This window comes from Pseudomonas sp. TKO26, assembly GCF_003225665.1.
GTDB classification, from domain to species: domain Bacteria; phylum Pseudomonadota; class Gammaproteobacteria; order Pseudomonadales; family Pseudomonadaceae; genus Aquipseudomonas; species Aquipseudomonas saponiphila.
Genome location: NZ_QKLN01000012.1, coordinates 114,155 through 171,825 on the forward strand (window position 1 = coordinate 114,155; position 57,671 = coordinate 171,825).

29 protein-coding genes (2 of these 29 running past the window's edge) are annotated in these 57,671 nt (G+C 64.6%); 23 read left to right on the forward strand and 6 right to left on the reverse strand.

The annotated features are described in order from the left end of the window. From DNK59_RS18475 to pelG, 8 genes are all read left to right on the forward strand, one after another. Positions 1–716: the 3' portion of an NAD-dependent epimerase/dehydratase family protein gene (locus DNK59_RS18475; protein ID WP_110725467.1), read on the forward strand. 217 nt of this gene lie to the left of the window's left edge; 716 of the gene's 933 nt are visible here — the last part of the coding sequence; its start codon lies off the left edge, out of view; the stop codon is at positions 714–716. Between the two features lie 80 nt (positions 717–796). Next, positions 797–3,607 carry a bifunctional glycoside hydrolase 114/ polysaccharide deacetylase family protein gene (locus DNK59_RS18480; protein WP_110725468.1) on the forward strand — a complete coding sequence of 937 codons (2,811 nt, stop codon included), beginning with the start codon at positions 797–799 and terminating at the stop codon, positions 3,605–3,607. After that, positions 3,585–7,178 (forward strand): tetratricopeptide repeat protein, encoded by a 3,594-nt coding sequence (locus DNK59_RS18485; protein WP_110725469.1) that lies wholly within the window; start codon positions 3,585–3,587, stop codon positions 7,176–7,178. The genes DNK59_RS18480 and DNK59_RS18485 overlap by 23 nt, the downstream gene beginning before the upstream one ends. 28 nt (positions 7,179–7,206) lie before the next feature. Beyond that, complete coding sequence (locus DNK59_RS18490; protein ID WP_110725470.1) at positions 7,207–7,728, forward strand: penicillin-binding protein activator LpoB; 522 nt, start codon at positions 7,207–7,209, stop codon at positions 7,726–7,728. A 5-nt stretch (positions 7,729–7,733) separates the two neighbouring features. Next, positions 7,734–9,104, forward strand: a complete 1,371-nt coding sequence (locus DNK59_RS18495) for a PelD GGDEF domain-containing protein (RefSeq protein WP_110725471.1) — start codon at positions 7,734–7,736, stop codon at positions 9,102–9,104. Next, positions 9,082–10,071, forward strand: coding sequence for a HEAT repeat domain-containing protein (locus DNK59_RS18500; protein WP_110725472.1), 990 nt, complete (start codon positions 9,082–9,084; stop codon positions 10,069–10,071). The genes DNK59_RS18495 and DNK59_RS18500 overlap by 23 nt, the downstream gene beginning before the upstream one ends. Continuing rightward, positions 10,068–11,600: a GT4 family glycosyltransferase PelF gene (gene pelF / locus DNK59_RS18505; protein ID WP_110725473.1), complete on the forward strand. Its 1,533-nt coding sequence runs from the start codon at positions 10,068–10,070 to the stop codon at positions 11,598–11,600. Before DNK59_RS18500 ends, pelF begins: the two co-directional genes overlap by 4 nt. Continuing rightward, positions 11,601–12,971, forward strand: a complete 1,371-nt coding sequence (gene pelG, locus DNK59_RS18510; protein ID WP_110725474.1) for an exopolysaccharide Pel transporter PelG — start codon at positions 11,601–11,603, stop codon at positions 12,969–12,971. Positions 12,972–13,070: 99 nt separating this feature from the next. Here pelG and DNK59_RS18515 read toward each other — a convergent pair whose 3' ends face one another. Then, on the reverse strand, positions 13,071–13,838 hold the full coding sequence (locus DNK59_RS18515) for an ABC transporter substrate-binding protein (RefSeq protein ID WP_110725475.1): 768 nt from the start codon (positions 13,836–13,838) through the stop codon (positions 13,071–13,073). A 246-nt stretch (positions 13,839–14,084) separates the two neighbouring features. Between DNK59_RS18515 and DNK59_RS18520 the strand changes: the two genes are divergently transcribed. From DNK59_RS18520 to DNK59_RS18560, 9 genes are all read left to right on the forward strand, one after another. After that, positions 14,085–14,963 carry an AraC family transcriptional regulator gene (locus tag DNK59_RS18520; protein WP_110725476.1) on the forward strand — a complete coding sequence of 293 codons (879 nt, stop codon included), beginning with the start codon at positions 14,085–14,087 and terminating at the stop codon, positions 14,961–14,963. 156 nt (positions 14,964–15,119) lie between these two features. Next, the gene (locus DNK59_RS18525) at positions 15,120–16,388 is read left to right on the forward strand and encodes a DUF1479 domain-containing protein (protein ID WP_110725477.1); all 1,269 of its coding nucleotides are present in this window, start codon (positions 15,120–15,122) and stop codon (positions 16,386–16,388) included. A 79-nt stretch (positions 16,389–16,467) separates the two neighbouring features. Further along, positions 16,468–17,760, forward strand: a complete 1,293-nt coding sequence (locus tag DNK59_RS18530; protein WP_110725478.1) for an ABC transporter substrate-binding protein — start codon at positions 16,468–16,470, stop codon at positions 17,758–17,760. Between the two features lie 225 nt (positions 17,761–17,985). Next, positions 17,986–20,127, forward strand: coding sequence for a type I secretion system permease/ATPase (locus tag DNK59_RS18535; RefSeq protein ID WP_110725479.1), 2,142 nt, complete (start codon positions 17,986–17,988; stop codon positions 20,125–20,127). After that, a complete protein-coding gene (locus DNK59_RS18540) occupies positions 20,127–21,512 on the forward strand; it encodes an HlyD family type I secretion periplasmic adaptor subunit (protein WP_110725500.1) in 1,386 nt (461 codons plus the stop codon). The genes DNK59_RS18535 and DNK59_RS18540 overlap by 1 nt, the downstream gene beginning before the upstream one ends. A gap of 2 nt (positions 21,513–21,514) precedes the next feature. Then, entirely contained in the window at positions 21,515–23,674 is a 2,160-nt protein-coding gene (locus tag DNK59_RS18545; RefSeq protein ID WP_110725480.1) for a type I secretion system permease/ATPase, read from the forward strand. A 120-nt stretch (positions 23,675–23,794) separates the two neighbouring features. Then, positions 23,795–32,788: a TcdA/TcdB pore-forming domain-containing protein gene (locus DNK59_RS18550; protein WP_110725481.1), complete on the forward strand. Its 8,994-nt coding sequence runs from the start codon at positions 23,795–23,797 to the stop codon at positions 32,786–32,788. 77 nt (positions 32,789–32,865) lie between these two features. Beyond that, the gene (locus DNK59_RS18555) at positions 32,866–34,359 is read left to right on the forward strand and encodes a TolC family outer membrane protein (RefSeq protein ID WP_110725482.1); all 1,494 of its coding nucleotides are present in this window, start codon (positions 32,866–32,868) and stop codon (positions 34,357–34,359) included. A gap of 80 nt (positions 34,360–34,439) precedes the next feature. Beyond that, a complete protein-coding gene (locus DNK59_RS18560) occupies positions 34,440–37,676 on the forward strand; it encodes an ATP-binding protein (protein ID WP_110725483.1) in 3,237 nt (1,078 codons plus the stop codon). Here the strand turns inward: DNK59_RS18560 and DNK59_RS18565 are convergent. Both DNK59_RS18565 and DNK59_RS18570 read right to left on the reverse strand, forming a co-directional pair. Further along, positions 37,673–38,590: a LysR family transcriptional regulator gene (locus DNK59_RS18565; protein ID WP_110725484.1), complete on the reverse strand. Its 918-nt coding sequence runs from the start codon at positions 38,588–38,590 to the stop codon at positions 37,673–37,675. The genes DNK59_RS18560 and DNK59_RS18565 overlap by 4 nt on opposite strands. A gap of 20 nt (positions 38,591–38,610) precedes the next feature. Further along, positions 38,611–39,591 carry a two-component system response regulator gene (locus tag DNK59_RS18570; protein WP_110725485.1) on the reverse strand — a complete coding sequence of 327 codons (981 nt, stop codon included), beginning with the start codon at positions 39,589–39,591 and terminating at the stop codon, positions 38,611–38,613. Between the two features lie 225 nt (positions 39,592–39,816). Between DNK59_RS18570 and DNK59_RS18575 the strand changes: the two genes are divergently transcribed. From DNK59_RS18575 to DNK59_RS18590, 4 genes are all read left to right on the forward strand, one after another. Continuing rightward, on the forward strand, positions 39,817–41,508 hold the full coding sequence (locus tag DNK59_RS18575; RefSeq protein ID WP_110725486.1) for a SulP family inorganic anion transporter: 1,692 nt from the start codon (positions 39,817–39,819) through the stop codon (positions 41,506–41,508). Positions 41,509–41,768: 260 nt separating this feature from the next. After that, positions 41,769–42,629, forward strand: a complete 861-nt coding sequence (locus DNK59_RS18580) for an RNA ligase family protein (protein ID WP_110725487.1) — start codon at positions 41,769–41,771, stop codon at positions 42,627–42,629. 14 nt (positions 42,630–42,643) lie between these two features. Then, positions 42,644–43,789: an AAA family ATPase gene (locus tag DNK59_RS18585; RefSeq protein WP_110725488.1), complete on the forward strand. Its 1,146-nt coding sequence runs from the start codon at positions 42,644–42,646 to the stop codon at positions 43,787–43,789. A 119-nt stretch (positions 43,790–43,908) separates the two neighbouring features. Then, complete coding sequence (locus DNK59_RS18590) at positions 43,909–44,421, forward strand: Imm15 family immunity protein (protein ID WP_256596454.1); 513 nt, start codon at positions 43,909–43,911, stop codon at positions 44,419–44,421. A gap of 50 nt (positions 44,422–44,471) precedes the next feature. On the opposite strand, the gene DNK59_RS18595 is transcribed toward DNK59_RS18590, so the two are convergent. From DNK59_RS18595 to DNK59_RS18605, 3 genes are all read right to left on the reverse strand, one after another. Further along, positions 44,472–44,666, reverse strand: coding sequence for a hypothetical protein (locus tag DNK59_RS18595; protein WP_110725490.1), 195 nt, complete (start codon positions 44,664–44,666; stop codon positions 44,472–44,474). Further along, positions 44,663–46,102, reverse strand: coding sequence for an efflux transporter outer membrane subunit (locus DNK59_RS18600; RefSeq protein ID WP_110725491.1), 1,440 nt, complete (start codon positions 46,100–46,102; stop codon positions 44,663–44,665). Before DNK59_RS18600 ends, DNK59_RS18595 begins: the two co-directional genes overlap by 4 nt. Before the next feature lie 62 nt (positions 46,103–46,164). Next, complete coding sequence (locus tag DNK59_RS18605; RefSeq protein ID WP_110725492.1) at positions 46,165–46,980, reverse strand: helix-turn-helix transcriptional regulator; 816 nt, start codon at positions 46,978–46,980, stop codon at positions 46,165–46,167. Between the two features lie 323 nt (positions 46,981–47,303). Between DNK59_RS18605 and DNK59_RS18610 the strand changes: the two genes are divergently transcribed. After that, positions 47,304–49,001, forward strand: a complete 1,698-nt coding sequence (locus DNK59_RS18610) for a cyclic peptide export ABC transporter (RefSeq protein ID WP_016963420.1) — start codon at positions 47,304–47,306, stop codon at positions 48,999–49,001. 460 nt (positions 49,002–49,461) lie between these two features. Next, positions 49,462–57,671 carry part of the coding region annotated (locus DNK59_RS18615) for a non-ribosomal peptide synthetase (protein ID WP_110725493.1) on the forward strand (this coding region is incomplete at its 3' end). The annotated region continues 10,635 nt past the right edge of the window, so 8,210 of the 18,845 annotated nt are shown.

Below are 57,671 nucleotides of genomic sequence, written 5' to 3' on the forward strand. Positions count from 1 at the left end.
CGGTGGTGCACCTGGCGGCGGTGGCGTCGGTGCAGGCCTCGGTCGAAGACCCGGTACGTACCCATCAGAGCAATTTCATCGGCACGCTGCGGGTCTGCGAGGCCATGGTCGCGGCGGGCATCCGCCGAGTGGTGTTCGCTTCCAGCGCGGCGGTGTATGGCAATAACGGCGAGGGCACGGCGATTGGCGAAGAGACGCCCAAGGCGCCCCTCACGCCCTACGCAGCGGACAAGCTCGCCAGCGAGTACTACCTGGATTTCTACCGCCGCCAGCATGGCCTGGAGCCGGTGATCCTGCGCTTTTTCAATATCTTCGGACCGCGCCAGGATCCTTCTTCGCCGTATTCCGGGGTGATCAGCATCTTCAGCGAACGGGCCAGGAGCCAGCGGCCGATCACCCTGTTCGGCGATGGCGGGCAGACCCGGGATTTTGTCTATGTCGCCGACCTGGTGAAGATCCTGGTCCAGGGCCTGGAGCAACCTGCGCCCGCGATCGATGCCACCAACGTCGGCCTGGGCGGCGTGACCAGCCTCAACGACCTGATCGCGACCCTGCAACAGATCAGCGGCCAACCGCTGGACGTGAATCATGCCGCAGCGCGATCCGGTGATATCCGCCATTCCAAGGCCGACAACCGGCGTTTGCGCGAGCGCTTCGATCTGGGGACACCGACCAGCCTCGGGGAGGGCCTGGCGCAGCTGTACCGCAGTCTCTAGCTTCCCGGCCTTGAGCGCTCCGGCTGGCCGGAGGCTCGACAGCCTGAGGGTGTGCCGATTGATCTACTGAAGAGTGAGTTATGGACATCGAGTTTCGCAGGGGGCGTGTCTTCAACATGGTTCGGCGCCTGTTTACCGCATTGGCCTTGTGTGCAACCCCTTCGCTGGTGCAGGCCGCGCCGGCGGCGCCTGCCAGCGTCGGCTTCTGGTACGCCGAACGACCTCCACTGGAGGAGCTGGCGCAGTTCGAGTGGGCAGTGGTCGAACCCGGTCATATGAGCACCGCGGATGTCGCCACCTTGCGCAAGCTGGGCAGCCAGCCGTTCGCCTACCTGTCGGTGGGCGAGTTCGACGGCGACCGCGCCGCGCTGGACAAGCAGGCCCTGACCCGGGGCGCCAGCGCCATCCGCAACAAGGCCTGGGACAGCCAGGTGATGGATATCGCCACCCCGGCCTGGCGCGAACATCTGTTCAAGCGCGCCAAGGCCTTGCAGGACCAGGGTTATGCCGGCCTGTTCCTCGATACCCTGGACAGTTTCCAGTTGCTCCCTGAAGCCCAGCGCGAGGCACAGCGCCAGGCCCTGGCGTCGTTCCTGCGGGAGCTGCACAGCCGTCTGCCCAACCTCAAGCTGTTCTTCAACCGTGGCTTCGAGGTGCTGGGGGAACTGGACGGCGTGGCCGCGGCGGTGGCCGTCGAATCGATCCATGCCGGCTGGGATGCCGCGGCCAAGCGTTATCGGCCGGTTTCCGAGTCCGATCGCAACTGGCTCGAAGGTGAACTCAAGCCCCTGCGGGCGAAAAACATGCCCTTGGTGGCCATCGACTACTTGCCGCCCAACCGCCGCGAAGAAGCACGCAAGCTGGCGCGCCAACTGAGCCAGGAAGGCTTTATCCCGGTGGTCACCACCCCGGACCTCAACGCCATCGGCCTGAGCACCGTGGAAGTGCAGCCGCGGCGCATCGCCATGCTTTATGACCCGCGTGAAGGCGAACTCTACGATCACGCCGGGCATCGGATGCTCGGCGGCCTGTTGGAATACCTGGGCTACCGGGTGGACTACCTGCCGGCCGACGACAGCCTGCCGTCCTACAGCTTCGCCGGGCTGTACGCCGGGGTGGTGCTGTGGATGACCAGCGGCCCGCCCCAGGACAGCCGCGCGTTCAGCCAATGGATCGGCCGGCGCCTGGATGAACAGGTGCCGCTGGCGATCATGGCCGGCCTGCCGATCGAAGACCGCGCACTGCTCAAGCGCCTAGGGCTGGGCCTGGCGGCGCCGGGCGCCCGCGGTGCGCTGCAGGTGCTGAGCCAGGACAAGAGCCTGATCGGCGCCTTTGAAGCTCCAGTGGTGGCGCGCACCCGTGAACTGACCCGGGTCACGCTGTTGCCCGACGGGCCGAAACCGGCCTTGCTGCTGGGGGACGACAAGGGCGGCAAATATGCCCCGGTGGTCACCGGCGCCTGGGGCGGCATGGCCCTGGCCCCCTATGTGGTGGAGGCCAATGCCGAGCGCAGCCGCTGGATGCTCGACCCCTTCGCCTTTATCCAGAAAGCCCTGCGCCTGCCGGCGCAACCGCGTCCGGACACCACCACCGAAAACGGCCGGCGGATCGCCACGGTGCACATCGACGGCGACGGCTTTCCGTCCCATGCCGAAGTGCGCGGCACGCCGTATTCCGGGCGCCAGGTACTGGACGACTACATTCGGCCCAACCCGTACCTGACCTCGGTGTCGATCATCGAAGGGGAGATCGGGCCCAAGGGCATGTCGCCGTTCCTCGCCCCGGAACTGGAGCCGATTGCCCGGGAGATCTTTGCCGATCCCAAGGTCGAGGTGGCCACCCACACCTACAGCCACCCGTTCTACATGCAGCCGGACAAGGCCAAAAAGGACGAGGACTTCCACGCCGAATACGGCCTGCGCCTCAACATCCCGGGGTACAAGACCCTGGACTACAAGCGCGAGATCTACGGCTCGCGGGACTACATCAATAGCCGCCTGACCACCGCCCAGAAGCCGGTGAAGCTGATCTTCTGGCCGGGGGACGCGCTGCCCAGCGCCGACACCATCAAGATGGCCTACGCCGCCGGGCTGAAAAACGTCAACGGCGGGCAGACCATCCTGACCAAGGCCAACTCGTCGCTGACCGGCCTCTATCCCTTGCTGCGTCCCACCGAAGGCGGCCTGCAGTACTACGCGCCGGTGATCAACGAGAACATGTACACCAACCTCTGGAAGGGCCCGTACTACGGTTTCCGCGATGTGATTGACACCTTCGAGCTGACCGACAGCCCGCGACGTCTGCGCGGCATTCACCTGTACTACCACTTCTATTCGGGCACCAAGCAGGCCTCGATCAAGGCCATGACCGAGATCTACCAGTTCATGCGCGGCCAGCAGCCACTGTCCTTGTGGATGAGCGACTACCTGGACCGGGTCCACGGTCTGTACCAGGCCAGCCTGGCCCGTACCGCCGAAGGCGATTGGCAGGTGCGCGGCCTGGATGGCTTGCGCACCCTGCGTCTGGATCCTGTGCTCGGCTGGCCGGATCTGGGCCGCTCCCGAGGCGTGGCCGGGGTCCGTGATCTGCCCCAGGGGCGCTATGTGGCCCTGAGCAGCGATCAGCCGTTGCTGGCCCTGCGTCCCGAGCGTGATCCGCGTCCGGCCCTGGAGCTGGCGAACATTCCCTTGCGCGACTGGCGTTATGTGAATGACCGACAGGTGACGTTCGCCTTTGCTGGCCAGTTCAACCTGGAGTTCGCGGTGCGGTCGGCCAGCGCCTGTCGGGTCGAGATCCAGGGCCAACGTTACGCCGGCAAGTCCGAACAGGGCCTGTGGCATTTCCAGCTTCCTTTCAAGCAGGTGAGTGATGGCCAACTCTTCTGCAACTGACAAGGCCCCGCGGGCGCGGCTGCTCAATCCCTGGGCCTTGCTGCTGGTGGCGATTGCCGTCGGCGTGCTGCTGTGGGCGACCTATCGCAACGAAGACGCCTTCCGGCCCAAGGGTGGCCAACCGGACGAGGTGTCCGCCAGCTACGCCGAAGTGCTGCTGGCCGCCCACCCGGACAACAGCGAGTTGCGCACCCAGCTGCTGGATCTGCTGATTCAGCTGGGCGACTACCCCAAGGCCGAGAAACACCTGGCCGAGTGGCCGCAACCCGACCCGGCGCTCAAGGCCTACTATCGTTTGCAGCTCGATGCTCTGGCCCTGAACAACAGCACCGACAGCGCCGCGCTGCAGGCCCTGGCCGAACGCTTCAAGGCCTTCGATTACCGTTCCTTGCCCAGCCCGCAGCTGGAGCGCCTGGCCACCCTGGCCCTGGCGGCCCAGGCTCCGGGGCTGGCGGCGGATGCCTACGCCGAGCTGGCACGTCGCGATCCCCAGCAGGGTCAGCACTGGCTGCCCGAGGCGGCGCGGTGGTACCAGGCCAGCGAACAGCCCGGGCGCGCCGCCGACCTTTATCTGCAGCTGCTCGATGCAAGCCAGACCGCCGAAGTGCGTCGCCAGCTCCTGCAGCAAGCCTTCACCGCACTGGTGGCGGCGGATCGTGGCGACCAGGCCGCCGAGCTGCTGGCCCGTGAGCTGGCGGCGCAGCCGCAAGCCGAATTCGATGCCGGGCTGTTGGACCAGGGCGTCGATGTGGCGATTGCCCACAATCGTGCGGACCTGGCCGAGCAGTTCTTCAGCGCCTGGCGCAAGTTGCAGCCCGACAGCCCGCAAGTGCTGGCCAAGGAGTTCAAGCAGCGCCTGGCCTTCGGCGACCTGAACGGCGCCCATGCAGTGGGCGTGCAACTGCTGGAGCTGCGCCCGGACGATCCGGCACTGCTGGAGCAACTGGCCCATCTCGCAGAGTGGCAGGGCGATTCGGCCTCGGCGCTGGGCTACTGGATCAGCCTGAACAAGCTGCGTCACGACCCGGCGCAGTTCGAACACACCTGGCGCCTGGCCATGCAGACCTACGACTTCGACCGCGGCATCCCGCTGCTGGCCGGGATCATGGACACTCGGGCCCTGAACAATGTCGAGCTCGATGCCCTGGTGTACGCCGAAGAATCCCGCGGCACCCCCGAGCAGGCGGAAAAATGGCTGCGCCGCTATGTCGCCAAGTACCCCAAGCACCGGCTGGCCTGGGTGCGCCTGTTGCAGAACCTGGAAAACACCGAGCAATACCCGGAACGCCTGGCGGTCTGGAAGAATTTCGCCAAGGCTTATCCGCTGACCAGCACCGAGCGGGTGGACTGGGCCAACAACTACCTCAAGCTGTTTGACAGCCAGTCGGCGTGGAAGGTGATCACCGCGGTGGATGGCAACAAGATCGACGACCTCAACTACTGGCAGGCCCGTGCCTCCCTGGCCTGGGACCTGGAGTTGGACGACGAGCTACAGCTGGCACTGGAGAAAATGCTGGCGATCAAGGGCTCGCTCAACAGCGGTGACGAGAGTCAGCTGATTGCCCTGTACCGCACCCGCGATCCGCGCAAGGCCCTGCAGCTGACCGTCGACAGCTGGCGCCAGGGACACAATCCCCAGCGCCTGGTGGCCGCCCTGCAACTGGCTCAGGAACTTCAGGACTGGCCGCTGGTGGTCGATCTGCTCAAGGAAGCCGAGCAGTACCCGGACGCCTCCGAGCAGTCCCAGGTGCTGGCCGCTCGCGGCGCCCTGGCGGTGCAACAGGGCAACAGCGAAGAGGCGTTGCGCCTGTATCGCCTGGGCTTGAAGCGCTTCCCGGATGACAACACTTTCCGCGAACGCCTGTTGTGGCTGTATGTCGACCTGGGCCGCAGCGCCGAGATCAAGCCGCTGTTGCAGCAATGGCGCGCCCTGGCCCGCAGCGACAGCACCTTGTGGCTGCCATTCGCCGCCGGCAGCCAGCTGGTGGGGCGCAATACCGAGGCCCTGGCCTGGTATCGCCTGTACCTGCAGGGCAACCCGCAGGATTGGATGGTCCAGGCCGCCTACGCCGACGCCCTGGAGAGCGCGGGTTATGCCGACTCGGCCCAGCGCCTGCGGCTCAAGCTCGATCGCCAGGTGAGCGCGGAGCAGATCCGCGCCACGCCTCAGGGCTATGCCACCTGGCTGCGCTTGCTGGCCAGCAGCTACTCGTCGCGCAAGGCACAGAACCAGGCCATGCAATGGCAGGACGGTTCCAAGCCGATGCTGCAGCTGTGGTTCGATCAATTCCTCGCGCGCCTGGATGACCTCAATCAGTCGGCGCAGAAGGACGAGTGGCTGGCCTGGGCCCGCAGCCGGGGCCTGAAGATCAGCAGCTACGAACAGATCCAGGAAGCCTTGCGCGGCAGCAATCGCCAGGCCCTGGAACGTCTGGTGGCCGGCGGCAGCCTGGATCCGGCGCAGCAGGTCGAAGCCCTGAACAGCCTCGGGCGCGGCGGTGAAGCCTTGGCCAGCGGCCTGTCGGCGCTGGGGGAGGACCAGCCGGCGACCCTGCGTGAGCAACTGCGGCGTCAGGCCATCGAGATGACCGAGCGCACGCCCCAAGGCGTGCAACTGGCCTGGCAGCGTCAGGATTACGGCGGCCTGGTGTTCAACGGCCCGCGGCTGACCGCTGCGCGTTACCTCAACGACAACTGGTACGCCAAGCTGGTGCTGGAACAGGGCCGCTACAGCGGCGACACCCTGGATACCGCGCGCCTGGGCGACGAAACCAATACCGAGCTGACCCTGCAGCGCCAGCTGGAGAACGGCAACTACAAGCTGATCTTCGACAGCAGCCTGCGCAAGGATGATGACCGCAACGGCCTGGGCATCAGTCGTAGCTGGCAGGTGGACAGCGGCAACGAACTGGACCTGGGCGCCGACTGGCACCGCAAGAACGAAGACAGCGGACTGATGCGTGCCTTTGGCCAGCAGGACGATCTGTGGGTCGGCGGTCGGCATCGCTATTCGGCCCGCGACCAGCTGTCCTGGAACCTGGCCCAGCGCTGGTTCTCGACCCGCGGCGGCGATGACCTGGGCAGCGGCCAGGCATTGAAGATCGAATTCGACCACACCCTGCAGTTCGAAGGACCGAACTGGGAACTGCGCAGCGGCATCGACTACCAGCAGAACAGCCTGAACAACCGGGCGCTGCCCAACCTGGCCAATACCCTGGGTGGAGGCATCGATCTGGCCGGCATCCAGCTCGACGACCCGAATCAGATCAACAGCCAGACCCTGCTGCAGAAACGCTATGGCCAGCTGTTCTTCGGCAGTGCCTGGCGCCGCGGCTTCCCGGGCGCGCTGAACCGCACCCGCGGGCAGTACACCTGGCTGGTGGACGTCAGCTCCGGCTGGCAGTGGACCGACAACACCATCAACTACGCCATCAGTACCGGTATCGGCACCGAGGTGATAGGGGATGACGAATTGGCAGTGACCTTCGGCTACCAGTCGGCGCCGCAAGGCGGAACCGGCAAGTCCGGCGGCACTGCAGGTGTCAGCTACAGCGTGCGTTTTGGACGCTGATCATGGAATTCAAAGAGGAGTGAACCTTATGCAATCCCTTCGTTGCGTGAGTCTGGCGATGGCCGCCTTGCTGATGGCCGGGTGCACCAGCTTTACCGGTCAAAGCAGCCCGGAGCTGTCGAAAAATGCCCGCTGGGGCGTGTTGCCGCTGGTCAACTATTCGCAGACGCCCCAGGCCGGCGAGCGCAGTGAGCAGATCCTGCTCAGCGTGCTCAGCAGCCGTGGCCTGCAACCCCAGGTCTACAGCGGCGCGCCGGGGCAGGGCGAGCCGGCCCTGCTGGACGATAGCGAGCGCCTGGCCGGGGCCATGGACTGGGCCCGCGAGCAGAAGCTCGACTATGTGGTGTCCGGCAGCGTCGAAGAGTGGCAGTACAAGAACGGCCTGGATGGCGAACCGGCCGTGGGCATCAGCCTGCGGGTGGTCGAGGCGAGCACGGGTAAGGTGCTGTGGAGCCATAGCGGCGCCCGTGCCGGCTGGTCACGCGAGAGCCTGGCGGGTGCGGCGCAGAAGGTCCTCGACAAGCTGGTCGGCGGCCTGCGGATCGAGTGACGGCCATGAACTCTCCACACATGGACTACGCGCTGGCGCCCCGGGCCAGCGGGCCGGCGTCGTGGCTGGAAACCTTCCTGGTGACCGCCCTGGTCATCGGCGTCGGCCTGTGGCTGGCGCCTCAGGATCCGCTGCAGGTGCAGGGCGAGTTTCCCTGGTCGGTGCTGGCGCCGCTGTTGCTCGGGGTGCGCTACGGCTTTGTCCGCGGCCTGATCAGCGCCAGCCTGCTGGTGGCGGCGTTTTTCGTCCTGCGGCAGAACGGGCTGCCGGGCTACGCGCAGATCGCGCCGTCCTACATCGTCGGCGTGCTGGTCTGCGGCATGCTGGTGGGCGAGGTGCGCGACCTGTGGGAGCGGCGCCTGCTGCGCTTGCAGATGGCCAACGAGTATCGCCAGTACCGGCTCGACGACTTCACCCGGGCCCATCAGATTCTGCGGGTGTCCCACGATCGCCTGGAACAGCGCCTGGCCGGCAGCGACCAGAGCCTGCGCAGTTCGCTACTGGGGCTGCGTGAGCGGCTGCGGGCAGCGCCCAATGGCGACGATGCCCTGACCCTGCTGGCCGAGCCGGTGCTGACCCTGCTGGGCCAGTACGGTTCGCTGCGGGTGGCCGGGCTGTACCGCGTGCAACAGGCCGCCAACGCGGCCCCCCAGTTGAGCCTGCTGGCCTCCATCGGCACCATGCCGGCCCTGGACGACAAGGACCTGCTGGTGCGCCTGTGCCTGGAACGCGAAGAGCTGGTGAGCGTGCGCGAAGAGCTGCTCGACAGTGGCGGACAAGCCTCGGTGTCATCGTTGCAGGCCTGCATCCCGCTGGTGGACACCCAGGGACAGGTGCTGGCGGTGCTGGCGGTGAAGCAGATGCCGTTCTTCGCCTTCCAGGAGCGCACCCTCAGCCTGCTGGCCTTGCTGGCCGGGCACATCGCCGATTTGCTGCACGCCGATGCGCAGGTACTGCAACTGCAGGACGCCGACAGTCAGCAGTTCACCCGCCAGCTCAAGCGTTCGCTGGTGGATGTCGAGCGCCACGGCCTGTCCGGCTGCCTCTATGCCTTCGAACTGACCCAGCCCAACGACGAGCTGACGCGGCTGTTCGAACGCAGTCAGCGCGGGCTGGACCTGCACCTGAACCTGGTCAACAGCCGCGGGCACGGGCTGCTGCTGGTGCTCCTGCCGCTGACCAGCAGCGAGGGCGCCCAAGGCTATCTGGCGCGCCTGGGCAAGCTGGTGCACGAGCACTTCGGCATGAGCGTGGAATTGGCGAGCCTGGGGGTCAAGGTGTTGCCTTACGACCTGGAGTCGGCCCGGCAACGGGATGGACTGCGTAACTTTCTGTACAACGAGTGTGGCCTGAATGATCAGCAAGTGGCTGTTTAGCGGAGCGCTGTTTTTCGAGGTCGGGAGTTGGGCCAGCCTGACCACGCAGTTGCCTGACCTTGAGGTCGCGCTGCTGTATGCAATGAGTCACGCCATCGCCTGCGCGCTGCTCACGGCGGCGGTCTGGCTGCTGCTGCCGGCGCGGTATCGGCGGCCATTGCCGTGGAGCCCACTGTTCATTTTCAGCCTGGCGTTCTTCGTTCCGCTGCTGGGTTCGGTCGGGGTGATCGCGGCGATCTTTCCGGCCTTGTACCTGCCGCGCAAGCGCGAGGTGCAGATGTGGCAGGCGGTGGGCATTCCCGACCTGCCGTTTCGCGCCCAGACCCAACTGCATTCGCCGACCTTCGGCGACAGCGGCTTGCAGGATGTGCTGCGCCACGCCCCGGACCCCGACCAGCGCCTGGCGGCGTTGCTCGCCACCCGCAGGATGCCGGGCAAGGAAGCGGTGCCGATTCTCAAGCTGGCCCTGGGCGACCCCAGCGACGATGTGCGCCTGCTGGCGTATTCGATGCTCGACAAACAGGAAACCGACATCAACCAGCGGATTCAGGCGTCGCTGGAGCAGTTGCCCGGCGCAGCGCCGAAGAAGGCCGGCGCCTTGCACGCGACCCTGGCCCGCTGGTACTGGGAGCTGGCTTACCTGGGGCTGGCCCAGGGCAGCGTGCAGCAGCACGTGCTGGGCCAGGCCGGTGAACATGCCGAACTGGCGCTGAAGGCGGGCGAGGGCGGCGAACTGCTGTTGCTGGCCGGACGCATCGCTCTGGAACGCGGTGATATCGGCAAGGCGCGGCTGCACATGCACCAGGCCCAGGAGGCCGGCATGGACCCGGGCAAGGTCTTGCCGTTCCAGGCCGAGATCGCCTTTGAAAGTGGCAACTATGCCGAGATTCCCGGGCTGCTCAAGAGCCTGCCGCCGCAAATGCAGCAACGTCCGCCCTTTGCCGGGCTGGTAAGGACCTGGACATGAAAAGCGCCGTCGACCCGACCCCCATCGCCGATGTCTGCCTGCTGCTCGAAGGCACCTGGCCCTACGTGCGCGGCGGTGTCTCCAGCTGGATCCACCAGATGATCCTCGGCCTGCCGCAGTTGACCTTTTCCGTGATGTTCATCGGCGGCCAGCGTGAAGCCTATGGCCAGCGCCGCTATGAAATTCCGGCCAACGTGGTGCACATCGAGGAGGTCTACCTGGAGGAGGCATGGCGCAACCCCAGGCACAAGCGCGTGGCCCACAACGCCTCGCTGGAAGAGCTGAGCAACCTCTACCGTTACCTGCACAACCCGGAGAAACCGCCCGCCGCGCTGGGTATCAGCGTGCTCGATTCCCTGGCCCAGGCGCGGATCACCCTGGACGACGTGCTCTACAGCCGCCCCAGCTGGGAGGCGCTGACCGAAGGCTACGAGCAGCATTGCGCCGATCCGTCCTTCGTCAATTACTTCTGGACCCTGCGCACCATGCAGTCGCCGCTGCTGATGCTGGCCGCCGCGGCCCGGCGCATGCCCCGGGCCCGGGTCCTGCACTCGATTTCCACCGGCTACGCCGGGCTGGTGGGCTGCCTGCTCAAGCAGCTGTGGGGCTGCCAGTTCCTGCTCAGCGAGCACGGCATCTACACCAAGGAACGCAAGATCGACCTGGCCCAGGCCAGCTGGATCGCCGAAAGCAGCAACCAGGCGCTCAACGACAGCATGGACAGCGGTTCGGGCTACATCCGCATGCTCTGGGTGCGCTTTTTCGAGCGCATCGGTCACCTGGTCTACGAGAGCGCCGACCAGATCATTGCCCTGTACGACGGCAACCGCCAACGGCAGATCAAGGACGGCGCGCCGCCGGAGCGTACCCAGGTGATTCCCAACGGCATCAACCTGCAGCTCTGGACCCAGGCCCTTGAATCCCGTGCCGCCGGTATTGCACCGGTGGTCGGGCTGATCGGCCGGGTGGTGCCGATCAAGGACGTGAAGACCTTCCTGCGGGCCATGCGCGGCGTGGTCAGTGTCATGCCCCAGGTGGAAGGCTGGATCGTCGGCCCGGAAGAGGAAGACCCCGAGTACGTCGCCGAGTGTCGCAGCCTGGTGGCCAGTCTCGGCCTGGAGCAGAAGGTGCTGTTCCTCGGTTTCCAGAAAATCCAGGACATCCTGCCGCAACTGGGCCTGATGGTCCTGACCTCCATCAGCGAGGCCCAGCCTCTGGTGATTCTCGAAGCCTGGGCCGCCGGCACGCCGGTGGTCAGCAGCGACGTCGGCTCCTGCCGGGAGCTGATTGAGGGCGGCGAAGCGGCCGACCGCGACCTGGGGCTGGCCGGGGAGGTGGTGGCGATCGCCGATCCCCAGGCCACGTCACAGGCGATCATCGACCTGCTGCGCAGCCCCGAACGCTGGCAGTCGGCCCAGGCCGCCGGCCTGGCACGGGTGCACCGCTACTACAGCGAAACCCTGATGATCGAGCGCTATCGCGCGCTGTATGACAACGCCATGGGCGCCACACACAAGGAGGCTGGGTAAATGGCCGGCATCGGTTTCGAACTGCGCAAGATTCTCTCCCGCGACTCCTACACCGCGACCCTGCACGCCTATGTCTACGCCGGCCTGATCAGTTCCGGGCCCTGGGTGTTGTCGATTCTCAGCGTGATGCTGGTGGGGGTGATCAGCCTCGGGCTGGTGGTGCCGGAGGTGCTGATCCGCCAGTTCCTGATCACCGTGACCTACCTGATGGCCACCTCGCTGATCCTCACCGGCGGCCTGCAGCTGTTTTTCACCCGTTTCGTCTCCGACCGCCTGTTCGAGCGCAAGTACGAGCACATCCTGCCGAACCTGGTCGGTGTGCTGTTGCTGGTGACCCTGGGCTCCGGCGTGCTGGGCATCCTGCTGCTGGTGACCCTGTTCGACCAGCCGCTGATCTACCGCCTGATGACCCTGGCCAACTTCGTGGTGCTGTGCAATCTGTGGCTGGTGATCATCTTCCTCTCGGGGATGAAGGCCTATAACCGCATCCTGCTGGTGATGCTGGCGGGCTACGGACTGATGGTCGGCAGCGCGTTCTTCCTGCGGCACATGGGCATGGAAGGGCTGCTGCTGGCGTTGCTGCTGGGGCACAGCTCGCTGCTGTTCCTGTTTCTGTACGACATCCTGCGCGAGTACCGCGCGCAAAAGCTGGTGGCCTTCGACTTCCTCGACCGCCGCCAGGTGTTCCTCAGCCTGCTGTTGACCGGGCTTTGCTACAACCTGGGGATCTGGATCGACAAGTTCATCTTCTGGTTCAACCCGAACACCTCCAGCCAGGTGATCGGACCGCTGCGGGCTTCGATCCTCTACGACCTGCCGATCTTCCTCGCCTACCTGGCGATCATTCCCGGCATGGCGGTGTTCCTGGTGCGGATCGAAACCGACTTCGCCGAGTGGTACGACCGGCTGTTTCGCGCGGTACGCGACGGCGAAACCCTGCAGCACATCGGTTCGCTGAAGGCCGAGATGACCTTCTCGATCCGCCAGGGCCTGCTGGAAATCTGCAAGGTCCAGGGGCTGACCGTGGTCTTGCTGTTTCTCTTCGGGCCGCGCCTGCTGGAGTGGCTGGGGATGTCCAGCTATTACCTGCCGCTGTTCTACATCGACCTGATCGGGGTGAGCATCCAGGTGGTGTTCATGGCGATCCTCAACGTGTTTTTCTACCTCGACAAACGGGCGATCGTGCTGGAGCTGTGCCTGCTGTTCGTCGCCCTCAACGGTGCCTTGACCCTGCTCAGCCTGCACCTGGGGCCGAGCTACTTCGGCTATGGCTTCACCCTGTCGCTGCTGGTCTGCGTGTTGCTGGGGCTGGCGCGGCTGTCCACGGCGCTGGACGACCTGGAGTACGAGACGTTCATGCTTTCGCGTTGAGGGGCATCGGCCAGCACGTGCTGCGGACCTGCGGCGGTGCTTTGCCGAAGCCTGGCGGACCGGGTGCCCCGGGTTCTGCGCCGCACCGCGGGCCAGGGGTCAGGGAGCGTCGAGGTAGGATTTTCGCATTCTCTCCAGCGTGCCGTCCTTGCGCAGCACCTCGACCGCCTCGCGCAGCTTGCGCACCAGCGTCGCATTGCAGTTTCTGGAGCAGGCCAGGTACAGATCGGTGCTCATCAAGGCCGGACTGACCTGCAACGGCTGAGTCGACACCTTGCGCCAGATACTCTGGGTTTCGGGAATGCCGTTGAACCAGGCGTCGACCCGTCCCATCAGCAGCAGTTGCGCCGGGTTCTCGCCAATTTCAAACGGATAGATCTGGTTGTCGGCAAAGCCTTCAGCCCGGAGCTTCTGCTCTTGGGCACTGCCACGGCCAACGGCGATCCGAGCAAAGGTTTCCCGCGCCTGCTGCAGGGTTTCGACGCGCGTGTGCAGGCTGAAGAAGGCTCTGTCCATGGTCATGATGGGCGCGATCCAGGTGTAATCGGCTTCTCTTTCCGGCGTGCGCGACAGAGGAATGATCAGTTTGTCGACGCCTTTGCGCACGTTTTGCTGGGCTCGTGCCCAGGGCACTTCGATAAAATGCAGCCTATAACCGGCCCGGGTCGCCGCCTCCTGCGTCGCATCACCGACGATGCCATGCAGGCCGGTCTGGTCCAGCATCGATAAAGGCGGCGCCTCGGCGATGTACAGGTCGAAGCCCAGGGGCTCTGCGCCAGACACCGAGGGCACCCAGGCCATCAGAGCGAGCAGCGGCGTCAGGATCAGCGCCCGCCACTGGCGCAGCGATTGACTCACATGAGTCATGGCAGTAACTCAACAGACAGTGGCATTTCATGCTCTCGGATTGACGCTGCGTATTCGACACGTAAAGACAACGCCTCGCAACGACCTGTAAAACGTGTCGCCAAGATTAAAGGGTTGCGTGCAGGGATGGATGGGCTTGAAGGATTATTTTGACCGCTGATTGCCATCGCGGTTCAGGGCTGGCGCAACCGGTGAGGGCATTGGCTGATACGATCGTGGCGTTTTCACTCTTGCAGGGGGCGCTAGATGCTCAAGCCCAGTTTTGAACAGGTTCCCATCGACGCCACTGCCTCCTGGACGCTGTTGAACAGGCGGCTGCCGGATACCCTGCCGTTCGAGTGGCATCACCACCCGGAGTACGAGCTGACACTGACGTTGAACAGCCGTGGGCACCGCTACATCAGTCATGATGTGGCGCCGTACGAGGAGGGGGATCTGGTGCTGGTGGGGCCGAACGTCCCCCATAGCTGGTCCTCGGTCGAGCGCATCGACCCAGGCCAACCCCATGTCGCCCTGGTCATCTGGTTCACCGAGGCGTGGGCCGCGTCGTTGATCAGACTGTGCCCGGAAATGGCTGCCATCGGCAGGCTGCTGAGTGCGGCGCGGACCGCGTTGCATTTCAGCGCGGCCACCGCCCGTGAACTGCGGCCGGTCATTGAGGCGATGGTTGATCAGGACGCTGCGCAACGCCTGATTTCCCTGTTGGTGGTGCTGCGGGCGCTGTCGCAAGATAGCGACGCCAGGAAGATCGCCGCAGCCCATGGGGTGGATGCGCCGGCTCACAGCACCACCGAGGATGCGCGCATCCTTCGAGTCCTCGACTACGTTCACAGGCACTACACCGGCGCCGTCAGTCTGCCGCTGTTGGCGCAGATCGCCTGCGTCAGCGTTTCGGCGTTCCACCGGATGTTTAAAAAGCACACCCGCTGCAGCGCACTGGACTACATCGTGCGCTTGCGCATTGGCCATGCCTGTTCACTGCTGATGCAAAGCAACCTGGCCGTGTCGATGATCGCCGAGGAGGTGGGCTACGCCTCGCAAGCGCTGTTCAATCGGCAGTTCAAGGCGCAAAAAGGCCTGACCCCTTCAGCGTTCCGCCGCCTGCACGGGCATCATTTCCGCTGACCTGCCAGCCAGGCGCCTGGCGGGTCTGTGTACGATCACTGCGCCGTGATACCGGCAAACGCCAGAATCGTATTGCTCAACGCCCGAAACGAGGCTGCCTTGGTTGGACCTGTGGTGCTTTCATGCCTGACGAAACCATCAGTCTTCAGGTGCCCCATGAGTCAGTATCAATCCTTCGCGCGGGCTGAGCTGCCCGAGCATTACCAGGACAGTATCGTCCAGATGAAAAACGCGCTGCGGGCGCAGATAGGCGATGTGCACGGCCTGTTTGCCGAGGTCAGCCAGTTCATTGGCGCAGAGATCGCCTCAATCAAACAGCAGCGAGCGCAGAGCGGATCGGCGTGGCCGGTGCTTGAGTTCGACGCCATCGCCAGGGGGCAGGTGACCCAGGAACAGGTGGCGCAGATCAAGCGTCGTGGCTGCCTGGTGATCAAGAACCACTTCCCCAGGGAGCAGGTGCTGCGATGGGACAGCGAGCTGCTGGAATACCTCGACAGCAACGATTTTGATCGGGTCTATCGCGGCCCCATCGATCAGTTCTTTGCCAACCTCGATGCGTCGCGCCCGCAGATCTTCCCGATCTATTGGTCAAGCGCGCAAATGCAACTGCGCCAGGACCCACGCATGGCGACGGCACAATCATTTCTCAATCGCTTGTGGAACTTTCAGTCCCAGGGGCAGCAGTGGTTCAACCCGGACATCAACCTGCTTTACCCGGACCGGGTACGCCGCCGTCCACCGGGCACCACCTCAAGCGGGCTGGGCCCGCACACCGATTCGGGCGCCTTGGAGCGCTGGTTGCATCCGGCGTACACAAAGGTGTTCGACAAGATCTACAACAATGACTTCAAGTCTTATGACCCTTGGGATGCCGCCCATCGCACAGAGGTCGATGAGTACGCCTACCAGGACACGGTCAAGTGCTCGGCGTTCAGAACCTTTCAGGGCTGGACGGCGCTGTCCGATATGCGCGCCGATCAAGGCGTGTTGCAGACCCTGCCGATTCCCAAGGCCATTGCCTACCTGCTGCTGCGCCCGTTGCTCAATGACGTGGCGGACACCGAGTTGTGCGGCGTAGCCCCGGGCAAGGTGCTACCGGTTTCGGAAAAATGGCACCCACTGCTGGTTCAGGGCATGACGCCGATCCCCGACGTGCAGGCAGGGGATTCCGTGTGGTGGCACTGCGACCTGATCCACAGTGTGGCCCCGGTGGCGAACCAGCAAGGCTGGGGCAACGTGATGTACGTGCCGGCAGCGCCGATGTGCGCCAAGAACCTCAACTACGCCAAGGCCGCCTACAACGCCTTCGAGGCGGGCCGGTCTCCGGATGATTTTCCGCCGGAGCACTACGAGACGGCCTGGAAGCACCGCTTCACCACGCAACAGTTGAATGCCACGGGTCGCAAGGGCTTGGGCCTGCCCTGAAAACCGCTGCTGGGCGTTGAACCCGCGGCGCCCAGCCGACGCCTTGCTTGTCGTTCATAACAATAAAAAAGGTACGAAAATGAAACCGATCCATTGCCTCGCCGCCATCTCCCTAGCCGGCGTCTTGCCCTTCGCGTTGCTGCCCATGGCGCAGGCCGCGCCGAGCCAGGGCAGCGTTGAAGTCGTTCACTGGTGGACCTCCGCAGGAGAGGCCAAGTCGGTGGGCGTGCTCCAGCAACTGGTCGAAGAACAAGGGTTCACCTGGCGCGACAGCGCCGTGGCGGGAGGCGGTGGGGCCGCCGCCATGACCATACTCAAAACCCGCGCCGTCTCCGGCAGCCCGCCTTCTGCCGCACAAGTCAAGGGGCCGGATATTCAGGAGTGGGGCAGGTTGGGCTTGTTGACCTCGATCGACCACGTGGCCCAGGCCAACCACTGGGACGGTCGGCTGCCTGAGAGCGTCGCCGAGCTGATGAAATATGACGGCCATTATGTCGCGGTGCCGCTGAACATCCATCGCATCAACTGGCTGTGGCTCAATCCCGAAGTGCTCAAGCAGGCCGGCGTGACCCAGGCGCCGTCAACCTTGCAAGAACTCTACGCGGCGGCCGACAAACTCAAGCAAGCCGGCTTCATCGCGCTTGCCCACGGTGGCCAACCCTGGCAAGACACCACGGTGTTCGAAGCCCTGGTGCTGAGCATCATGGGCACACAGGGCTTCAGGCAGGCCTTCATTGAACACGACGCACAGACGCTGACCGGCGCCAAGATGACCGAGGTGTTCAGCGCGCTGCGCAAGCTGCAGGGCTACATGGACCCCGATGGAGCGGGCCAGGACTGGAACCTGGAAGCGGCGAAGGTCATCAACGGCAAAGCCGGCATGCAAATCATGGGGGACTGGGCGAAAAGCGAGTGGACGGCGGCTGGCAAGCAGGCCGGCAGCGATTACCAGTGCGTACCTTTCCCGGGGTCGCAAGGAATCTACAGCTACACCATCGACTCGCTGGCCATGTTCAAGCTGTCCACCAAGAACGCTACGCCCGGCAACGCTGCTGCCCGTGACACCTTGGCCAAGGTGGCCCTGGAGCCGGAGTTTCAATATGCGTTCAATCAGAACAAAGGCTCGGTCCCGGTGATCAAGGGCCTGGACATGAGCCTGTTCGATCCCTGCGCACAGGCCTCGGCCGCAGACTTCGCCGACGCCGAGAAGGCCGGCACGCTGATCCCCAGCATGGCCTTCAACATGTCCACGTCCCAGGCCGTGCAAGGGGCCATCTTTGATGTGGTCAGCCACTTTCTGAGCGATAGAAACGCCGATCCGAGCAAAGCCGGCCAACAGCTGCGCTCGGCCATTCTGGCTGCAAGCCAATAAAGCCCGAGGCGCTAATGCCCTGCATGCGCGACATGCGCATGCAGGGGATTGATGGGACAGCTTCAAGTTTTAGTTAAAACGCTTCAATCAAACTGCTGATTATCATTCTCAATTAGCTGACTCAGACTGCGTTCGTGCCTCCACGCTCCCTGGAGCAAGCAACGAGCGGTCTATGCCAGTCACTATTGCACCACCCCGAAGCCCGTTTTCAGCGGACGCGCCGCTATGACAGCGCTGTCTGCCACCTCATCCGCGGCCGCTACGGCCGTTCACTCCGCCTTGGCCTGTTGCCATCTGCTGCTGCAACTGACCCAGGAACGGGTACTGCCAGCTGCCCAGCCGCCATCCCAGGAGCAGCCTCCCGCTCAGGACCTGCGCCAGGCCCTTGGGGACTATGCGCGCAATGCCGGTGTCGATCTGCGCCTGGAACGCCTGGCGCTGGCCCGACTGACGCCGAAGATGCTGCCCCTGGTCTGGCGCAGCCACAGCGGCGAATTCATGCTTCTGGCGCGGCTCTCGGACACCCAGGCGCTGGTGCAGCGACCCTCAATGCCAACCCCGGACATGTTCGATCGCCCGCAGTTGGCCGAGCAGTGGAGCGGGGAGGTGATTCGCCTGCGCCAGAGCGGCCTGCGCTTTGATCTGTCCTGGTTCATTCCAGAGCTGCTGCGCCACCGGCGGATACTCGGCGAGGTGCTGCTGTGCTCGCTGTTGCTGCAGGTACTGGCCCTGGCGACGCCGTTGTTCTTCCAGGCGGTGATGGACAAGGTCATGGTCCACCGGGCGCTGTCGACCCTCGACGTGCTGGTGATGACCCTGGTGCTGGTGGGCCTGTTCGAGGTGTTGCTCAAGGGCTTGCGTGAATACCTGGCGGCGCACACCGCCAATCGCATCGACATCGGCCTTGGGGTCAAGCTCCTGCGCCATCTGCTGGGCTTGCCGCTGCTGTATTTCAAGCAGCGCCAAGTGGGCGCGATCATCACTCGGGTCCAGGAGCTGGACAGCATCCGCGAGTTCCTCACCGGTTCGCTGCTGACCCTGTGTGTCGACGTGGCCTTTACCCTGGTGTTTTTCGCGGTCATGGCCTGGATTTCCTGGCCCTTGACCCTGCTGGTGCTGCTGACCCTGCCGCTGTATGCGCTGCTGGCCTGGTTCAGCACCGGCCCGCTGGAGAAGCGCATCGAGCGCCAGTTCTACAGCGCGGCGCGCAACAGCGCCTTTCTCAATGAAAGCGTCAGCAGCAGCGAAACCATCAAGAGCCTGGCGGTGGAGCCGCGCATGCAGCGTCGCTGGGAATCGCAGACGGCGCAGATGGTCGAGGCCGGGTTTGCCAGCCAGACCCTGGGCAGCGCCATCAGCCAGGCGGTGATGCTGTTGCAGAAAGTCACCGCGGTGGTGGTGATCTGCTGGGGCGCGAGCCGTGTCATCGAACTGCAGATGAGCATCGGCCAGTTGATTGCCTTCAACATGATGCTGTCCCACGTCAGCCAGCCTGTGGCCAAGCTGATCGAGGTCTGGCAGCAGTTCGTCCGGGTGCGGGTGTCGGTGGACAAGCTGGGGGACATGCTCAACCTGCCAGTGGAGCAGGCCGAGGGTGATCTGCGTCCGGCACAGGCGTTGCGGGGCGAAGTGCGCATCGAACAGTTGCAGTTCCGCTACCGTCCGGAGCTGGACTGGGTGCTGCGCGGCCTGGACCTGCATATCGCCGCCGGACAGACCCTGGGTATCGTCGGCCCGTCCGGGTCCGGCAAGAGCCCCCTGACCCGCCTGCTGCAGAAGCTCTATACCGCCGATGGCGGACGCATCCTGATCGACGGCTTGCCCCTGGATCAGCTGCAGCCGGCCTGGCTGCGCAGCCAGATCGGCGTGGTGCTCCAGGAAAACTACCTGTTCAACCGCAGCGTGCGTCACAACATCGCCCTGCGCCATCCCACGGCCTCCCTGGAAAGCGTGATTGACGCGGCGCGCCTGGCCGGGGCCCATGAGTTCATCCTGCGCCTGCCCCTGGGCTACGACACGGTGCTGGCCGAAGCCGGCAGCTCGTTGTCCGGTGGCCAGCGGCAACGCATCGCCATTGCCCGGGCACTGATGGGCGACCCGCGCCTGCTGATTTTCGACGAGGCCACCAGCGCCCTGGATGACGAATCCCAGGCGCTGATCCAGGACAACATGGCGCGCATCGCAAAGGGACGCACGGTGATCATCATTGCCCACCGCCTGTCTGCGGTACGCCATTGCCAACGCATCATCGCCCTGGAGCAGGGGCGTATCAGTGAATCCGGCAGCCATCAGCAGCTCTTGGCCAATGGCGGTTGCTACGCGCGCCTGTGGGCGTTGCAGCAGGCGCTGAGCAAGGGGCAAGCATGATGTTCGTTACGTTGTTGTCTCGCGGGCGTCGCGCCTGGCAACGTCTGTGGCAGGCGCGCACGCGCTTCAAGCGCAGCCGCGACGAGTTCGAGTTCCAGCCCGGCTACCTGGAAATTGTCGAGCGGCCACCGGCGCCCTGGGCGCGCTGCACGGCGCTGCTGCTGATCCTGGCGATCCTGCTGGCCCTGGGCTGGGCGATTCTCGGCTTTCTCGACATTCATGCCAGTGCCGCCGGGCGCCTCATGGTCTCCAGCTACACCAAGGTGATCCAGGCCCACGAGGCGGGCGAGGTGCGGGCCATCCATGTGCGTGACGGCCAGCGGGTCAAGGCCGGCGATGTGCTGGTGGCGCTGAATCCGATCGGCATCGACGCCGAGCTCAGCGAGTTGCGCACGCAACTGGACTTCAAGCGCCTGGAACTGGCCCGGGCCCGCGCCTTGCTGACCCCGGAGCCGTTGCACAGCTACCAGGCGCCGGCAGGCCTGGATGCACAGCAGGCGACCGCGGCCCGGGAGCAACTGCTCAGTACCTGGAAGGAAATCAGCGCCAACCTGGACAGCCTCAACGCCGAAATCGCCATCAATCAGGCCAATCAGCGTGCCCGCAGCAGCGAGATCAGCGCCCTGGGCAAGCTGGCCAGCAACGTGCGCAAACGGCTCCACGCCCGCCGGGCGATGGCGGCGGAACAACTGCTGCCCATGGTCGAGTTGCTGGAACAGGAAAAGGAGCAACTGGAGGTCGAGCGTTCGCTGGCCCAGCAACAGGCCGAGCTGCAGGTGCTCAAGGCCCAGGCCCACAACCGCCAGGAGCAGCGCGACAGCTTCCTGGCCCGGACCCAGCGCGAGCAGCATGAATTGCTCAACCGCAGCCAGCAGGAGATCGCTGTGCTTGAGCAGCAACTGATTCGTGGTCGTGACCGCCAGCGCCTGCAAACCCTGCTGGCACCGGTGGACGGCGTGGTCCAGCAACTGGCGGTGCATACCCTGGGCGGCGCCGTGCAAGCAGCGCAGCAGTTGCTGGTGATCGTGCCCGAAGGGGCCGAGCTGGACGCCGAGGTCATGGTGCTGAACAAGGACGTCGGCTTCGTCAGGGCCGGCCAGCCGGTGGAGATCAAGGTGGATGCGTTTCCCTACACCCGCTACGGCACCTTGCGCGGCACCGTGGAGCATGTCTCCGGTGATGCCATCAAGGACGAACAGCTGGGGCTGGTGTTCCCCACGCGGATTCGCCTGGAGCGCGCGGCCATCGCCGCAGGGCAGGGCTGGATGCCCTTGCAGGCGGGGATGAGCGTGACCGGCGAGATCCGCACCGGCGAGCGGCGGGGGGTCAATTACCTGCTGAGTCCGATTCGCGAGTATCAGTCCGAAGCGTTGCGCGAGCGTTGAACATGACTAGCGCTTTCGACCTCTCTGCTGAACCTTCGCCGACGCTGCTCGACAGCGGCCTGCATGCCCTGGCCTGGGCCGCCCAACGCTTCGACCTGAGCATCAGCGTGGCGCAACTGACGCACCGCCTGGCACGGGTCGAAGGTCCGGCCGACAGCCTTGACCTGCGGCGCTGCGCCGGCTGGATCGGCCTGCGCGCCCGGGCGGTGCAGAGCCGGGTGCAACGCCTGCATCACCTGCCGCTGCCGGCACTGTTGAACACCACTCACGGCTGGGCGGTGCTGGATGCGGTGGAGGACGACCAGGTCCGGGTGTTCTGGCCGCTGCAGGGGCAATGCCAGAGCCTGTCGCGCCAGGAGCTGGCGACGCTCTGGCAGGGCCATGACCAGGGACAGGCAGAGGTGCTGCTGCTGGCCGAGCGGCACGTGCAACTCAAGACCGCGGGTTTCGGTGTCTCCTGGTTCCTGCCGTCGATCCTCAAACATGGGCGCCAGTTTCGCAGCGTGCTGCTGGTGTCGCTGATGCTGCAAGGGGGGGCGCTGGTCACGCCGCTGCTGTTCGAGAACATCATCGACCGGGTCCTGGTCAGTCGCGGCCTGTCGAGCCTGCAAGTGCTTGGGCTGGCCATGCTGGCCCTGGCGCTGTTCGAGCCGTTGTTCGGCCTGCTGCGCTCCTGGCTGTTCAGCAATGTGGCGAGCAAGATCAACGCCGAGTTGTCCGCGCGCCTGTACCAGCACCTGATCCAGTTGCCGCTGGGGTATTTCCAGCGGCGCCAGAGCGGCGAGATCATCGCCCGGGTCGGTGAGATGCAACAGATCCGCCAGTTTCTCACCGGCTCGGCCTTGACCCTGGTGCTGGACCTGGCGTTCTGCGGGCTGTTCATCGCCGTGATGTACAGCTACGCGCCGCTGCTGACCTGGGTGGTGGTGGGTTCCCTGGCCCTGTATTTCCTCTTCTGGCTGTGCGTGGGCCCCTTGCTGCGCAGCCGGGCCTTGCGCGAGTACGAGTTGAATGCGGCCAACACGGCATTTCTCACCGAAACCGTGAGCGGCATCGAGACGATCAAGACCGGGGCCATCGAGAGCGCCTTCCAGCAGCAGTGGCAGCGCCAGCTGGCGGCCTATGTGCGCGCGGCGTTCCACACCCGCATCGTCGGGATCTGGGCCGGGCAGGGCATCGGCCTGATCCAGAAGCTGACCGCGGCGCTGTTGCTGTGGTGGGGGGTGATGCTGGTGCTGGACGGCCAGTTGAGCCCCGGCCAACTGGTGGCCTTCAACATGCTGGCCGGGCATGTGGTGGAGCCGATCCTGCGCCTGGCCCAGGTCTGGCAGGACTTCCAGCACACGCTGATTTCCCTGCGCCGCCTGGGGGACATCCTCGACAGCGAGTGTGAAAGCGGCAGCGGCGGCCTGGCCTCGGTGCCGGCGTTGCAGGGCGGCGTGAGCTTCCAGGGGGTGCGCTTTCGCTACGAAGAAGACGGCCAGGAGGTGCTGCGCCAGCTGGATCTGGAGATCCAGCCGGGCGAGTTCGTCGGCATTACCGGGCCCTCGGGTTCCGGCAAGTCGACCCTGACCCGCCTGCTGCAGCGCCTCTATGTACCCCAGCACGGCCGGGTGCTGGTGGACGGCATCGACCTGGCCATCGCCGACCCGGTGGCCCTGCGTCGCAACATGAGCGTGGTACTCCAGGAAAGCGTGCTGTTCGCCGGCAGCGTGGCCCAGAACATCCGTCTGTGCCGGCCCCAGGCCAGCGATGCGCAAGTGCGCCACGCCGCCGAACTGGCCGGGGCGGCGGCCTTTATCGAGGCCCTGGCCCAGGGCTACGAAACCGAGGTCGGCGAGCGCGGCGGCCAGCTCTCCGGCGGCCAGCGCCAGCGCATCGCCCTGGCCCGGGCCCTGCTGACCAACCCCGGCATCCTGTTGCTCGACGAAGCCACCAGTGCCCTGGACTACGAATCGGAAGCGGCGGTGATGGCCAACCTGCAGGGCATCGTCCGTGGCCGCACGGTGATCAGTGTCGCCCATCGCCTCAACACCCTGCGCCACGCGGACCGGATTCTGGTCATCGATCAGGGCCGGGTGCTCGAACAAGGCACACACCAACAGCTGCTCGCCCTGGATGGCGTGTATGCCCGGCAATGGGCACTGCAAATGAAGGATTGACCCACCCACGGCAGGAGGACTCAGCCACCCGTCATGTCTCCCCACCCCGCATCTCCATACCCATAGCCAGCCTTGCGCGACGCGCAGGGCCCGGCTCAAAACAGACAAAGGATCATTGCAATGGCTTTCATGTCCAAGGACTTCACGCGCCTGCTCAATTCCCTGATCGACCAACAGATCAAGACGGCAGGGCGGCAAACCGAATGGTTCAATATGAGCCCCGACGAGCGTGCCGAGTACATCGGCCAGGTCGGCGAGCGCCTGCTGGAAATGCAGCAGAGCACCCTGAGCGTGCTGGCCGCCCAGCACTACCAGATGCAGGACAACCCGGTTTCGGTGGGCGATCAGTTGCAGGTGCTGCAACAACGCCGCAAACAGATGGACGCCATCGCCGACACTCCGGCCACCCATGCCTACAAGCAGCAACTGGACCGCGACATCCTGCTGTACAGCCGCCAGCTCACGGCCCTCAGCCACTACGAGAGCACCTGGAACAAGGCCCTGCGGTTGCTCAGCCCCGGCGGCGTCAAGGCCGAGGTCCTGCACGCCGATGCGCCGACCAAGCAGAAAGAGCTCAAGGGCCGGATCAATCGCCTGGAGAAGCTTCTGAGCGTGCAGGTTGCCGACACCAGCTTCAGTCAGGCCTACGTGACCCTGTTCTCCGAGCTGCAGGCCTACAAGGAGGTGAGTAGCCGCTACAACGCCTTGCTCAAGGCTGCGCCTCCGCAGCAGGCCGCGAGCCTGGAGGCACTGGCCCAGCCGCCTCGGGCTTCCGACGAGCTGCCGGTCAACCTTTCGCTCTTGATGATGGAAGAGCGCCCGGGCTACATCCGCATGAACGTGGCGCTGGTCAATGCCAGCACCGATGGCCGCTTCAAGGACTTGTACCTGGAACACGGCCGGCTGGTGGTGCCCACCGACGGCGTGCTGAATTTTTCCTTTGGCACCGCGGCCCGTTCCCTGGCCTGGCAGCAACAGTACCGGCTCAAGAGCGAGCCGCCGTCCATGCGCTCGCCGACCTATACGCCGATCCGCTCGGTGCTGGTCAAGACCGCCTTCGTCGAGCAGTACTTCGCCAACCACCTGGTGTCGGAAAGCTCCCTGCGCGAGGGCTTCAAGGCCCAGCTGCTGAGCAACGGCCACAAGCTGCTGTTGACCAGTGTCGATCGCAAGGTGCCCAACCAGGTCGGGATCCAGGTGTCCGGGCAGTCGCCCGGCACCAGCGTGCCCCGCGAAGTGCCCCTGGCCAGCGCCTTGAGCGAGCTGATCAACCAGAACGCGGACCTCGCGAGCTTCCAGACCCTGGCCCTGGAAGACTATCGGCACAACAGCTACCACCCGGATCGCGACGGCCTGTTCGTCAATATTCACGAGCTGGAGCGCTCGGTCGGCTTTGCCGAGCACCAGTACCTGCTGGAAATGCCCCAGGGCGACGCTTACCGTGCGGCGACGCCGTTTGCCCTGATGAGCGTCGAGGGCGACAAGGTCAGCAGCAGTCACCTGAGCAAGGCCCAGACCAAGGCCCTGTACCAATACAACGCGGCGTTTTTCGAGCGCCTGGAGCAATTGCGTGGCGAAGGCTTCAAGGCCAGCCGCCTGTTCCCGGGCAGCAGCGAGCGCGCCACCTTCGTGCAACAGCTGACGCGCCTGCTCGAACGCAACCACATCACCCCGGCCGGGGTGCTGCAGGCGCAACACAGCCGCCCGAGCCTGCGGGACATCAAGGGCAACAACCTGAACAAGGTGCTGTGGGAACAGGCCTTCGCCGCGTCGGTCTGGCAGAGCCACGACAACGATGAGCTGCTGTTCGGCCTGGGGCAGAACCTGGTGCGCAACCAGGCCCTGGGCAAGGTCCTGCAGGGCGGCTATCTGCAAAGCGACATCGCCCAGGCCAAGTTGCTGCTGGCACCGTTGTACGAACACTGGCGTGCCCAGGCGATCGAGGTGGAGACGCAGCGCGTGGCCAGCGCCAATGCCGGGCAGCACCCAGGCAACCCGAAGGTGCATGTCTTCGATCAGCTGGCAGTGGAGCGCGGCCTGGACAGCAAACTGCTCAACCTGTTGCTGAGCGGCCCCCAGGGCCTGGCACCGAGCGATGGCGCCTGGCGCCCGACGGTCGAGGCGCTGTTGTCCGGCGACCAGGGCCGCAGCCTGCGCAAACAGGCGTTGTTCCATGCCTTGCGCCCCGTCGCCGACAGCTTTTCCAAGGCCGCGACGCCGGTCAATGCCCATGCCGCGCTGACGCCGAAAACCGGCGCCGACAAGGTCATGATCAACAACCGGCTGAATCAGCCCGACCCCTACCTGATCCTCAATACCCACCCGGAACAGGCCCAGAGCGATACAGCGTGGCTGATCCAGGACGACAAGTACCGCAGCTACAACCAGTTCCGCGCCGATCCGGACAATGAAGCCACGCGCTACATGAACGATTTGGACACCCCGTTCGTGGGAGGGATTTCCGGAACCACCCAGACCGTCAGCAACGCCTTGCCGGAGTTGTTCGGTAGCACGCCGAGCGTCAAGCAGTATTGGCAGTTCCAGATGGCCAACGCGGCCTTCATGATCCGCAACGGCTATCACTCGTTCTTCGAAACCCTGTATGTCGCCGCTCGCTATGAGCCCCAGGGGCCGGACAGCATCGGCCAGGACCTGCTGCAGACCTTCGACCGCTACCGTGCCCAAGGGCGCCAGGAGGCCTTGCACGGCGAGCTGTACGACGCGGTGATGGCCCGGGTCTTGCCCATCGTCAATCAGGGCCTGGCGCCGAGCGAGGAATTCCATCCGCCGCGCTTCACCGACCTGGGGCCGCTGCCCGCGCTTTTGGGGCAGGCCGCCAGGGACCGGCAACTCAAGAGCGGACTGGCAGAGCTCGGCAGCGGCCTCGAGCCGCGCCAGGGCAGTGCCGACATTCAGCAGTTTGCCGCCGACCCGGTGCAGTTCGCCCAGACCCACACCCTCAGTGCCGAGGCCCTGGTCAAGGCCGGGCGCCTGCCGGCCCAGGGCGAAGTGCAGTTGGTCAAAGTCGCGCCGAAGCTGTATGAGCTCGAATACACCGAGCGCAGTGCCAACTCCGTGGGCTCCGGGAGCCTGGACAGCGTACCGGCGTATTTCCTCGGCTATAACGGGCCGAACCAGGCCAACGCCGCACCGGCCTACGTGGACATTCCCAAGCAGGCGCGCGCGGGCAGTTTCCTGTTTACCGGCACCTTGTCGGGCTGCTCGCTGGTGGTCACCAGCCTGGACGCCAATACCTACCGGGTCTATCACGACGGTCGGGTCAACAGCTCGCTGTTGTACGACAACGTGGTGATGGCGGTCGACTACAAGGACTACCAGGTGGCCGGCACCGCCGAGGGCCTGGCCGCGGCGTACATGCAATTCGTCGACGGCCAGTGGCAACTGGTGTTCCAGCGCCAGGAGTACCAGCGCGAAGGGCAGATGGTCTGGCCGAAGTTGCGTGAGGGGGCAGAGCCGCTGGCCATCCAGACCGCCGACAGCCAGGTGCAGGAACGCAACCGCAGCCAGTTCGCCGAGTACCGCGAACAGGTGCACCAGAACCTGAAGAAAGTGGCGAGCCAGTTCGGCGTGTCCAGCGAAGGCGTGGCCGATGGCGTCTACAGCGGCGGCGACTTCTCTGCCGAGCATCCGGCCATTGCCGCCTGGAACCGGCTGCGCGAAGCGCTCCAGGCCAAGGTCAGCGCCGACATCCAACAGCTCAGCGACCAGCGCTATCAGCTCCAGGAGCAGCGGCGCGGGGCGGGCGACAAGCGCCTGATCGACCAGCAGATCAAGCAGCTCAACCTCACCCAGGACTTCTACCGGGCGCAGTACGAACCGGTATTGCGCGAGGCCGCGTCGGTGGAAAAGACCTGGCTCTGGCAACAGATCCAGGCCCAGCAGGGCAGCGCTGCGGTGGTGCGCACCGACGACACGGCGATCCAGGCTGGCGGCGAGGAGCGCGGCACCAGCGTCGGCGAGCGCTACGCCATTGCCGAGGCCTATCAGCGCGGGGCCCGGGGCACGGCATTCAGTGACGGCGTGCGGGATTTTCGCGAGATCAAGATCCCCGGCCTGGACGGCAAGCAGTCGGCCCTGGAGATGAAGCGGCTGTTTCTCGATGGCCAGCTCACCCCCGGGCAGCGTGGCGCCCTGAGTGCCCGCATCAGCGAAACCAGCCAGGCCGAATACATCGACAAGGTGCTGCGCCAGACCGCGACCTTGAGTGAAGACTTTCGCAGCGCCGGCAGTGTCTTCAGTCAGTTGGCGCCCCAGGATTTCTACCTGTCGCTGGTGGGGGATCGCTCGGGCGGGCGCTGCTACCCGCTGGTCAGGGCCATGGCCGTGGCCCTGGCCAACGGCGGCGAGGCAGGGGCCAACAGCCTGGTGCAGAAGCTGTTCCTGGCCTCGGCCGATCCCCAGGCCGGCAGCTCGACCCTGCTCAAGAACAGCCTGATCCGCCTGCACTCCAATGTCGATGCGGTCCAGGCCTCCACAGCGCTGGGGCAGTTGCGCTTGCCCGAGGTGGTGGCGCGGCTGGCTAGCGGCAGCAGCGACTCGATGTTTGCCCTCAATACCCAGAACCACTCGATGCTGGTGGGCAGCACCCAGGGTTCCGACGGCCGTCGCTACTACTTCTACGACCCGAATGTGGGGATCTTCGCCTTCGATTCCAGCAAGGGCCTGGCCAAGGCCATGGAGCAGCACCTGGTGCGCCGAAAACTGGCGGCGCACTACGGCTCCTTCGGCAGCCAGTCGCAGCCGGCCTTCAACCTGGTCGAGATCGACACCCAAAAGATGGCCGAGGTGCCGCTGGGCAGCGGGCTGAATGTCGCCGATCTGTCCCGTCCCGAGGAGTTGGCCGGGGTCATCGGTCAACGCCGCCAGGTGGAGCAGGCGGTGGGGGCCCAGCAGCGCATCAGCCAGGACCTGCGCCTGGGCGCGGCGCTGACCACCTTCGACGCCGAGCAATGGGGCGCGCGCTTCGACGTTGCCAGCACCCGGCTGGCCCGGGAGCAGCAGCTGGGCAGCCAGTGGATACCGATCATCGCCAACACCGAGACGCGGCCGGAGGGCGGCTATCGGGTGCAGTTCATCAACCGTGAGCAGCCGGAGCAGACCCGCTGGCTGAGCACCGACGACGGCACCTTTGTCGAATTCCGCCGTTTCGTCGATGAGCACATGAGCGTGCTCGGCGAGCACTTCACCCTGGAACACGGGCAGATCCGGCCCCGCGCCGGGGTCAGCGAAGCGGCGCATGTGGACGGCCTGAACGCGGGCTTTGCGGTGCAGACCCTGATCCAGTGGCTGGCCGACAAGAACCGCAAGGACGCCGCCCAGGGCGTGGTGTCGCCGGACCTGGCCACCGCCCTGAAGATCCATAGCTACCTGGGCCTGGCGCAGATCGGCCATGGCACCTTGCAAGATGTGGCCAAGGTCACCCAACTGGTGCAAACCGCGTTGCGCGGCGAGGCGCTGGCCGCCGAGTCCTCGCTCAAGGACTTTGCCTCGACCCTGGGCCACACGGTCAACGAAGGCGCGGGCGTGCTGTTTGGCGGGGCCATGGTCGGCCTGGATGCCTACGAGCTGGCCCATGCCGAGAATGATGTGCAAAAAGCCGTATTCGGTACCCAACTGGCGTTCGACTCGGCGAGCTTCGTCAGCGGCGCGGCGGGTATCGGTGCCGGCCTGGTCGGGGCCTCGACCACCGCGGCGGTGCTGGGCGGCGCGGGGGTGATCCTCGGCGGCCTGGCGGTCGGCTTCACGGCACTGGCCCAGGCCTTTGGCGCGGTGGCCGAAGACGCCAAGGCGGTGGGACGCTACTTCGACACCCTGGACAAGGCCTACCAAGGCAACGGCTACCGTTACGACGAGAAGCAGCAGGTGCTGGTGCCGCTGCCTGGGGCGGTGGTCAAGCGCCTCGACCTGCGCTCAAGCGAAGTCGCTTTCGACAGCCAGTACATCTACCGCACCCACCACGGTTCCACCGGTTCCGGGGCGATCAACTATTTCTTCTGGGTCGGCGACTTTCCGCGGATGATCCACGACCGCGACCAGGCGATCGAAGTGCGCAGCGGCATTGGCCACGGCAACCCGCCGCCGAAACTCGACCACGGCGACAGCCGGACGGTGATCCTGCCGGGCACGCCCAAGTCCTACATCAGCTACGAGTACATGATCCTGCCGGGGGCCACCACCCGGCATGACACCGGCTTTGACGTGATTCGCAGGCTTGAGCAGGACCGGCGCTTCGACTACGACTTCTACATCTTCCCCAGCGAGGAGACGATCCGCAGGATTCACCAGGAGTACGTCGAGACACCGGTGCAGGTGCTGCTGGACAGGAGCAACCGGCAATTGGTGGTGCCGCAGCTGCCCAAGGAGCTGTACGGCTACCTGCGCTACGACATCCAGGGCGCCGGTGGCCAATACCTGATCGGCCTCAACGAAGGCACCGAGGTCAGGCTCGGCAACCAGGCCGGCAGCCCGCCTTCGCGCTGGATCATCGACAGCAGCCAACTGGAGAGCGACAGCATCAGCGTGGCCAAGGACCATTTGCTGGTGGGTGGGGTCAAGGTCAAGCTCGATCCGGCCCAGAGCGAGCAGGTGCTGCTGGTCAACGCCAAGGGCGAAGTGCGGGCAGTCGATTTTGCCGGCCAGACCACTGACGTGGTCAAGGAAGACGCCAGCCAATGGCAAGTGCCCGGGCAGCGCATCGAACAGCACCTCAAGGAGCTGGCCCAGGCCCATCAGTTGCACGGTCAATACGTGCTGGTGGAGAACTACAAGCACGGCGGGCGCAATGTCGGCCGGGCCTACTATGACGTCGCCAAGGACCGCATGCTGTTCACCGACACCGACGTCAAACAGGCCGGCAACGCCCAACTGGGCGCGGTCATCGGCGAGCATGCCTACTTCGTCGATGCGCAGAACGCCGCCGCGTGGCGGGTCGAGATCGCCACTGGCCGGGTCGATGCGCAGTTCGTTCCGCCGTTCAACCAGAGCGCGGGCCAGATCAGCCGGCTCTGGCAAGAGGGCGATGCGGTGTACCTGGCCCGTCGTTATCAGCTCAAGGAACGGGAAGCCGAACTGAGCTTCCGCATCCTCGGCGACCGCATGGAGCTGGTGGGCGTGGTCGGCGATGAGTCGCTGCTGCAACTGTCGGCGCGCACCGGCCAGCATGGCGACACGCTCAAGACCCTGCTCAAGGGCTATGAGACGCAGACCACCGAGCGCGGCACCCCGGTGTACAGCCTGGGCGCACCACAGCTTGCGCCGACGCTGGCCGAGCTGATCACCGTGTTTGGCCTGGATAACGCCAAAGTGCCGCACCGCTACTGGGTGCGCAGCCGCGACGGTGTGGTGATCAAGCCGAACCTGGCGCCACCGGCCGGGCAGGCGCCGAGTGCCGATGGAGCGGGGCAGGTGCAAAGTGCCTGGAAGATTCCGGCGGACCTGGTGCTGGCCGGCAGCCAGGCGCAGCCCGCTGGCCAGGAAGTGTTCTATTTCTACAGCAAGGCGCAGCAGGTGCTGTTCCGCCAGGAAGGGCCGGGGCAGGCGGTGCTCGATGCCGGCCAGCCAAGCGCCTTGCGCCTGACCACGCCGCCCCTGGCCAATGTGCTCAATCTCAACGGCCATCTGCTGGCCGTGACCCAGGACGGGCGCATGGCGCGGATCGAGGCGAGCGGGCGCCTGAGCTATGAGGCGGTCAACGAGCATTGGCTCAAGGGCCGCGGCAGCTGGTGGAAGGACCTCGCCGAGGTCGCCGGCAGCAACGCCACCCTGGCGGTATTCGGGGTCAAGGCCGCCGACGGCAAGCGTGCGCTGCCAGTGTGGTACCACAACGCCCAGGTGGTGGTGGCGTCGGCGGCGCTGCAAGACAAGCCACTGCAGTTTCTCGGCTTCGACAGCGCCAGCGGCAGTGCCCGGCTGTTCGAGCCCGAGAGCGGCAAGCTCTATCTGCAGCCGCCGCTGACGTTGCCAGCGCTGGCGGCCGCGTTTGGCAAGGATGAGGTGCTTGAGGCCTCGGCCCAATTGCCGGCCGCCATTGACTGGATGCCCAAGCTGCAACTGCGCTCGGCGGTCCAGGTCGATGCCGGGTTGCGCCTGACCACCGTGCAGGGCGAAGTGCTGCTGCGCAGCAACAACGGCGATGTGCAACTGGTGGCCGTGGACAAGGGTTGGCAGCAGGCACATCTGGGCAATCTGCCCCAGGCCCTGGCGACGCTGGCCGGACAGTGGGGCGCCAAAGGCGTGTTGACCTTGCAGGACGGCGCCAGCCGCGGCTGGTTCGATATCGCCAGTGGGCAGATGTTCGCCAGCAACGGCATTGCCGGCAGCGACCTGCGCTTTATCGGCGTCGCTGCCGGAATGCCGCACTCGGCCTATGTCTATAGCCCGACCGAGCAGGCGCTGTATCAGGTCAAGAACGGCAAGGCACTGCAGCTGGGCCATTACGCCAACGTCGAGCGCATCGGTTCCTCGCTGTTGCTTCAAGGCGCCAGCGGCAATGCTCGTCAGGATGATCTGGCGCCGCCGTTGCTTGCCGGAGTCGACAGCGTGGTGCTGCACGGCGGCGCCGGGGATGACACCTATCGCCTCACTCCGGCGATGTGGGCGCATTACCGCACGGTGGTCATCGACAACGACGATCCGGGCCTGGCCCTGGACCGGGTGATCCTGCCGGTGGCCGATGGCAAGCAGCTCCTCGTCAGCCGTCGGGGCGAGGACGTGCAGCTCACCGACACCCGCAATGGCACCGCTCTGGTGCTGCGCCAGGTGTTGGGCAACCAGGCGGCCGCCCATGGGCATTTGCTGATCGAGCTCAAAGGCGATTCGTCGATGCTCAGCGTCGAGCAGTTGCTCAAGGGCTTTGGCCCGAGCGGGTCGGCCAGGGACAGTGTGTTCGAGCTGGCCTGGAGCCAGCGCGAGACGCTACCGGCGGCGAACGCTCCGGGCTCGGCGCTGGATGGCTTGGACTCGGCGGCGGATGGCCCGAGCCTGGCCAAGCTCAGCGGCGCCATGGCGGCCTTCGCTGACACCGGCGGCGCTCGCGAACAACTGCCCAAACACCATCAGGCCGCGCAGGCGGTACTGGTGCCTTCACTGACCTGACCACGCAGGAGCAACACAGGAGGGGCGCAAAGCCTCTCCTGCCTGCGGTTCCCTCTTTCCCGGTGTTAGATCCAACCATGAGCAAACCCATGAATTCGCGGCAGCGAGCCCTGGCCGGCTGGCTGCTGGTCGTCCCGCTGCTGGTGGTGCCGGTGGCGCAGGCGGCCACCTTGTACCGGCAAGACTCGGCACAACCTTCGCCAGCCCATCTGCCACTACAGCCGCCCCAGGCGCTGCCCAGCGACCTGTGGCGGGTGTACCTGGATGCCCGGCAGAACAACAGCGAGCTGGCGGCGGCCCAGGCCGACCAGGCCGCCCGCGCCGAGGCGGTGCCCCAGGCCAGGGCCGGCCTGCTGCCAAGCCTGTCCGCCAGCGCCGATCTCAATACCACCAGCACCTCCCTGCAGCAGCCACGGCAGGACACCCGGCGCAGTGGCAGCAGTTACCAGGCAGTGCTGAACCAGCCGATATTCCGCGCCGATCGCTGGTTCACCTTCAAGGCGGCGCAAGCCGAAGACCAGCAGGCCCAGCTGGAGCTGGCCGCGGCTGAGCAAAAACTCATGTTCGACAGCGCCCAGGCCTATTTCGGCCTGCTCAAGGCCCAGGACGCCCTGGCGGCGGCCAAGGCCGAAGAGGCGGCGCTCAAGCGCCAGCAGCAACTGGCCGAGCGCGGCTTGCAACTGGGCCTGTCGGACCGCACCGATGTGCTCCAGGCCCAGGCCGGGCACGACACCGCGCGGGCCAACCGCATCGTGGCGCAGAAGCAGACCGACGACGCCTTCCAGGCCCTGGACACCCTGACGCATCAGCAGTACCCGGCGATCCAGGGGCTGCGCCACGACATGCCGGTGCTGTTGCCCGAACCCAATGACGCCGGACGCTGGGTGGACACCGCGGTGCGCCAGAACCTGAGCCTGCAGGCCAGCCAGTACGCCCTGGAGGCGACGCAGCAGACCCTGAGCGCGCGCAAGGCCGGGCACGCGCCGACCCTGGACGCGGTGCTGCGCTACCAGATCGGTGACAACGACGCCCTGGGTTACGGCAACAGCGATATCCGTGGCAACGGCTACGGCGGCAACGTCGAGCAGCGCACGGTCGGGCTGCAGTTGAACATTCCGCTGTTCAGCGGCGGCCAGACCCGCTCCCAGGTGCGCGAAGCCCACCAGCGGATGAACCAGCGCGAATACCTCAACGACGGCTTGCGCCGTCAAGTGGTGGAGCAGACCCGCAACCTGCATCGCGGCCTCAACAGTGCGGTCGATCAGGTGCAGGCGCGGCGCCAGTCGATCATTTCCAACCAGGGCGCGGTGCTGGCCTCGCAGATGGGCTTTCAGGTCGGCACCCGCAACATCGTCGATGTGCTGGAGGCGCAGCGTCAGCTGTACAACGCCGTGCGCCAGTACAACAACAGCCGCTACGACTACATCCTCGACACCCTGCGGCTCAAGCAAGCGGTGGGAACCTTGTCGCCCCAGGACCTCAAGGCGCTTGGTGATTACCTCAAGGCCGACTACGATCCGGACCTGGATTTTCTGCCGCCGGAGTTTCCACGTCGGTTGGCAAAACCCTGACAGGGCCTGGCGATGCACCGGGCAGGGGGGAGGCGGGAAGGTTTTATTCAAGGTAAAGGGGCGAGCGGTTGTACGGGTTATTGGACTTCTTCGACAGTCACAAGCGCTGCTGTTATGCCCTGGGCGTGGTGGTCGCCGTCGGCGCCGCGATGGCGCTGGGCAACTACTACCGGGTGCAGGTCGAAGAGGTCTACCGGGCCAGTATCCAGATGCAGGCCCGGGAGCAGGCCGAGGACCTGGAGCAATGGAAATCCAACGGTTTTGCCATTGGCGCATTGTCCATCCTCGGGCGCCACAACCCCTGGCTCAAGCGCATCGTGCTGGAGCCTGCGCCCTCTGCCGAGCTGATGGAGCGGGCCACCATGCCTCTCAAGACCCTGTCCCTGGTGGTGGATGCCAACCATGCGTTTGTCCTCAACCGGGACGGGGTGGTGGTGGCCGCCTACGACCAGCAGGGACAGACGCCCCTGGGGCTGAATGTGGCCTTCCGTCCCTACTTCAAAGTGGCCCTCGATGGCGGCAGCAGTGTCTACGGCGCCATCAGCACCAGTACTGGCACGCGCATGTTCTACATGGCGGTGCCGATCTTCGAGTCGCGTACGCGCCAGGACAAGGTGATCGGGGTGCTGGTGGCGCGGTTTGACGCCGATCGGCTCGACGCCAGCCTGAGCAAGCCGTACAGCGCCGACCTGCAGATGATCCTGTCCCCCAGTGGCGTGGTGCTGGCCGCCAGTTCCGCGGATTTGGTCCTCAAGTCCGACCGCGCCTGGCCCTGGAACCGCTTCACCGGGGAGATCCGCCGCCAGTTCGGCGACTATCGCTTTGCCAACGGGGTGCCCGAGCGCTTGCCCTTCGATGCCCAGCAGCCGGTGGTGCGGCTGGACGGCCGGCGCTACAGCCTGTCTCGGGTGGATTTCGACTGGAATGACCCGAGCGGTCCCTGGACCCTGATCACCCTGGGCGACCTGGATGCACTGTTGCCGGCGGAACAGGTGCTGCTGATCGAGGGCTTGAGTGCCCTGGTGTTCCTGCTGTTGCTGTGGGGCGGGCTGCGGCGCCTGGCCGACGCCCGCCGACACAAGCGTGACGTGGCGCAGATCGAACAGAGCGAACAGCGCCTGGACATGGCCCTGCAAAGCGGGGCCCTGGGCTTGTGGGACTGGAACCTGCGCCTGGGGACCGTCATCAACAACGATGTCTGGCTGCAGATCCTCGGCTACAGCAAACAGCAGATGGAACAGGCCTTCGGCCATGGCCTGGAGCGCTGGACCGCGCTGGTGCACCCGGATGACTACGAGCCGGTGATGGCCCGGCTCAAGGCGCACCTGAACGATGAAGTCGGCGAATATCGCGCCGAATACCGCATGCGTAACAAAGACGGGCAATGGCTGTGGGTGCTGGACATCGGCAAGATCATGCAGCGTGACGCCAGTGGCGCGCCGACACGGGTTACCGGGGTGCTGCAGGACATCAGCGAGCGCAAGGCGGTGGAAGCGCAAGTCCAGCAATCGCGACGCGATGCCGAGCGGGCGACCCAGGCCAAGTCGGAGTTTCTCGACTGCATGTCCCATGAAATCCGCACCCCGCTGAACGCGATCATCGGCATGGCCCATCTGGCACTGGACTTGCCGCTGGAACCGGTGCAGCGCGACTACATCGAAAAGATCGACCGCGCGGCCAAGCACCTGATGGGCACCATCAACGGCGTGCTGGATCTGTCGAAGATCGAGGCCGGCAAGCTGAGCCTGGAGCAAACCGACTTTGACCTGCGGGAGCTGGTGGACGATGTGTTGCTGCTGGTTCGCCAGCGCGCAGAGGAAAAGGCGCTGCGGCTGCAGTTGGATATTCCGGCATCACTGCCGCGCCGCTATGTCGGTGATCCACTGCGTCTGGCCCAGGTGCTGACCAACCTGGTGGACAACTCGATCAAGTTCACCGCGGCCGGCCATGTCTGTATCGGCGTGTGCCTGGTGCGTCAGTGGGATCAACAGGCCCTGCTGTGCTTCAGCGTCAGCGACACGGGAGTCGGCATCAGCGACGAGCAGCAGGCGCGTTTGTTCAATGCCTTTGTCCAGGCCGACCGGTCCATCAGTCGGCGTTACGGCGGCAGCGGCCTGGGGCTGACCATCTCGAAGAAAATCGTGCAACTGATGCAGGGCGATATCGGGGTCGACAGCCAGCCGGGGCAGGGTGCGACGTTCAAGTTCAGCGTGCAGTTGGGGCTGGCGCCGCCAGCGCTTGAGCAAGGGCGCGCCTCAAGCGGCGCAGTACCTGCTGGGCCAGCGATGAGCGAGGTTGCGGGGCCGGCCCTGGTCAATACCCCGGCACGCGGGCTGGCGGGGAAACGGCTGCTGGTGGTGGAGGATAACCACCTCAACCGGGAGGTGTTGCAGGGCCTGTTGCAGCGCGTCGGGGTCCAGGTGGTGCTGGCGGCGAATGGTGCCGAGGCCTTGCGCCTGTTGCTGGAGCAGGGGCATTTCGATGCCGTGCTGATGGATTGCCAGATGCCGCTCATGGACGGCTTCGACACCACGCGGCAGATTCGTGGCTACCGTCACTTGCAGTCGCTGCCGATCATTGCCGTGACCGCCAGTCACCGGAACGATGTGCAGGGCAGGGCGCTGGCGGCCGGCATGAACGATCTGCTGAGCAAGCCCCTGGAAGTCGCGGCGTTCTATCGGACCCTGGCGCGCTGGATCGGCGCCATGGACATACCGCTGGCGCAGAGCCCGTCGCTGCCGAGCGCAAGCCTCTTGCCCCCGGCCTGCGAAGGCATCGACACCGCGCTGGGGCTGGCGGTGGTGAACCAGGACCTGGCCCTGCACCGCAAGCTCTTGGCCGACTTTCGTGACGGCCAGCAGCAGGTCATCGAGCGCTTGTGGCAGGCCCATGCCGCCCAAGACGCGGCCGCCATCGGTTTTCTGGCCCACAGCCTGCGGGGCAATGCCGGGAGCATCGGCGCCACGGCGGTCAAGCAAGCCGCCGCGCAGCTGGAGGAACAGGCGGCCGGGCCTCCAGCAGCCCTGGGGCCGCTGATCGAACATCTGGCGCAGTGCCTGGAGCCGGTGCTGGCCGGCCTGGCGTCCCTAGTGGCGGACGAGGATCCGGCAGCGCCGGGCCAGCCACTGGATGCCGAGCAGATGTTGGCGCTGGAACGGCTGGCCAAGTTGCTGCGCAGCCATAATGCCCAGGCCCTGGCGCTGATCGATGAGCTGTACGAGCAATGCCCGTGCGGCCCGCTGCGGGCGATTCAAGAGCGGATCTACCGCCTGGAGTTCCAGCAGGCCCTGGAGCTGCTGCTGGATTTGCAGGGCTAGCGGGTGTTCTGGGCCAGCGCCTGATAACGGGCCATGCGGTCAGTGCAGTGCTCGACCAGGCATTGGTGCAAGGCGCGCAACGACGCAGTGATCTGCGAGCGGTGCGAAACCACCAGATTCAGCGGCGCAGGGTCCGATTGCCAGCCGGGCAGCAGCGCCAGCAAGCGCCCGGCGAGCAGGTCCTCGACGACATTCAGCAGCGGCAGGTTGACCACACCGTGGCCGGCCACGGCCCAGCGCCGTGCGGCATCGCCATCATCACAGCAAAAGTGCCCTTGCACCGGCACGTCCTCGACCTTGCCGGCGCCATGGAAACGCCAGCGACTCTCCGGGCGGCCGATGCTGTGGCAGATGATGCATTCGTGTTCGCTCAACTGTTGCGGCGACTCGGGCTGGCCATGTTCAGCCAGGTAAGCGGGTGCGGCGCAGGCGATGAAGCAATGCTGCTTGAGCACTGGCAGCTCGACCAGGTCCAGCGCCTGGTTGTGGCCGTAGCGCAATGCCGCATCGAAGCGCCCCTTGAGCAGGTCTTCCTGCTTGTCGCTCAGCGCCAGCTTGATGTACATGCCTGGCCGCTCCTGCTTGAGCCGGGCCAGCATGTCCAGCAGCAGGTTGCGGCCCAGGTCGGAAGACACCGTGAGTTCCAGCATGCCGTCATCGTGGCGCAACGAACGCTTGCCGTTGGCCAGGATCTTCAGCGCGTGCTGGGCACTGTCCAGGTAGCGTGCGCCTTCGGGGGTGAGCTTCATGGTGCGGGTGGAGCGGGTGAACAGCCGCACCCCGAGACGGTTTTCCAGGCGCTTGAGCCCCAGGCTGGCGGCCGCCGGGGTGATCGACATGACCCGGGCGGCAGGGGACAAACCCTGCAGCTCGGCGATCAGAATGAACAGTTCCAGATCCGCGAAGTTAGGCATTGGCCAGGCTCACCGTACGTTCACCGGCCAAAAAAGCTCTGTGACGAACCGAGCAAGGCCGCCGCCAGCAACTGCGGCGCGCCGTCGATGCATTGCTCGAACCCGGGCTGGCGGTACAGCTGGGCCATGGCGTGGGCATGGCGACTGTGAAGGTCCTCTGTACCGGCCTGCAGCAGGCTCAGGTGGTAGTTCAGCACCAGGGCAAACAGATAGGCCGACACTGGCAACTGTTCGCCGCTTTGCAGCTCCCCGGGGGCCTTGAGCAAGGCGTCGGCGTGGGTGATTTCCCAGGCGAGGTTGAGGATCGGGTCTTCCGGCTCGGCGTGGGCGAGGATCTCTTCGATCAGCAGCCTGCTCTGGCCCAGTGCCTGATCGATGCGGCTGTGGGGCTGATTGAGGCCCATCAGCGCCAGGCAGGCGGCGCTGCGAAAGGCCGCGGGGGCGTGCCGGCTCGGGCTCTGGCGCAACAGGATCGACAGGGTGTCGAGCAGGGCATCGAGGCGAATCTGCGGGTTGTCGGCCAGTTGCAGGGTCAATGCACTGATAAAGCCGTCACGCATGTGGCTGCCGGCGCCAGGTTCGGCCGCCGCTTGCGGGCCATGCAGGGGCTTGTTGCGGTAGCCCAGCTGCGTGGCCACCCGGGCCAGGACCACCGGCGGTGAAATCGGCTTGGCGATGTAGTCGGCGGCGCCCAGCAGCAGCCCCAGGCGTTCGTCTTCAACGCTGCTGCGCGAGGTGAGGAAAATCACCGGAATGCTTGCGGTGGCCGGGTGGCTCTTGAGCTCGCTGAGCACCTGGAAGCCATCCATCTCGGGCATCAGGATGTCGAGAATGATCAGATCGGGACTGGCACTGCGCGCCAGGGCCAGGCCGCGCTCGCTGTTCTTGGCCAGTAGCACTTCATATTCGCAGGTCAAGGTTTTCGACAGCACGATCAACGACTGCGGGTCGTCGTCGATCGCCAGGAGGGTATAGGGCTTGGGAGCATGCTCTGCGGGCATGACGAGGGGGCCTGAACAAAAGAGGCCGGCAGTCTAGCGTATTTGCTTTATGGGCACCTAGCGTCGAGCTGCCGCAGTCGATGCGTCCTGGGGTCGCTGTTGGGAAGCAAAAGCTGCTCCAGCTCATGGCACTAAGTTGCGCGATCCGCTTGAATAGCGCCCCGTATCGCCTGGCTGCCCGGGCGTAGCCAAAGCATGAAACGGATTATTTCGAAAGGACCCGGCATGTCGTTATCCCGCTGTCTATCTGGCCTGTCCAACTTGTTGCACTACCGCCGCGCATGGTTGCGCGCCGACCTGCGGGCCGGGTTGTCGGTGGCGGCTATTCAGATCCCGATCGCCATCGCCTATGCGCAGATCGTCGGCCTGCCACCGCAGTACGGGCTTTACGCCTGTGTGCTGCCGATGATCGTCTATGCCTTGATCGGCAGCTCACGGCAACTGATGGTCGGCCCCGATGCCGCCACTTGCGCCATGCTCGGCGGGGCCGTGGCGCCCTTGGCCATGGGCGACCTGCAGCGTACCGTCGAATTGTCGATGATCGTCACCGTGCTGGTGGGCCTGATGCTGATTGCCGCCGGGATCGCCCGGGCGGGCTTTATCGCCAGCTTCTTCTCGCGGCCGATCCTCATCGGCTACCTCAACGGCATCGGTCTGAGCCTGATCGCCGGGCAAATGGGCAAGGTGGTGGGCTTCAAGATCGAAGGCGAGGGCTTCATTCTGGGGCTGGCGGACTTTCTCCAGCGTCTGGGGGAGATCCATGCCCTGACCCTGGCCGTTGGCCTGGCCAGCCTGGGCCTGTTGATCTGGCTGCCGCGACGCTACCCGCGCCTGCCGGCAGCGCTGGTGACGGTGGCGGTGTTCACCTTGCTGGCCGGGCTATTGGGCTTGGACCGCTTCGGGGTGGCGATTCTTGGTCATGTACCGGCCGGGATTCCAGAGTTGTCCTGGCCCAAGACCACCCTGGAGGAAAGCAAGAGCCTGCTGCGCGACGCGCTGGGCATCGCCACCGTGAGTTTCTGCAGCGCCATGCTCACCGCCCGCAGCTTCGCCGCGCGTCATGGCTACGCAATCAACGCCAACCATGAGTTCATCGCCCTGGGCATGAGCAACCTCGCCGCTGGCGCCTCCCAGGGCTTTGCCATCAGCGGTGCGGATTCGCGCACCGCGGTCAATGACATGGCCGGAGGCAAGAGCCAACTGGTGGGGATTATCGCCGCCTTGGCGATCGCGTTGATCCTGCTGTTCTTCACCGCGCCCATGGCCTGGATTCCGCAAGCAGCGCTGGGCGCGGTGCTGCTGATGGCGGGCTGGGGCTTGATCGATGTGAAGTCCCTCAAGCAGATCTACTCGCTCAGCCGCTTCGAGTTCTGGCTGTGCCTGCTGACCACCGTCAGCGTGCTGGGGCTGGGCGTGCTGCCGGGCATCATGTTCGCCGTGACCCTGGCCATCCTGCGCCTGCTATACAGCATCTACCAACCCACCGACGCGGTGCTGGGCTGGATGCCGGGCATCGAAGGCCAGGTGGACATCCGCCAGTACCCGCAAGCCCGCACTGTTCCTGGCCTGGTGGTGTACCGCTTCGACGACGCGATCCTGTTCTTCAACGCCGACTACTTCAAGATGCGCCTGCTGGAAACCGTGCAGCGCGAGAGCCAGGCCGAGGTGGTGCTGTTCAATGCCGAGGCGGTGACCGATATCGATGTCAGCGGCATCGCGGTGCTGCGGGAAATCCGCGAAACCCTGGCCGCCCAAGGCATCTACTTCGCGATCGCCCGTGCCCGCGGTACTTTCCTGACGATGCTGCAACGCTCGGGGATGACCCGGGAAATGGACGGCCAGTTGCTGTTCAGTTCGGTGCGTTCGGGGATCAGGGCCTACCGCATATGGCGCAACAGCATGCACGGCAAGCCATGAGGCGAAGCGGGGCGCGGCGAGGACCGGCTCCTCGCCGGTGCTTGACCTGATGCCGCTATCTGCTGTTGAATGCGCGCCGGAAAGCCTCTGCAACCTATTCTCCAAGTGGTGAAGCCAGTGCCCTACGCCAGCCAACACGCCTGATACCGACGACGGTCCATCTTGCCTGATGGCTGCCCGTGCTTGCGCGCGGCGGCGCTTGATTGCCATGCCTGCCTGATCCTGTCGTTGGTTTTTTCTCTTGTTTCGAGGACAAACCCATGCACATGGATATTCGTGCCACCGCGCACAATCTGGAACTGCTCAAATACCCCCGTACGCCCCACCTGCAAGGCTCGCGCCTGCAAGAGGGCGACACTGACACTGGCCAGGTGCGCTATGCCGCATTGGCCGGACAGTGGCTGGTGGTGGAAGAAAAACTCGATGGCGCCAACGCCGGCATCAGCTTTAGCGCCGGCGGCGAGTTGCGCCTGCAATCTCGCGGTCACTACCTCACCGGCGGTGGCCGCGAGCGTCAGTTCAATCTGTTCAAACAGTGGGCCTCGGCCCACGAGCAGTGGCTGCTGGAACGCCTGGAGGATCGCTTCGTGCTCTATGGCGAGTGGCTGCACAAGAAGCACTCGGTGTTCTACGACCACTTGCCACATTACTTCTGCGAGTTCGATGTGTGGGACCGCGCCACCGGGCTGTTCCTCTCCACCGCGGCGCGCCGGCGCCTGCTAGAAGGTGGACCGGTGCTGTCGGTGCCGGTGCTGTACGAGGGCCCGGCGCCGCGCCGGCATGCCGAGCTGCTAGCGCTGGTGGGCGATTCGCTGGCCAAGACCGCGCACTGGCGCCAGGTGTTCGAGCAGGTGGTGCACCGCGAAGGCCTCGACCTGGCCCGCGCCTGGCGCCAGTGCGACCGTTCCAGCCGCATGGAAGGCCTGTACCTGAAACTCGAGGACGAGCAGCAAACCCTTGGCCGGCTCAAGTGGGTACGCCAGGACTTCGTCCAGGCCATCCTCGATGCCGACCAGCACCATGCCGCCCAACCCTTTATCCCCAATCAACTGGCCGCCGGCGTCGATCTCTATGCGCCGCGCCTGTCCATGGACTGGCAGGGCCCACGCCACGGCTACTGAAGGAGCATCCCGATATGGATATTCGACAACTGCAACAACTGGTCCCCGAGCCGGGGCGCGACATGGACGCCGCCGCTTGCCTGGCGGCCATTCCGGCGCTGGCGCGCCTGGTCGACACACCACAAGACCCGACCTACCACGCCGAGGGCGATGTGTGGATTCATACCCGCCTGGTGGTCCAAGCATTGCTGGCCCAACCCGCCTACCAGCAGGCCAGCGCCGAGCAGCGCTTCGTGCTGTTCTTCGCTGCCCTGTTGCACGATATCGCCAAGCCCGACACCACGGTGATCGACCCGGATACCGGGCGTATCGGCCAACCCGGTCACTCGCGTCGGGGGGCGGTGGATGCGCGGCTGCTGTTGTGGCGCGCCGGAGTGCCTTTCGAGCTGCGCGAGCAGATCTGCCGCATCATCGCCGTGCACCAGGTGCCGTTTTTTGCCCTGCAAGGTGATCGCAGCGGCCGCAGCCCTGAGTTCCTGTTGCACAAATTGTCCTGGGAACTGCCGCTGTGGATGCTCTGCGCCGTCGCCGAGGCCGATATGCAGGGGCGCCACTACGCCGGCAAGGCCGATGTGCTGGATGCCATCGAACTGTGGCGCGAGCTGGCGCAGGAGGAGGGCTGCCTGCACGGACCACGGGCCTTTGCCGACGACTACACACGCATTCAGTACCTGCGTGGCGCCCGAGTCCATCCCGACTACCCGCTGCACGCGCCGCAGGGTTCCTCGGTGGTGATGCTCTCGGGCCTGCCGGCCAGCGGCAAGGACACCTGGGCCGCACAGCATCACCCGGAGCTGCCGGTGGTGTCCTTCGACGACGCCCGCCAAGCCCTGGGCCTGCGCCACGGACAGAACGAAGGCGCCGCTGCGCACTACGCCATCGACCGGGCCAAGGCCTTGCTGCGCGAGCACAGACCCTTTGTCTGGAACTCGACGCACCTGTCGGCGCAGATGCGCAACCGCACCCTGGACTTGCTCTACGGTTACGGCGCACAAGTGCAGATTCATTACCTGGAGCGCCCCGAGAGCGAGATCATGCAGCGCAACCAGAAGCGCGACACTTCGCTGCGCAACGATGATATCCGCCGCATGCTGTTCAAGTGGGAAGTGCCACTGCCGACCGAGGCGCACCGGGTTGTTTATCAGGCGGTGACGGGATGATCGGCCCTTATGGAAAGTCGTCGAGGAGGCGGTTCAACAGCCAAATGACAAAGGCGATGTGACGCTCTCGAAAAAACAGAAGAATGACTTAACAAGTACGGATGAAGCACTGCCTAAGAATGAAACTTACAGATATCTACAGCAAAATAATCAGTGAAGAACCCTATAACGATATGGACGTATTCTTTGAGAGCTACGAAAGCTTTGAAGAGTTACCGCTTGTATCAAGATACAGCCGTTTAAAGTTCTTGAAGGATGAGATGAGCGACAGCGGGGCTTCTGACTTTTTGACAGGGCTCGCTGTATTTCTTTTGAATACGTTAAGGCTGTTAGAAGTATCAAGAAGTGAAAATGTATTTTTTGCGGTGACTTTTACCGACTTTGCGGGATTGGAGGAACAAGGCGTCCTCATCCCTAATATGTTTATTTATCCAAAGCCGGCCTCGCTCGGCTTCTTGGAAAAAGTCCGAGAAAATGATGCAGGTCTTGAGTCATGGCAGATGAAGGAAGTCAAAAGGCATTTTTCCAACTGCGGCGTAGAAGCTGCTTTTGATTTTTATGAAAGTAGATTTAATGACGCTGTTTGCGCTGAGGAAACTGTAAGAATTTTTGCTGTTCCCAGGACTTGTTGACTGCAAAGAACTCGTCTGTAAAAACCACCGCGGCTGTGTGCCGGGTGGCTTCACTTTTGAGGGGTGCTCGCCAGCTTCAGGTTGGTGGCGATGTAAAACCCCTGCACCCTGCGTTTTTTCTCTTCGTGCTCACACAGCACCAGTGTGGAGTGCGGCAACGGCGCCGCCCCCAGTGTCGATTTGACCAGCATCCTTTTGCCCCCCGAGCGCAGGCGCACATATTGCCCGGGCTCGAAGGTGCTCATGGCCGCGTCTCGGCAGCGGCCAGTCGGGTCGGTTCCCCCCATGCGCCGCCGAGGGCGGTGTACAGGTTGACTTCGGCGATCAGCTGCGCCAATCGGTCGGTAATCAGCCCCTGCTGTGACGAAAACAACGAGCGCTGTGCGTCGAGGAACACCAGGTTGCTGTCCACGCCCTGGCGATAGCGGCGTTGAGCGAGGTTGTAATAGGTCTGGTCGGCCTGCACCAGGTCGCGTTGGGCGTTCAGTTGGTCGTTGTAAGTCTGGCGTGCCGCCAGTCCGTTGGAGACTTCCTGGAAGGCGGTCTGGATAGCCTTCTCGTACTGGGCCACGCCAATGTCTTTTTGCAGCTTGGCGTAGTCGAGGCTGGCGCGCAGGCTGCCGGCGTTGAAGATCGGCAGGTTGATCTGCGGCTGGAATGTCCAGCTGCCGGAGCCGCCCTTGAACAGGCTCGACAGTTGCGAACTGGACGCGCCGGCGTTGGCGGTCAGGCTGACACTGGGAAAGAACGCTGCGCGGGCCGCACCAATGTTGGCATTGGCGGACTTGAGCTGGTATTCGGCTTGCAGAATGTCGGGGCGGCGTTGCAGCAGGTCCGACGGCAGGCCGGCGGGCACCTGGGCGATCAGGTTGCTCGACAGCGGCAGGCTCGGCAGGGACTCCGGCAGTGCGGTGCCAACCAGCAACGTCAGGCTATTGCGGTCCTGGGCCACCAGTCGCTCATAGCGCGCAAGGTTGGCGCGGGCGTTTTCGACACTGGTTTGCGCCTGGGCGGCATCCAGCGATGACGCGGTACCCACCTGCAGGCTGCGGGTCGTCAGACGCAGGCTTTCCTCATAAGAGGCGAGGGTCTGGCGTGTCAGCGCGAGTAATTCCTGGTCGGCACGCCAGGTCAGGTAAGCATTGGCCACGCTGGCGACCAGGCTCAGTTCGGCACTGCGCTGGGCTTGCTCGGTGGCCAGGTACGCCTGCATCGCCTGCTCGCTGAGGCTGCGGATGCGGCCAAAGAAATCCAGCTCATAGGCACTGATGCCCAGGTTGGCGGAGTACGTCGAAGTGATCGCCGCCTTACCGGTCTTGGTAATGCTCGCCGGTACCCGCTGGCGGGTGCCGCCTGCCGTCGCCGAAACCGCCGGGAACAGGTCAGCGCGCTGGATTTGGTACTGCGCGCGGTACGCCTCGACATTCAGCGCCGCCACACGCAGGTCGCGGTTCTCGGTGAGGGCGGTCTGGATCAACTGCCGCAAGGCGGGGTCATGGAACAACGTGCGCCAGCCCTGGCGGGCAACGTCTTCGCTGACGCTACCTGCAGCGGCAGCATAGGCTGGGCCTTGCGGGTATTGCGTGGTCACCGGAGCTGCCGGTTGCTGGTAGTCAGGGATCAGTGAGCACCCGCTCAGTGCCACTGCAACCGCCACCGCAGAGAAAGCAAACTTGTTCATTGGCCAGCCTCATGCAAAGGGAAAAACGGGTTGCAGCGCAGTAACCCGTTTCTTGAATGTCGTTAGGTGCCGACCGTCCACTTGGTCAATCCGTGTCGGCCGCTGACCCCAAGCTTTGCTGTCGCACGCTTGAGATAGGTTTCGATAGAGCTGTTCTTGAGACGTAATTTCTCGGCTATTTCCGGCACGGTTCCGCCGTTGAGCAAGCCGAGGCAAACTTCCTGTTCGCGGGTTGAGAGCGTGACATCGCACAGCGACAGACGTTTTTGAAACTCACGATGAATGTGCGACGGTTCGGTGTCGCTGAGCGGGGTCGCCATCCAGCTGCCCATCTTGCGCAGCGCACTTTGGCGGCTGAACTGGGCATAGCTTTCAATCAATGGCAGCAAGGCTTCGGAGAGGTTTTTCAGCAGCGACAATTCACTCAAGGAAAAATCCTTCTGCGTATGGGACCGATACAGCGTCACCACGCAGCGCCGGCTGCCATCGCGCGATACCAGGGTGCACTCGTGCGCCGCAACGCGTGACACCTTGCCCGCTGCCCCTTTGGTTCGCGTATTCAGGCGGATCAGCAACGAGCCCTCCATCTCCTGCACTTCCTTGAGCAGGGGAGGGTTGGCAGTGGCGCTGCTCGCTTGTTGGACGGGGATGTCGGCGGGGTTGCCGGCCGTGCCCAGAGGCTTGATATCGATCAGGCTGTTGTTTGACTTGTCCAGGGTCCACTCGCTGAGTGTCAACGCCGTGACCGGCAGGAGCTTGGCGATCAGCTTGAGCATATTGAGTGCGAAGTGATCCTGGTCGGTACTGGAAACCAATTCGCCGAGTACGAAATAGAAGTGCGGGCTGTCCGCATTTTGCATGCTGCTCGTCATTTCCATAGTCCAATCATCCTTGATGGCGCTGTTCTTTTAAGAGGTGGGTGAGCGATCAGAGCAGCCACCTTTCACTCCTTAGGGGTCCGGCTCGGGACCGTATTAGGCCCATTCACGCTGCGCCGGTCTGCAATGGAAAGAGGGGACATTCGGAGGGGCCATCCGCCTCGGTGGTGTGTATTTGTCTCGGTCCGCGTTTTGTACAGGCTTTCGGGGACAGCCGAATTTGCGCCAATCCGTACACTTGGCGGCGCCGGCAACAGGGCCGGTAGCAGCGGCCTTGTCTGGCGGGCCATGCGCGGTCTTGCGTGTATTTGAGGAGTTGGTCCATGAACAAAAAGCATGAGAAGCCGCCCAAGCCGGGCTCGGTCTTGCGCCTGCTTTGGCAAAATCATCCCTGGCTGGCGTTCTTTTCCCTGGTCACCGGCATCGTCAGTGGTGTGGCGGCGATCGCGGTGGTCAACGTGGTCAACCAGGCTATTTACGAGCAGGGATCGCGCTTGCACCTGCTGTATTGGTTTATTGGCTTGAGCGTGGTGGCGCTGGCGTTTCGTAACGGCGCGACCTTGTTTCCCGCTTACGCCAACATGAAGCTGATGACGCGCCTGCGCATCGCGCTGTGCCAGAAAATCCTCTCGTCGCCCCTTGAAGAAGTCGATCGGCGCGGCCCACCCAATGTGCTGACACTGCTGACCACTGATATTCCGCAACTCAACGCCACCTTGTTGGTGATGCCGGTGATGCTGGTGGAAGCCACGGTATTCATGTTCGGCCTGGCCTACCTGGCCTACCTGTCATGGACGGTGTTTGCGTTGACGCTGGCGCTATTGGTGCTGGGCGCCATGTTGTATGTGTTTCTGTTCCTTGGCGGGGTGAAGTTCACTGGCCGTGTGCGTGATGAGTTCACTGCCTTCAACGAGCATACCCATGGTCTGGTCTTTGGCCTCAAGGAGCTCAAGCTCAACGGTATCCGTCGGCGCTGGTTTGGTCGTTCGGCGATCAAGGAATCGTCGACGCGGGTAGCGCGTTTCAACTTCATCGAGCACCTGTGGTACCTCGGCGCGGAAAACATGGGGCTGGTCACTCAGTCCTTGCTGATTGGCAGCCTGGTGTTTGCCTTGCCGCTGCTGACCGTCACCGACAGTCAGGTGCTGACCGCCAGCGTCCTGACCGTGATGTACATCCTCGGGCCGCTGGGCCTGTTGATCAGCACTATGCCGGTGGTAGCGCAGGGCCGGATTGCGATCACCCGCCTGGCCGATTTCGGCTTCCTGATCAATGAGCACCATGCCGAGCAAGGCGAGCCGGAAACCAGCAATGTCCTGCGCCTTGAGCACAAAAAGCACTGGCAGGAAATCACCCTCAAAGGCGTGGTGATGAACTACCGCGGTGCCGACGCCGAGAGCGGCTTTGCCCTCGGGCCGGTTGACCTGACCATCAACAGTGGTGAGCTGATCTACATCATTGGTGGCAATGGCTGCGGCAAAAGTACCCTGGTCAAGGCATTGTGCGGGTTGTACGTGCCTCAGTCCGGGCAGATTCTGCTGGATGGCGTTGCCGTCACTGATGACAACCGCAGCGATTACCGCGATCTGTTTTCCGCAGTGTTCAGCGACTTTCATCTGTTCAACCGGTTGATTGGTCCGGAAGGCGAAGAGGTCAACCCGGACCTGGCGCAAAAGTACCTCGGCGCCCTGGGCTTGGCCGACAAGATCAAGATCGAAGGGCTGGGTTATTCCACTACCAAAGAGCTGTCCTACGGCCAGCAGAAACGCCTGGCCCTGGTGTGTGCCTACATGGAAGACCGCCCGGTGTATGTGCTTGACGAGTGGGCGGCAGACCAGGATCCACCCTTCAAGCGCTTCTTCTATGAAGAGTTGCTGCCGGAACTCAAACGCCGCGGCAAGACCATTCTGATCATCACTCATGATGATCAATACTTCCAGTTGGCCGATCGTGTGATCAAGCTGCTGGATGGCCATATCGTCTCCGATGTAAGCCTCGTCGCCCAGGATCGCCGCGCCTGATTCAAGCGTTGGCGCAAGCCGTCTTTTTGCACGACACCGGTAGCCTTCAGGGCGATCGGTCTCGTGCTTTTTTTTGCATTAAAAAAGCCATGTTTATCAATTAAATAGCGGCGATTTTGCAAAATATTTCGATGCCCGACAATTGTCCGGGTTTCGGGTGACATACAGCCAAAAACGCGAATGCTTAAATTTGCCAATGCGCTCATTAGGTCGTGCTGTGGGTGGCTGTTTGTGCCGCGCAAGGCGTTGCTGGCCAGCCCCCCTGATGATGTTTTGAGTTGTCATTTTCAACAGTATTTTTCGCCTCAACTTCCCTCGCTGCTGCGCTGTGACCCAGGTGGCACTGACAAAATTCTGAGAAGGCTTTTATGAACCGTTTTTCTGCAGTGGCCATGGGCGACCTTGTCGCGAAAAAACTCCTTTCCAACGTCGTTTTTGCCGCTGTTGCGCAGGAGATCGTATGAAGCCTCAAACCTTCCCGCTGACCGCCGCGCAAAAAGCCATCTGGCTCGACCAGATCAGCCAGGGCGATTCGCCGCTGTACAACATCGGCAACTATCTGGAAATCCAGGGGCCGATCGTCCCCGAAGTGATGCAGCGTGCCGTGCAGTTGATGGTGGACAAGCACGATGCCCTGCGCCTCACCCTGGTTGACGAGACGGATGCCGACGGCGTCCCGTTGCAGGCGTTCGTGCCGGCGATCAAGGTCGAGGTGCCATTTCTGGATTTCTCCACACAGGCCGATCCGGTCAGCACGGCCATGGCCTTCGTTGAAGAGCACATGGCGCGCTCATTCCCCATGACCGAGGCGCCGCTGTGCCGGTTTTTCCTGATCAAACTGGCCGACACCCATTACTGGTCGATCAACCAGGCCCACCACCTCATCCTCGATGGCTGGGCCTTCGGTGAGATGCTGCAATCGCTTGGCGCGCTGTACAGCGACCTGCTCGAAGCGCGGCAACCGGATATGCAAGCCACGTCTTACGTGGACTTCATCCACGACGACCTGCGCTACCGTGAGTCGGCGCGGTATGCCAAGGACCGCGACTACTGGCAGGCGAAATACCAGAGCCTGCCGGAGCCGTTGTTCACCGCGCGTCATCACAACCAATTCGCCAAGGGCAGGGCCCCGGGCCGGCATTACGCACGGCCGTTCCCGGTGGCTTTGCATGAGCGCATGGGGGAGCTGGCCAAAGACCTGCAGGCCTCGACCTACCATGTGCTGCTGGCTGCCATGTATGTCTATTTCACCCGCGTGACGCAGCGCGATGAATGGGTGGTGGGCCTGCCCTTGCTCAACCGCACGGGCAAGTTCAAAGGCACCGTTGGCATGTTTACCCAGGTCAGCGCGGTGCGCTTCAGCCTCGGTCGCGAGCTGACTTTTAGCGAAGTGATCTGTGCGGTGCGCGACGGGCTCAAGCAGGATTACCGGCACCAGCGTTTCCCCTTGAGTGGCTTGAACCTGCGCAACGAAGGCGGGCAACTGTTCGATGTGACCTTGTCCTACGAACAGGACGACCATCTGTACCAGTTCGCGCAAGGGCTGGGCGACTCGGTCAAGGTCACCAACAGCCACGAGCAGATGCCCCTGGCTTTTCACCTGCGTGCAAGCAACCTGAAAGACAAGGCATGGGCCCATTACGTCTACAACGAAGCGTATTTCAATGCCGAGGAAATCCAATGCCTGGCGGAGCGCTTCACCTACGTGCTGGAGCAAGCGCTGGACAATGCCGCGCTGGCGGTGAATGACTTCTCGCTGACCACCGAGCGCGATCGCGCGCTGTTGCAACACTGGAACGCCGGCTCCAGCACGCCGGCCAGCGATGCCACCCTGCATGGGTTGTTTGAAGCCCAGGCTGCCTCACGACCCGATGCCACCGCCGTGGTGTTCCACGAGCAGCGCTTGAGCTACGCCGAATTGAACCAGCGCGCGAACCGGGTGGCGCACCGTCTGCTAAGCCTGGGCGTGCGCCCGGATGACCGGGTGGCGATCTGCGTTGAGCGCGGCCTGGAAATGATCGTCGGGCTGCTGGGCATCCTCAAGGCCGGCGCCGGTTATGTGCCGATCGACCCGGCGTATCCCCAGGAGCGCATCAGCTACACCTTGCAGGACAGCGCGCCGGTAGCGGTGCTGGTGCAGGCGGCGACTCAGGCGCTGGTGGCCGAACTGGCGGTGCCGGTGATTGATCTGGACGCGCCGAGCCTGCACCAGGAATCGATACGGGACCCGCACGTTGCAGGCCTTGCCGCGACCAGCCTGGCCTATGTGATTTACACCTCGGGCTCCACCGGTCTGCCCAAAGGCGTGATGATCGAACACGCCAACGTCACGCGGCTCTTCACCGCCACCGATGCCTGGTTCGGTTTCAACCCCGAGGACGTGTGGGCCTTGTTCCACTCGTTCGCCTTCGATTTCTCCGTGTGGGAAATCTGGGGTGCGCTGATTCACGGCGGCCAACTGCTGGTGGTGCCGCAAGTCACCAGCCGCTCGCCGGACGAATGCTACGCGCTGCTGTGCAGCGCGGGCGTCACCATCCTCAACCAGACGCCGAGCGCCTTTCGCTCGTTGATCGCCGCTCAAGGCCAGAGTGCGTTGAAGCACTCTCTGCGCCAGGTCATTTTTGGTGGCGAAGCCCTGGAGCCGGCGATTCTCAAGCCCTGGTATGCGCGCATGGCCAACAGCGGCACGCAACTGGTGAACATGTACGGCATCACTGAAACCACCGTGCACGTGACCTATCGCGCATTGACAGCGGCGGATGCGCAATTGGTCGGTACCAGCCCGATCGGCGGGCGTATTCCGGACTTGCGCCTGTACGTCCTCGACGCCCAGGGCCGACCGGTGCCACACGGTGTCGAAGGTGAGCTGTACGTGGGCGGCGCGGGCGTGGCCCGTGGCTACCTGAACCGCCCTGAACTCAACGCCGAGCGCTTTCTGCACGATCCCTTCGACCCCACGCCCGGTGCGCGCATGTACCGCACCGGCGACCTGGGGCGGTGGCAGGCGGACGGCAGCATCGACTACTTGGGGCGTAACGACGACCAGGTCAAGATCCGCGGTTTCCGTATTGAACTGGGTGAAATCGAAGCCCGTCTCGCGGCCTGCGACGGCGTGCGTGAAGCGGTGGTGGTGGTACGTGAAGACGAGCCGGGAGATAAACGCCTGGTGGCCTATCTGATTGCCGCCGAGGGTGCCCAGCCTTCAGCCGCCGAGTTGCGCACGCAGTTGTTGGTGTCCCTGGCCGATTACATGGTGCCCAACGCTTTCGTAACGCTGGACAGCTTGCCGCTGACCACCAACGGCAAGCTGGATCGCAAGGCGTTGCCGGCGCCGGATGCCGAAGCCTATGTGCGGCGTGAATATCAGGCGCCACAGGGGGAGCTGGAAACCACCCTGGCGGGGCTTTGGAGCGAGTTGCTCGGCGTCGAGCAGGTTGGTCGTCATGACCAGTTCTTCGAGCTGGGCGGCCACTCGCTGCTGGCGGTGAAGTTGATCGAGCGCATGCGCCAGGTCGGCCTTAACGCTGATGTGGGCGTGCTGTTCGGTCAGCCGACCCTGGTCGCACTGGCGGCCGCCGCCGGCAACCGGCACCAGGTGCAGGTGCCCGCCAATGCCATTGCGAGCGATTGCCAACGCATCACCCCGGACATGCTGCCGCTGGTCCGACTGCCCCAGGCTCAAATCGACAGCCTGGTCGCCAGCATCCCCGGCGGTGTGGCCAATGTGCAGGATATCTACGCCCTGGTGCCGTTGCAGGAAGGCATTCTGTTCCACCACCAGACCAGCACCGAGGGCGACCCCTATTTGCTGCAAGCGTTGCTGCGCATGGAGAGCCGCGAACGCCTGGTGGATTTCGTCGAAGCCCTGCAACAGGTGATCGCCCGTCACGACATACTGCGCACGTCGGTCGCCTGGCAGGGCCTGGACGAGCCGGTGCAAGTGGTCTGGCGTGAAGCCCGCCTGCCGGTGCAGGAGGTGCAGTTGGCGCCTTCGGCCGAAGATCTGGCCACACAGCTCATGCAACGCTTCAACCCGCGTCACACCCGCATGGACCTGACCCGCGCGCCAATGATGGCGTTGCATTTCGCCCAGGAACCGGGCGCTGAGGGCTGTGTGGCGGTGCTGCAGTTCCACCACCTGATCGACGATGCCACCTCGCTGGCGCTGCTCGGCGCGGAAATCGAAGCCTGCCTGCAGGGGCGTGCCGACCAGTTGGCGCCTTCGGTGCCTTACCGTAATTATGTGGCGCAGACCCGGCTGGGCATCAGCCAGGCCGCCCATGAAGCGTTTTTCCGCGAGATGCTCGGCGATGTCGATGAACCGAGCCTGCCGTTCGGGCTTCAGGACGTCCAGGGCGATGGCCAGGGTATCCAGCAGGCCAACTTGCCGGTGGCCGCGCAACTGGGCCAGCGCTTGCGCGCCCAGGCACGGCGCCTGGGGGTCAGCAACGCCAGCCTGCATCATTTGGCCTGGGGCCAGGTGGTGGGGCACTTGTCCGGGCGCCGCGACGTGGTGTTCGGCACGGTACTGATGGGCCGCTTGAGCAGTGGCGAAGACGCCGACCGTGCCTTCGGCATGTTCATCAACACCTTGCCGTTGCGCGTCGAGGCGGGCGCTCAGGGCGTGGAAGATGCGCTGAAAACCACCCACGCGCGGTTGGCCGCCTTGCTCGGCCACGAACACGCGCCCTTGTCCCTGGCCCAGCGTTGCAGCGGTGTGGCCGCGCCTACACCGCTGTTCAGCGCCTTGCTCAACTACCGGCACGGGGCAGTCGGCGCGCAGTCGGCCGAAGACGCGGGCAAAGCCCTGAAGTGGGCGGGCGTGGAAATGCTCGGCGGTGAAGAACGCACCAACTTCCCGCTGATGCTGTCGGTGGACGACCTCGGCGACTCCTTTGGACTGAGCGTGCAGGCGGTGGCGGGTGTCGACCCGCAACGCGTGTGCGGTTACATGCACCGCGTGCTGGAAGCCATTGCCGACGCGCTTGAACACCAGCCGGAGCAAACCCTGCAAAGCCTGGCGTTGTTGCCCGATGCCGAACGGCAGCACCTGCTGGGCGACTTCAACGCCTTCGATGCCCAGTACCCGGCCACGGCCACTGTGCATGCATTGTTCGAGGCCCAGGTGCTGCGCCAGCCTGACGCCACTGCGGTGACCTACGAAGGGCAAGCCTTGAGCTACGGCCAATTGAATACCCTGGCCAACCGCATTGCCCATCGCCTGGTGGCTGATGGCATCGGCGTGAATGATCGTGTGGCGATCTGCGCCGAACGCAGCCTGGAAATGGTCGCCGGGTTGCTGGCGATTCTCAAGGCGGGCGCGGGCTACGTGCCGCTGGATCCGGCCTATCCGGACGAACGCCTGGCCTACATGCTCCACGACAGCGCGCCCAAGGCGCTCCTGACCCAGCAATCGTTGGTGCAGCGTTTCGGCGCGGCGGGTGTACCGACCTTGTGTCTGGACCACCCGGCCGGCATCGCCGCACAACCTGCGCACAACCCGCAGGTGCAAGGCCTGCAGGCTGAGGCCCTGGCGTATGTGATCTACACCTCCGGCTCCACCGGTCAGCCCAAGGGCGTGGCCATGCCCCATGGGCCGCTGGTCAACCTCATGCAGTGGCAGATCGCGCAGACCGTGGCCGATGGTCGCGAGGCTCAGCGCACGTTGCAGTTTGCGGCACTGGGTTTTGACGTGGCGTTCCAGGAAGTCTTCAGCACCCTGTGTGCCGGGGGTGAACTGTCGCTGATCCATGGTGATGTACGGCTTAACTTCCGCCAGTTGTTCCGTCATATCTGCGAACAGCGCATCCAGCGCTTGTACCTGCCGTGCATCGCCTTGCAGGCGCTGGCAGAAGCGCTGGCCGACGAGCCGGAACTGGGCGCTATGGCGTGCGCACTGAGCGATGTCATCACCGCGGGTGAGCAGCTGCGCATCAGCGCGCAGATGCGTGCGTTGTTCCAGCGCCTGCCGGGTTGCCGTCTGCACAACCACTATGGCCCGACCGAATCCCACGTGACCACGGCCCTGACGCTGGACGGCGATGCCGCCTCATGGCCAGTGCTGCCGTCCATTGGTGTGCCGGTGGCCAACACCCGCATTTACCTGTTGGATGAACAGCTGCAGCCTGTACCCCTGGGCGTGGCCGGCGAAATCTACATCGGCGGCGCCTGCGTGGCGCGCGGCTATTTGCACCGTGATGACCTCACGGCCGAGCGCTTCCTGGCCGACCCGTTCGAGGCGGGCGGCCGCCTGTACAAAACCGGTGACCTGGGGCGCTACCAGCCCAAGGGCGAGATTGATTACCTGGGCCGCAACGATGGCCAGATCAAGATCCGCGGCTTCCGTGTGGAGCTGGGCGAAATTGAAGCGCGTCTGACCCAGTACGCCGGCATTCGCGATGCCGCGGTGCTGGTGCGTGAGGACAGCCCGGGCGACAAGCGCCTGGTTGCCTACTTTACCGCCGAGGCCGAACGCGCATTGCCGGGCATTGATGAGCTGCGTGCGCACCTGCAGGCACTGCTGCCCGACTATATGATCCCGGCCGCCTACGTGCAGATGGAGCGCTTGCCGCTGTCGCCCAACGGCAAGCTGGATCGTCGCGCGTTGCCGACGCCGCAGGTCGAGGCGTTTGCCAGCCGTGAATACGCGCCCCCTCAGGGCGCCACTGAAACGGTCCTGGCCGATCTCTGGGCCCAGGTGCTGGGCGTCGCCCGTGTGGGCCGCCATGACAACTTCTTCGAGCTCGGTGGTCACTCATTGCTGGCGGTCAAGCTGATCGAGCGCATGCGCCAGTTGGGCATGAGCGCCGACGTGCGCGTGCTGTTCGGCCAGCCGACCCTGGCAGCACTGGCGGCGGCGGTGGGCGGCGGCAGTGAAGTCCAGGTGCCGGCCAACCGCATTCCGGCGGACTGTACCCAGCTGCGCGCCGACATGCTGACGCTGATCGATCTGAGCCAGGACGAGCTCGACCGAATTGTCGCGCAGGTGCCCGGTGGCGCGCGCAATGTGCAAGACATCTACCCGCTGGCGCCCTTGCAGCAGGGCATTCTCTACCACCACATCACCGCCGAGCAGGGCGACCCGTACCTGCTGCAAGCCACATTCACCCTGGCCAGTCGCGAGCAACTCGACACCTTTGCCCAGGCCCTGCAAGCGGTTGTCGCCCGTCACGACATCACCCGCACTGCCTTGTTGTGGGAGGGTCTGGAACGCCCTGTGCAAGTGGTGCTGCGCCAGGCCGAACTGACGGTCGAGGAACTGCATTTCGATACCGCCCAAGGCAGCGTGCTGGAGCAGTTGCGCGGGCATTTCGACCCGCGCCTGACGCGTCTTGACCTGAGCCGCGCACCGCTGATGCATCTGGCCTTCGCCCATGATCAAGCCAATCAGCGCTGGCTGGCGCTGTTGCTGTTCCATCACATTGCCATGGACCACACGGCCCTGGATGTCATCAGCGAAGAAGTTCAGGCTTGGCGCAACGGTGAGTTTGCGCAGCTGGGCGCAGCCATGCCGTACCGCAACTATGTGGCCCAGGCCCTGCTGGGCGTCAGCCAGGCGCAGCATGAAGGGTTCTTCCGCGAGATGCTGGGCGATGTTGACGAGCCAACGTTGCCGTTCGGTTTGCAAGAAGTGCAGGGCGATGGCCTGGGCGTCAAGGAAGCACGCCTGAACCTGGACCCGGACCTGTGCCGCCGCCTGCGGGCCCAGGCCCGCCACCTCGGCGTCAGCGCCGCCAGCCTGCACCACCTGGCCTGGGCCCGCGTGCTGGCCAGCGTCAGCGGACGGGACGACGTGGTATTCGGCACGGTGCTGCTGGGCCGCATGCAGAGCGGCGATGGCGCCGACCGCGCCCTGGGCCTGTTCATCAATACCTTGCCACTGCGCGTGGATGCCGGCGTAGCCGGTGTGCGTGAGGCGGTGCGCGCCACCCATGGGCGGCTGAGTGCCTTGCTCGGTCACGAGCATGCGCCGCTGGTGGTGGCGCAACGTTGCAGCGGCGTACCGGCGACGTCGCCGTTGTTCAGTTCGATCCTCAATTATCGCCATAGCCCGTTGCTGGAAAGCCAAGGACCGCAGTACTGGGCCGGCACCGAAGTGTTCGAAGTGCGGGAACGCACCAACTACCCGTGCATGCTCTCGGTGGATGACCAGGGCGAAGGCTTCCAGCTGGGCGTACAGGCCACGGGCGTGGACGCTGCCCGTGTGGCGGCTTACATGCAGACCGCCTTGCACAGCCTGGTCGAAGCACTGGAACACGCACCGAACACCGCCGTGCAGCAACTGCCGGTATTGCCGGCTGCCGAGCGCGAAACCCTGCTGGTGGAGTTCAACGCCACCGCCCGTGATTACCCGCTGCAACAGACCCTGCACGGCCTGTTCGAAGCTCAGGTTGAACGTACCCCCGACGCGGTTGCCGTGTGGGCCGACGGCCAGCGCCTGAGCTACCGCGAGTTGAACGCCCAGGCCAACCGCCTGGCCCATCACCTGCAGGCGCACGGCGTGCAGCCGGATTCACCGGTGGCGATCTGTGTCGAACGCAGCGCCGAGATGGTGGTCGGCCTGTTGGCGATCCTCAAGGCCGGCGGCGCCTATGTGCCGCTGGACCCGGCCTATCCGCAGGAGCGCCTGGCTTACATGCTCGAAGACAGCGCCCCGGCTGTGCTGCTGGT

Excerpts from the sequence above, each read along its gene's own strand:
- DNK59_RS18555 (WP_110725482.1), top strand. The coding sequence starts at position 32,866 with ATGAGCAAACCCATGAATTCGCGGCAGCGAGCCCTGGCCGGCTGGCTG.
- DNK59_RS18565 (WP_110725484.1), bottom strand. The coding sequence starts at position 38,590 with ATGCCTAACTTCGCGGATCTGGAACTGTTCATTCTGATCGCCGAGCTG.
- DNK59_RS18520 (WP_110725476.1), top strand. The coding sequence starts at position 14,085 with ATGCTCAAGCCCAGTTTTGAACAGGTTCCCATCGACGCCACTGCCTCC.
- DNK59_RS18580 (WP_110725487.1), top strand. The coding sequence starts at position 41,769 with ATGCACATGGATATTCGTGCCACCGCGCACAATCTGGAACTGCTCAAA.
- DNK59_RS18545 (WP_110725480.1), top strand. The coding sequence starts at position 21,515 with ATGACTAGCGCTTTCGACCTCTCTGCTGAACCTTCGCCGACGCTGCTC.
- DNK59_RS18490 (WP_110725470.1), top strand. The coding sequence starts at position 7,207 with ATGCAATCCCTTCGTTGCGTGAGTCTGGCGATGGCCGCCTTGCTGATG.
- DNK59_RS18530 (WP_110725478.1), top strand. The coding sequence starts at position 16,468 with ATGAAACCGATCCATTGCCTCGCCGCCATCTCCCTAGCCGGCGTCTTG.
- DNK59_RS18550 (WP_110725481.1), top strand. The coding sequence starts at position 23,795 with ATGGCTTTCATGTCCAAGGACTTCACGCGCCTGCTCAATTCCCTGATC.
- DNK59_RS18480 (WP_110725468.1), top strand. The coding sequence starts at position 797 with ATGGACATCGAGTTTCGCAGGGGGCGTGTCTTCAACATGGTTCGGCGC.
- DNK59_RS18485 (WP_110725469.1), top strand. The coding sequence starts at position 3,585 with ATGGCCAACTCTTCTGCAACTGACAAGGCCCCGCGGGCGCGGCTGCTC.
- DNK59_RS18600 (WP_110725491.1), bottom strand. The coding sequence starts at position 46,102 with ATGAACAAGTTTGCTTTCTCTGCGGTGGCGGTTGCAGTGGCACTGAGC.
- DNK59_RS18495 (WP_110725471.1), top strand. The coding sequence starts at position 7,734 with ATGAACTCTCCACACATGGACTACGCGCTGGCGCCCCGGGCCAGCGGG.
- DNK59_RS18500 (WP_110725472.1), top strand. The coding sequence starts at position 9,082 with ATGATCAGCAAGTGGCTGTTTAGCGGAGCGCTGTTTTTCGAGGTCGGG.
- pelG (WP_110725474.1), top strand. The coding sequence starts at position 11,601 with ATGGCCGGCATCGGTTTCGAACTGCGCAAGATTCTCTCCCGCGACTCC.
- DNK59_RS18535 (WP_110725479.1), top strand. The coding sequence starts at position 17,986 with ATGACAGCGCTGTCTGCCACCTCATCCGCGGCCGCTACGGCCGTTCAC.
- DNK59_RS18605 (WP_110725492.1), bottom strand. The coding sequence starts at position 46,980 with ATGGAAATGACGAGCAGCATGCAAAATGCGGACAGCCCGCACTTCTAT.
- DNK59_RS18570 (WP_110725485.1), bottom strand. The coding sequence starts at position 39,591 with ATGCCCGCAGAGCATGCTCCCAAGCCCTATACCCTCCTGGCGATCGAC.
- DNK59_RS18525 (WP_110725477.1), top strand. The coding sequence starts at position 15,120 with ATGAGTCAGTATCAATCCTTCGCGCGGGCTGAGCTGCCCGAGCATTAC.
- pelF (WP_110725473.1), top strand. The coding sequence starts at position 10,068 with ATGAAAAGCGCCGTCGACCCGACCCCCATCGCCGATGTCTGCCTGCTG.
- DNK59_RS18540 (WP_110725500.1), top strand. The coding sequence starts at position 20,127 with ATGTTCGTTACGTTGTTGTCTCGCGGGCGTCGCGCCTGGCAACGTCTG.
- DNK59_RS18595 (WP_110725490.1), bottom strand. The coding sequence starts at position 44,666 with ATGAGCACCTTCGAGCCCGGGCAATATGTGCGCCTGCGCTCGGGGGGC.
- DNK59_RS18590 (WP_256596454.1), top strand. The coding sequence starts at position 43,909 with ATGAAACTTACAGATATCTACAGCAAAATAATCAGTGAAGAACCCTAT.
- DNK59_RS18515 (WP_110725475.1), bottom strand. The coding sequence starts at position 13,838 with ATGACTCATGTGAGTCAATCGCTGCGCCAGTGGCGGGCGCTGATCCTG.
- DNK59_RS18575 (WP_110725486.1), top strand. The coding sequence starts at position 39,817 with ATGTCGTTATCCCGCTGTCTATCTGGCCTGTCCAACTTGTTGCACTAC.
- DNK59_RS18585 (WP_110725488.1), top strand. The coding sequence starts at position 42,644 with ATGGATATTCGACAACTGCAACAACTGGTCCCCGAGCCGGGGCGCGAC.
- DNK59_RS18610 (WP_016963420.1), top strand. The coding sequence starts at position 47,304 with ATGAACAAAAAGCATGAGAAGCCGCCCAAGCCGGGCTCGGTCTTGCGC.